The sequence below is a fragment of the Dactylosporangium sp. NPDC006015 genome (genome assembly GCF_040614215.1).
Lineage (GTDB): Bacteria > Actinomycetota > Actinomycetes > Mycobacteriales > Micromonosporaceae > Dactylosporangium > Dactylosporangium maewongense.
On record NZ_JBEXUD010000057.1, the window covers coordinates 1 to 56,647 of the forward strand.

At 71.2% G+C, this 56,647-nt stretch carries 56 protein-coding genes and 1 pseudogene; 24 read left to right on the forward strand and 33 right to left on the reverse strand.

What is annotated here, in order from left to right; genetic code table 11:
- Positions 1-398 (forward strand): response regulator transcription factor (locus ABZ321_RS50650; RefSeq protein WP_354903575.1); only part of this gene is annotated, 398 nt, incomplete at its 5' end.
- 35 nt (positions 399-433) lie between these two features.
- A complete protein-coding gene (locus tag ABZ321_RS50655; RefSeq protein ID WP_354903654.1) occupies positions 434-2,098 on the forward strand; it encodes a GAF domain-containing protein in 1,665 nt (554 codons plus the stop codon).
- Positions 2,099-2,157: 59 nt separating this feature from the next.
- On the opposite strand, the gene ABZ321_RS50660 is transcribed toward ABZ321_RS50655, so the two are convergent.
- The gene (locus ABZ321_RS50660; RefSeq protein ID WP_354903577.1) at positions 2,158-2,913 is read right to left on the reverse strand and encodes a hypothetical protein; all 756 of its coding nucleotides are present in this window, start codon (positions 2,911-2,913) and stop codon (positions 2,158-2,160) included.
- A gap of 212 nt (positions 2,914-3,125) precedes the next feature.
- Here ABZ321_RS50660 and gap point away from each other — a divergent pair, with 212 nt between their 5' ends.
- Positions 3,126-4,172: a type I glyceraldehyde-3-phosphate dehydrogenase gene (gene gap, locus ABZ321_RS50665; protein WP_354903579.1), complete on the forward strand. Its 1,047-nt coding sequence runs from the start codon at positions 3,126-3,128 to the stop codon at positions 4,170-4,172.
- A 600-nt stretch (positions 4,173-4,772) separates the two neighbouring features.
- Here gap and ABZ321_RS50670 read toward each other — a convergent pair.
- Both ABZ321_RS50670 and ABZ321_RS50675 read right to left on the reverse strand, forming a co-directional pair.
- A pseudogene (locus tag ABZ321_RS50670) lies at positions 4,773-5,138 on the reverse strand (CoA-binding protein); the annotation flags it as partial.
- A 40-nt stretch (positions 5,139-5,178) separates the two neighbouring features.
- Complete coding sequence (locus ABZ321_RS50675) at positions 5,179-6,120, reverse strand: universal stress protein (RefSeq protein ID WP_354903581.1); 942 nt, start codon at positions 6,118-6,120, stop codon at positions 5,179-5,181.
- Between the two features lie 299 nt (positions 6,121-6,419).
- On the opposite strand from ABZ321_RS50675, the gene ABZ321_RS50680 reads away from it, so the two are divergent.
- Positions 6,420-7,973: a glycosyltransferase family 39 protein gene (locus tag ABZ321_RS50680; RefSeq protein ID WP_354903582.1), complete on the forward strand. Its 1,554-nt coding sequence runs from the start codon at positions 6,420-6,422 to the stop codon at positions 7,971-7,973.
- A gap of 38 nt (positions 7,974-8,011) precedes the next feature.
- Here the strand turns inward: ABZ321_RS50680 and ABZ321_RS50685 are convergent, their stop codons facing one another.
- Positions 8,012-9,277 carry a PP2C family protein-serine/threonine phosphatase gene (locus tag ABZ321_RS50685; protein ID WP_354903584.1) on the reverse strand — a complete coding sequence of 422 codons (1,266 nt, stop codon included), beginning with the start codon at positions 9,275-9,277 and terminating at the stop codon, positions 8,012-8,014.
- Positions 9,278-9,467: 190 nt separating this feature from the next.
- Between ABZ321_RS50685 and ABZ321_RS50690 the strand changes: the two genes are divergently transcribed.
- Entirely contained in the window at positions 9,468-10,154 is a 687-nt protein-coding gene (locus tag ABZ321_RS50690; RefSeq protein WP_344505879.1) for a hypothetical protein, read from the forward strand.
- Positions 10,155-10,157: 3 nt separating this feature from the next.
- Here the strand turns inward: ABZ321_RS50690 and ABZ321_RS50695 are convergent, their stop codons facing one another.
- From ABZ321_RS50695 to ABZ321_RS50755, 13 genes are all read right to left on the reverse strand, one after another.
- Entirely contained in the window at positions 10,158-12,140 is a 1,983-nt protein-coding gene (locus ABZ321_RS50695) for a SpoIIE family protein phosphatase (protein ID WP_354903585.1), read from the reverse strand.
- 91 nt (positions 12,141-12,231) lie between these two features.
- Positions 12,232-13,002 (reverse strand): urease accessory protein UreD, encoded by a 771-nt coding sequence (locus tag ABZ321_RS50700; RefSeq protein ID WP_354903586.1) that lies wholly within the window; start codon positions 13,000-13,002, stop codon positions 12,232-12,234.
- Positions 13,002-13,781, reverse strand: coding sequence for an urease accessory protein UreG (gene ureG / locus ABZ321_RS50705; protein WP_344505882.1), 780 nt, complete (start codon positions 13,779-13,781; stop codon positions 13,002-13,004). Before ureG ends, ABZ321_RS50700 begins: the two co-directional genes overlap by 1 nt.
- Positions 13,782-13,794: 13 nt before the next feature.
- Positions 13,795-14,475, reverse strand: coding sequence for an urease accessory UreF family protein (locus ABZ321_RS50710; protein ID WP_344505883.1), 681 nt, complete (start codon positions 14,473-14,475; stop codon positions 13,795-13,797).
- A gap of 5 nt (positions 14,476-14,480) precedes the next feature.
- The gene (locus tag ABZ321_RS50715) at positions 14,481-16,184 is read right to left on the reverse strand and encodes an urease subunit alpha (protein WP_354903588.1); all 1,704 of its coding nucleotides are present in this window, start codon (positions 16,182-16,184) and stop codon (positions 14,481-14,483) included.
- Positions 16,181-16,486 carry an urease subunit beta gene (locus tag ABZ321_RS50720; protein WP_344505885.1) on the reverse strand — a complete coding sequence of 102 codons (306 nt, stop codon included), beginning with the start codon at positions 16,484-16,486 and terminating at the stop codon, positions 16,181-16,183. Before ABZ321_RS50720 ends, ABZ321_RS50715 begins: the two co-directional genes overlap by 4 nt.
- Entirely contained in the window at positions 16,483-16,785 is a 303-nt protein-coding gene (locus tag ABZ321_RS50725; protein WP_354903590.1) for an urease subunit gamma, read from the reverse strand. Before ABZ321_RS50725 ends, ABZ321_RS50720 begins: the two co-directional genes overlap by 4 nt.
- A 13-nt stretch (positions 16,786-16,798) precedes the next feature.
- On the reverse strand, positions 16,799-17,491 hold the full coding sequence (urtE, locus tag ABZ321_RS50730) for an urea ABC transporter ATP-binding subunit UrtE (RefSeq protein ID WP_344505887.1): 693 nt from the start codon (positions 17,489-17,491) through the stop codon (positions 16,799-16,801).
- Positions 17,491-18,252, reverse strand: a complete 762-nt coding sequence (gene urtD / locus ABZ321_RS50735) for an urea ABC transporter ATP-binding protein UrtD (protein ID WP_354903591.1) — start codon at positions 18,250-18,252, stop codon at positions 17,491-17,493. Before urtD ends, urtE begins: the two co-directional genes overlap by 1 nt.
- Entirely contained in the window at positions 18,249-19,382 is a 1,134-nt protein-coding gene (gene urtC, locus ABZ321_RS50740; protein ID WP_344505889.1) for an urea ABC transporter permease subunit UrtC, read from the reverse strand. The genes urtD and urtC overlap by 4 nt, the downstream gene beginning before the upstream one ends.
- The gene (gene urtB / locus ABZ321_RS50745) at positions 19,379-20,263 is read right to left on the reverse strand and encodes an urea ABC transporter permease subunit UrtB (RefSeq protein WP_344505890.1); all 885 of its coding nucleotides are present in this window, start codon (positions 20,261-20,263) and stop codon (positions 19,379-19,381) included. Before urtB ends, urtC begins: the two co-directional genes overlap by 4 nt.
- A 70-nt stretch (positions 20,264-20,333) precedes the next feature.
- A complete protein-coding gene (gene urtA, locus ABZ321_RS50750) occupies positions 20,334-21,578 on the reverse strand; it encodes an urea ABC transporter substrate-binding protein (protein WP_344505891.1) in 1,245 nt (414 codons plus the stop codon).
- Positions 21,579-21,977: 399 nt separating this feature from the next.
- Positions 21,978-23,108: a substrate-binding domain-containing protein gene (locus ABZ321_RS50755; protein WP_344505892.1), complete on the reverse strand. Its 1,131-nt coding sequence runs from the start codon at positions 23,106-23,108 to the stop codon at positions 21,978-21,980.
- Positions 23,109-23,205: 97 nt separating this feature from the next.
- Here ABZ321_RS50755 and ABZ321_RS50760 point away from each other — a divergent pair, with 97 nt between their 5' ends.
- Entirely contained in the window at positions 23,206-23,703 is a 498-nt protein-coding gene (locus ABZ321_RS50760; protein ID WP_354903594.1) for a MarR family transcriptional regulator, read from the forward strand.
- A gap of 13 nt (positions 23,704-23,716) precedes the next feature.
- On the opposite strand, the gene ABZ321_RS50765 is transcribed toward ABZ321_RS50760, so the two are convergent.
- Positions 23,717-24,832, reverse strand: coding sequence for a MerR family transcriptional regulator (locus ABZ321_RS50765; protein WP_354903596.1), 1,116 nt, complete (start codon positions 24,830-24,832; stop codon positions 23,717-23,719).
- Between the two features lie 62 nt (positions 24,833-24,894).
- Between ABZ321_RS50765 and ABZ321_RS50770 the strand changes: the two genes are divergently transcribed.
- Together ABZ321_RS50770 and ABZ321_RS50775 are read left to right on the forward strand one after the other, a co-directional pair.
- A complete protein-coding gene (locus tag ABZ321_RS50770) occupies positions 24,895-26,538 on the forward strand; it encodes an Hsp70 family protein (RefSeq protein ID WP_354903598.1) in 1,644 nt (547 codons plus the stop codon).
- Positions 26,471-27,760 carry an MFS transporter gene (locus ABZ321_RS50775; protein WP_354903600.1) on the forward strand — a complete coding sequence of 430 codons (1,290 nt, stop codon included), beginning with the start codon at positions 26,471-26,473 and terminating at the stop codon, positions 27,758-27,760. Before ABZ321_RS50770 ends, ABZ321_RS50775 begins: the two co-directional genes overlap by 68 nt.
- Here ABZ321_RS50775 and ABZ321_RS50780 read toward each other — a convergent pair.
- Positions 27,744-28,217, reverse strand: a complete 474-nt coding sequence (locus ABZ321_RS50780) for a 2'-5' RNA ligase family protein (RefSeq protein ID WP_354903601.1) — start codon at positions 28,215-28,217, stop codon at positions 27,744-27,746. The genes ABZ321_RS50775 and ABZ321_RS50780 overlap by 17 nt on opposite strands.
- A gap of 405 nt (positions 28,218-28,622) precedes the next feature.
- On the opposite strand from ABZ321_RS50780, the gene ABZ321_RS50785 reads away from it, so the two are divergent.
- Both ABZ321_RS50785 and ABZ321_RS50790 read left to right on the forward strand, forming a co-directional pair.
- Positions 28,623-31,031: a hypothetical protein gene (locus ABZ321_RS50785; RefSeq protein ID WP_354903602.1), complete on the forward strand. Its 2,409-nt coding sequence runs from the start codon at positions 28,623-28,625 to the stop codon at positions 31,029-31,031.
- Positions 31,032-31,185: 154 nt separating this feature from the next.
- Positions 31,186-31,554, forward strand: coding sequence for a RidA family protein (locus tag ABZ321_RS50790; protein WP_354903656.1), 369 nt, complete (start codon positions 31,186-31,188; stop codon positions 31,552-31,554).
- 220 nt (positions 31,555-31,774) lie between these two features.
- Here the strand turns inward: ABZ321_RS50790 and ABZ321_RS50795 are convergent, their stop codons facing one another.
- Positions 31,775-32,362 carry a hypothetical protein gene (locus ABZ321_RS50795; RefSeq protein ID WP_354903603.1) on the reverse strand — a complete coding sequence of 196 codons (588 nt, stop codon included), beginning with the start codon at positions 32,360-32,362 and terminating at the stop codon, positions 31,775-31,777.
- A 234-nt stretch (positions 32,363-32,596) separates the two neighbouring features.
- Between ABZ321_RS50795 and ABZ321_RS50800 the strand changes: the two genes are divergently transcribed.
- The 3 genes from ABZ321_RS50800 to ABZ321_RS50810 all read left to right on the forward strand — a co-directional run bounded on the left by ABZ321_RS50800 (position 32,597) and on the right by ABZ321_RS50810 (position 34,869).
- Positions 32,597-32,998 (forward strand): Imm10 family immunity protein, encoded by a 402-nt coding sequence (locus tag ABZ321_RS50800; protein ID WP_354903604.1) that lies wholly within the window; start codon positions 32,597-32,599, stop codon positions 32,996-32,998.
- A gap of 211 nt (positions 32,999-33,209) precedes the next feature.
- Positions 33,210-34,163 carry a hypothetical protein gene (locus ABZ321_RS50805; RefSeq protein ID WP_354903605.1) on the forward strand — a complete coding sequence of 318 codons (954 nt, stop codon included), beginning with the start codon at positions 33,210-33,212 and terminating at the stop codon, positions 34,161-34,163.
- Positions 34,164-34,188: 25 nt separating this feature from the next.
- On the forward strand, positions 34,189-34,869 hold the full coding sequence (locus ABZ321_RS50810; protein WP_354903606.1) for a PASTA domain-containing protein: 681 nt from the start codon (positions 34,189-34,191) through the stop codon (positions 34,867-34,869).
- A 169-nt stretch (positions 34,870-35,038) separates the two neighbouring features.
- Here the strand turns inward: ABZ321_RS50810 and ABZ321_RS50815 are convergent, their stop codons facing one another.
- The 8 genes from ABZ321_RS50815 to ABZ321_RS50850 form a co-directional block, all read right to left on the reverse strand.
- Positions 35,039-35,338, reverse strand: coding sequence for a hypothetical protein (locus tag ABZ321_RS50815; RefSeq protein WP_354903608.1), 300 nt, complete (start codon positions 35,336-35,338; stop codon positions 35,039-35,041).
- Positions 35,339-35,525: 187 nt separating this feature from the next.
- Complete coding sequence (locus ABZ321_RS50820) at positions 35,526-36,137, reverse strand: DUF6193 family natural product biosynthesis protein (RefSeq protein WP_354903609.1); 612 nt, start codon at positions 36,135-36,137, stop codon at positions 35,526-35,528.
- Positions 36,138-36,363: 226 nt separating this feature from the next.
- Positions 36,364-37,131, reverse strand: coding sequence for an aminoglycoside phosphotransferase family protein (locus ABZ321_RS50825; protein ID WP_354903610.1), 768 nt, complete (start codon positions 37,129-37,131; stop codon positions 36,364-36,366).
- A 263-nt stretch (positions 37,132-37,394) separates the two neighbouring features.
- Entirely contained in the window at positions 37,395-39,194 is a 1,800-nt protein-coding gene (locus tag ABZ321_RS50830) for a HEAT repeat domain-containing protein (protein WP_354903612.1), read from the reverse strand.
- 163 nt (positions 39,195-39,357) lie between these two features.
- Positions 39,358-39,618 carry a hypothetical protein gene (locus ABZ321_RS50835; RefSeq protein ID WP_354903613.1) on the reverse strand — a complete coding sequence of 87 codons (261 nt, stop codon included), beginning with the start codon at positions 39,616-39,618 and terminating at the stop codon, positions 39,358-39,360.
- Positions 39,619-39,642: 24 nt separating this feature from the next.
- The gene (locus tag ABZ321_RS50840) at positions 39,643-39,963 is read right to left on the reverse strand and encodes a hypothetical protein (protein WP_354903614.1); all 321 of its coding nucleotides are present in this window, start codon (positions 39,961-39,963) and stop codon (positions 39,643-39,645) included.
- Between the two features lie 285 nt (positions 39,964-40,248).
- Complete coding sequence (locus ABZ321_RS50845; protein WP_354903615.1) at positions 40,249-41,040, reverse strand: hypothetical protein; 792 nt, start codon at positions 41,038-41,040, stop codon at positions 40,249-40,251.
- A 251-nt stretch (positions 41,041-41,291) separates the two neighbouring features.
- Positions 41,292-41,768, reverse strand: a complete 477-nt coding sequence (locus ABZ321_RS50850) for a hypothetical protein (RefSeq protein WP_354903617.1) — start codon at positions 41,766-41,768, stop codon at positions 41,292-41,294.
- 329 nt (positions 41,769-42,097) lie between these two features.
- On the opposite strand from ABZ321_RS50850, the gene ABZ321_RS50855 reads away from it, so the two are divergent.
- A complete protein-coding gene (locus ABZ321_RS50855; RefSeq protein WP_354903618.1) occupies positions 42,098-43,624 on the forward strand; it encodes a M28 family metallopeptidase in 1,527 nt (508 codons plus the stop codon).
- 142 nt (positions 43,625-43,766) lie between these two features.
- Here the strand turns inward: ABZ321_RS50855 and ABZ321_RS50860 are convergent, their stop codons facing one another.
- On the reverse strand, positions 43,767-44,669 hold the full coding sequence (locus ABZ321_RS50860) for a methyltransferase domain-containing protein (protein WP_354903619.1): 903 nt from the start codon (positions 44,667-44,669) through the stop codon (positions 43,767-43,769).
- 68 nt (positions 44,670-44,737) lie between these two features.
- On the opposite strand from ABZ321_RS50860, the gene ABZ321_RS50865 reads away from it, so the two are divergent.
- From ABZ321_RS50865 to ABZ321_RS50875, 3 genes are all read left to right on the forward strand, one after another.
- Positions 44,738-45,676, forward strand: coding sequence for a hypothetical protein (locus ABZ321_RS50865; RefSeq protein WP_354903621.1), 939 nt, complete (start codon positions 44,738-44,740; stop codon positions 45,674-45,676).
- Between the two features lie 350 nt (positions 45,677-46,026).
- On the forward strand, positions 46,027-46,887 hold the full coding sequence (locus tag ABZ321_RS50870) for an aminoglycoside phosphotransferase family protein (protein WP_354903622.1): 861 nt from the start codon (positions 46,027-46,029) through the stop codon (positions 46,885-46,887).
- A 652-nt stretch (positions 46,888-47,539) separates the two neighbouring features.
- Positions 47,540-47,737, forward strand: coding sequence for a hypothetical protein (locus ABZ321_RS50875; RefSeq protein ID WP_344505917.1), 198 nt, complete (start codon positions 47,540-47,542; stop codon positions 47,735-47,737).
- A gap of 12 nt (positions 47,738-47,749) precedes the next feature.
- Here the strand turns inward: ABZ321_RS50875 and ABZ321_RS50880 are convergent, their stop codons facing one another.
- Positions 47,750-48,553 carry a hypothetical protein gene (locus ABZ321_RS50880; RefSeq protein WP_354903623.1) on the reverse strand — a complete coding sequence of 268 codons (804 nt, stop codon included), beginning with the start codon at positions 48,551-48,553 and terminating at the stop codon, positions 47,750-47,752.
- Positions 48,554-48,899: 346 nt separating this feature from the next.
- Between ABZ321_RS50880 and ABZ321_RS50885 the strand changes: the two genes are divergently transcribed.
- From ABZ321_RS50885 to ABZ321_RS50895, 3 genes are all read left to right on the forward strand, one after another.
- Entirely contained in the window at positions 48,900-49,391 is a 492-nt protein-coding gene (locus ABZ321_RS50885; protein ID WP_344505919.1) for a hypothetical protein, read from the forward strand.
- Positions 49,392-49,654: 263 nt separating this feature from the next.
- Positions 49,655-50,188 (forward strand): hypothetical protein, encoded by a 534-nt coding sequence (locus tag ABZ321_RS50890; RefSeq protein WP_354903625.1) that lies wholly within the window; start codon positions 49,655-49,657, stop codon positions 50,186-50,188.
- Positions 50,189-50,496: 308 nt separating this feature from the next.
- Positions 50,497-51,576, forward strand: a complete 1,080-nt coding sequence (locus tag ABZ321_RS50895) for a hypothetical protein (protein ID WP_354903626.1) — start codon at positions 50,497-50,499, stop codon at positions 51,574-51,576.
- 368 nt (positions 51,577-51,944) lie between these two features.
- On the opposite strand, the gene ABZ321_RS50900 is transcribed toward ABZ321_RS50895, so the two are convergent.
- A complete protein-coding gene (locus ABZ321_RS50900) occupies positions 51,945-52,175 on the reverse strand; it encodes a hypothetical protein (protein ID WP_344505923.1) in 231 nt (76 codons plus the stop codon).
- Between the two features lie 172 nt (positions 52,176-52,347).
- Complete coding sequence (locus tag ABZ321_RS50905) at positions 52,348-53,586, reverse strand: MFS transporter (RefSeq protein WP_354903627.1); 1,239 nt, start codon at positions 53,584-53,586, stop codon at positions 52,348-52,350.
- 129 nt (positions 53,587-53,715) lie between these two features.
- Here ABZ321_RS50905 and ABZ321_RS50910 point away from each other — a divergent pair, with 129 nt between their 5' ends.
- Both ABZ321_RS50910 and ABZ321_RS50915 read left to right on the forward strand, forming a co-directional pair.
- The gene (locus ABZ321_RS50910) at positions 53,716-54,345 is read left to right on the forward strand and encodes a TetR/AcrR family transcriptional regulator (RefSeq protein WP_344505925.1); all 630 of its coding nucleotides are present in this window, start codon (positions 53,716-53,718) and stop codon (positions 54,343-54,345) included.
- A 29-nt stretch (positions 54,346-54,374) separates the two neighbouring features.
- Entirely contained in the window at positions 54,375-54,911 is a 537-nt protein-coding gene (locus ABZ321_RS50915; RefSeq protein ID WP_354903628.1) for an ATP-binding protein, read from the forward strand.
- Positions 54,912-54,974: 63 nt separating this feature from the next.
- Here ABZ321_RS50915 and ABZ321_RS50920 read toward each other — a convergent pair whose 3' ends face one another.
- Positions 54,975-55,133 carry a hypothetical protein gene (locus ABZ321_RS50920; protein ID WP_354903630.1) on the reverse strand — a complete coding sequence of 53 codons (159 nt, stop codon included), beginning with the start codon at positions 55,131-55,133 and terminating at the stop codon, positions 54,975-54,977.
- 157 nt (positions 55,134-55,290) lie between these two features.
- Here ABZ321_RS50920 and ABZ321_RS50925 point away from each other — a divergent pair, with 157 nt between their 5' ends.
- Together ABZ321_RS50925 and ABZ321_RS50930 are read left to right on the forward strand one after the other, a co-directional pair.
- The gene (locus ABZ321_RS50925) at positions 55,291-56,061 is read left to right on the forward strand and encodes a hypothetical protein (RefSeq protein ID WP_354903631.1); all 771 of its coding nucleotides are present in this window, start codon (positions 55,291-55,293) and stop codon (positions 56,059-56,061) included.
- Complete coding sequence (locus tag ABZ321_RS50930) at positions 56,025-56,600, forward strand: hypothetical protein (RefSeq protein ID WP_354903632.1); 576 nt, start codon at positions 56,025-56,027, stop codon at positions 56,598-56,600. The genes ABZ321_RS50925 and ABZ321_RS50930 overlap by 37 nt, the downstream gene beginning before the upstream one ends.
- Positions 56,601-56,647: the final 47 nt, after the last annotated feature.

A 56,647-nucleotide genomic window follows, 5' to 3' on the forward strand; every position in this document is an offset into this window, starting at 1 on the left:
TCCTCACCTCGTACGACGACGACGAGGCGCTCTTCGCCGCGATCATGGCCGGCGCGTCCGGGTACGTCCTCAAGCAGATCCACGGCACCGACCTCGTCGACGGCATCCGCCGGGTCGCCGCAGGCCAGTCGCTGCTGGACCCCGCGGTCACCGCCCGGGTGCTGGAGCGCATCCGCAAGGGCCCGGAGCAGCCCGACGAGCTCAAGAACCTCACCGACCAGGAGCGCAAGATCCTCCAGCACATCGCCGAGGGTCTGACCAACCGCGAGATCGCCGAGCGGATGTTCCTGGCGGAGAAGACGGTGAAGAACTACGTCTCCAGCCTGCTGGCGAAGCTCGGGCTCGAGCGGCGCACCCAGGCCGCCGTCCTCGCCTCCCGCCTGCTGAAGAAGCCGTGACCGGCGAGCAGAGCGCGTGGCAGCCGTCGCTGCCGCTGCCGTCACTGTCGCGGGTCGACCTCGACTCGCTGCTGCAGGAGCTGCTCACCCGGGTCGGCGAGGTCATGACCAGCCGGGAGCGGCTCCGCTCGCTGCTGGACGCGGTCGTGGGCATCGGCTCCGACCTCGACCTGCACAGCACCCTGGACCGGATCGTGCGGGCTGCCTGCCAGCTCGCCGACGCGCGGTACGGCGCGCTCGGCGTGATCGGGCCCGACCGGATGCTGGTCGAGTTCATCAACCACGGCGTCACGGCCGACGAGCGCGCCGAGATCGGCGACCTGCCCCGCGGCCACGGCGTGCTGGGGCTGCTGATCGAGGAGCCGCGCCCGATCCGCCTCGAGGACATCACCCAGCATCCGCGCGCGTACGGGTTCCCGCCCAACCATCCGCCGATGCACAGCTTCCTGGGCGTGCCGATCCGCATCCGTGACCAGGTGTTCGGCAACCTGTACCTGGCGGAGAAGCGCGGCGGGGAGCAGTTCACGCAGGACGACGAGAACCTCGTCGCCGCGCTGTCCGTCGCGGCCGGCGCCGCCATCGACAACGCCCGCCTCTACGCGCAGGCGGAGCGGCGGCAGCGCTGGCTCATGGCGGCCGCGGAGATCACGTCGGTGCTGCTGGGTGAGGTACGCCGGACCGAGGCCCTCGAGCTCGTCGCGAGCCGGGCGCTGGACGTCGCGGACGCGGACCTGGCGATGGTGCTGCTCGTCGACGACACCGCCGAGCGGCTCACGGTCGAGGTCGCCGTCGGCGGACCGGACGACGCGGCCGGCTGGTCGATCCCGGTGGCGGGCAGCGAGTTCACCGAGGTGCTGCACCGGCAGCAGCTGTCGGTGGTCACCGACCTCGGGTCGGCGGCGAACTGGCCGGTGCTGCTGTCGACGGGCACGGCGCTGCTCGTGCCGCTCGCGGTCGGCGGCGTCGCGCTCGGTGTGCTCGTCGTCGCGTACCGCAAGGACAGCGTCGCCATCGCCGAGGGGCTCGAGCTGGCGATGGTGGAGACGTTCGCCGGGCAGGCCGCCCTGGCGCTGGAGCGGGCCCGCGCGCAGGACGAGCGGGAGATGCTGGCCGTCGTCGGCGACCGGGAACGCATCGCCCGCGACCTGCACGACGTCGTCATCCAGCGGCTGTTCGCGGCCGGGATGCAGCTGCAGGGCGCCACCCGGCTGTCCGGGCAGCCCGACGTGCGGCAGCGCATCGACCGGGTCGTCACCGACCTCGACACCACCATCCGCGACATCCGCGGCGCCATCTTCGAGCTGCGCGGACCCGCCCCGCACAGCTTCCGCACCGAGATCCGCGACCTGGCCGACGAGGCCCGCGAGGCGCTCGGCTTCCGGCCCGCGCTGCGCATCGACGGGCCGGTCGACACGGCCGTGCCGGACACGCAGCGCACCGCACTCCTCGCCGTGCTGCGCGAGTCGCTGAGCAACGTCGCCAAGCACGCGAACGCCCGCTCGGTGCAGGTCACCGTGGCGGTCACGCACGGGCGGCTGGCGCTGACCGTGCAGGACGACGGGCGGGGCATCGCCGCGGCCGCCGACCCGGCCGGGCACGGGCTGCCGAACATGCGGGCCCGGGCCGCCGACCTGGGCGGCGACTGCACGGTCGAGCCGGCCTCCCCCGGCACCAGGGTCGCCTGGCACGTGCCCCTGTAGCGGCACCGACGACCCGCCGGCGGAGACGGCCCTCGCCGGCTCTCCCGGCGGGAGGGTGGTCAGGTGGAGACGGCCCGCGCCGGCGCGATGCCGACCCTTCCCGCGACGCCGACCCGGACCGCCGCGACGGGGCCCGGGGCTCCTGCTGGGGGCTCCGGCGGCCCGGCCAGCGCCGTCAGGTCGTCGACCGGCGACGAGACGAGCCCGGCCGCGGTCGCCGCGAGCAGGACCGCCGACATCGCCTCACCCGCGGCGACCCAGTCACCCGGCCCGGCGCCCGGCGCGGTGATCACGACGTACGCGGCACGGCGCTGCGGGTCGGGTCCGTTCAGCGTGTACGAGCCGGCCCCGGCCGCCGCCTCGAGCACCGCCAGCTGCTCCTGTGGCACGGGCACGTCGGCGAACGGGCGCCGGTCGCTGCGCCGGACCGCGATCGCGCGGTGCAGCGTGGCGGCCCGCGGCGCCCGCTCGACCGGGCCGGTGCAGCGCAGCTCGGTCAGCAGGGCCGGATCGGCGGGGTCCGGGAAGCGCCACACGTCGACGCCCACCCCCTCGGCGGCGAGGGCCACGCGGGCGTGGTGCAGCGCCGCACCGCAGCTGATCAGCAGCTGCCGGCCGTCGGGGTCGGCGTCGGCCAGCCGCCGGTTCCAGTCCGCGTAGAGGGCGAGCCTGTCCCGGTCGATCCGCCAGCGCCACGGCTGCGTCTCCTGCACCGACGGCGCGTTGAGCGCGGCGAACGTGGCCCGCGTCAGCGACTGGCTGACCGCACCGGTCAGCGGCGCCGCGCCACGGGCGGTGTAGTGGATCGCCACCATGGCGCGCTCCTCGATCGTCCGACGTCACCTGCCACCCACCACGGTCCCGGGGAGCCGCCGGAACCGGCAGGGGCAAAGGTCCTGTTCACCACGGCCCGCCGATGGCCCTGCCGGGTGATGACCTTCGGCCCGTGCCGGAACGCGCGGCGTGGGGCGACGGTGGGACGGATGGGGCCGCCGCGGTCCCACGGCAGGGGTCTCAGGAGGACGCCATGACATACCGGATCGCCATCAACGGGTTCGGCCGGATCGGCCGGGACTTCATCCGCTGTCTCGTCGACCGCGGGATGCTCGGCGGCGACCTCGCCGTCGTCGCGGTCAACGACCTCTACGACACGGCGACGCTCGCCCACCTGCTCCAGCACGACTCGACGTTCGGCCGCCTGCGCGCCGCGGTGGACGTCGACCCGTCCGGCGGCGGCATGACCGTCGGCGGGCAGTACATCGAGGTGCTCCGCCACAAGGACCCGCTGTCCCTGCCCTGGGAGGACCTCGACGTCGACCTCGTCATCGAGTCCACCGGCAGGTTCCGCGCCCGCGACGACGCCGCGGGCCACCTGAAGGCCGGCGCCAGGAAGGTCCTCATCTCCGCACCGGGCAAGGAGGTCGACGCGACGATCGTGCCCGGCGTCAACAGCGGCACCTACGACCCGGCGCTGCACGACGTGGTCTCCGCGGCGTCGTGCACCACGAACTGCGCGGCGCCGATGGCGAAGGTGCTGCACGAGGCGTTCGGCATCGAGCAGGGATACCTGACGACCGTGCACGCCTACACCAACGACCAGATGGTCCTCGACGCGCCGCACAAGGACCCGCGGCGGGCCCGGACCGCGGCCGTCAACATCATCCCCACCAGTACCGGCGCCGCGAAGGCCATCGGACTGGTCCTGCCGGATCTGGCCGGCAGGCTCGGGGGTGTCGCGCTTCGGGTGCCGGTGGAGAACGGCTCGATGACCGACCTGACCTGCCGGCTGGCGCGGCCCGCGACGGCCGAGCAGATCAACGCGGCGTTCGCCGCGGCCGCCGCGGGCCCCCTCGCGGGGATCCTGCGCTACAGCGAAGCGCCGCTGGTCTCCCGGGACATCATCGGCGACCCGTCGTCCTGCGTCTTCGACGCCGGCCTTACCGCCGCCGACGGGCACCTGGTGAAGGTCTTCGGCTGGTACGACAACGAGTGGGGCTACACGAACCGTCTCGTCGACCTCGCCGCGGTCTTCGCCGGGATCTCCGCCGGGGCCTCCGCCGAGTCGGAGCGCTGACGGGTCGCCGGCCGCGGGGCGGGTAGGAGCCGCCGGTGGCGGCCGGGACGGCAGCGCTCCGCCCGGTGGCTAAAGGACGGCCGCCGTCTGGCGGCGGATCCGGGGCGCCGCTCGGCGGGGCGCCGTCACATGGTCGCTGTCGGCGAGCCAGGCGGTGAAGATCCGTCGCATCGGCCGGCCGTGCAGCAGGCCGGCGCGGGTGCCGCCCGCTCGCCGGCCGTCCGGCCAGGTGGTGGTGCGGTCGCTGGTGATGTCGTAGTAGCCGTCGATGCGGCCGTGGCTCTCCTTGACCCGCCGGAGCGACCGCTGCCGGACCGAAGGCCGCTGGCCGCGCGGCCGGTGACGCGCCTGCCGGGCCGATCGGCATGCCACCGCCGAGCGCGCGTGTGCGGGCGCCGGCCGCGCGGGCGGCTCCAAGCCCCCCGCCACCGGCTCGGGCGCCGGAGGCACAGGAGTCGGCGGCACGGGCATCGGCGGCACGGGTGTCGGGGGGACAGGCGTCGGAGGCACCGGCGTCGGCGGCACACCGGGGCCTTCGTACACCGGAGGCGCCGGTGTCACGCCGCCGACGACCATCTGGCTCAGCGCCCGCTCCGCGCCGATGCACAGGTCCTCGACGTAGCCGAGGCCGGCCGCCTCGGCCAGGTGTCTCGCCTCCGGGCTGACGGTGCCCGGCTCCAGCCATACGGCGCCGGCACCGGCCGCCGCCGCGTCGCGAACGATGCCGGGGGCGTCGGCGGCGGGCCGGAAGACGCTCACGATGTCGACGTGGCACGGGATGTCGGCCAGGCGGCCGTAGACCCGCTCGCCGAACAGCCGGACGTCCTCCAGGTTGACCGGGATGGTCCGCCAGCCGTGCTCCTGCAGCATGCGTGGCACCCAGTTCGCGGGCGCGAGCGGGTCGCGGGAGGCTCCGACGACCGCGATCGTCCGCGCTCCGGCCAGGAGTTGCCGCGGGGTACACACTGCCCTCACCTCCAATGCGTGCGGGACCTCGACCACACCGTCAAGCATTGCCCGGGCCTTCGCCGTCGCACAGGGCAGACGACCCGTTTCCCGGACGTCCGGCCCCGCCGGGCGCCGGTGCCGGCGGATGGTGGGCGACGAGCACCGGGCAGTCGGCGCGGTGCAGCAGCCGTAGCCCGACCGAGCCGAGCAGCAGCCCGGCGAACCCGCCGTGGCCGCGGCTGCCCACCACGGCGAGCCGCGCCTGCCGCGACCGGTCACACAGCACGTCGGCCGGGTCGCCGGCGACGCCGTGGAACTCCCACCGAACCCGAGGATGACGCTGCCCCGCCGCCGCGACGCGTGCGGTCGCCGCTTCCTCCAGGACCCGGCGGGTCTCGACCGTGTCGTACAGCACCGGGGGCAGGCCGACGGCCGGCGGCCCGATCGGCGTCTCGATCGCCCGGACCGCCACGACGTCACACTGCCACCGGGCGGCCTCGGCGAAGGCCAGCTCCAGCGCGCCGTCGGCGGACAGCGACTCGTCGACACCGACGAGCACGCCACCGGACGGGTCCTGCCGGCCACGCACGACCACGACCGGGCAGGTGGCGTGGGTGGCCACCTGCTGGGCGACCGAGCCGAGCACGGCGGCTACGGCACGGTGGCGGCCGCGGGTGCCGACCACGAGCAGCCCCGCACCCTCGCCGGCCCGGATGAGGACCCCGGCGGGTTGCCCCAGCACGGCCTCGGCGGTGACGTCGATGCCTGCCGCGACGGCCCCGGCCTCGCGGGCGGCGTCGGCGGCGAGCATCTCGGCCAGGTGTTGCGCGGTCTCAGCCAGGTCGGCGGGCGGCGCGAACGCCGCCGGCACCCGCCAGTGATAGGCCAGCACGACGTGCAGCGACCCGTCCCGCCGCTGGGCGGCGGCCGCGGCCCAACGTACGGCGTCCAGCGACGGCGCCGTGCCGTCGACGCCGACCACGACCTGACCGCTCGCCATCACACGCCCTTCCCGAGGCCGCGCCACGGCCGGGTGCCGAGGATCGACGGGCCACGCGGGGCGGTGCGGCGTCCGGTACCCCTGCCCGGCCGGTCCTGGTTCACGCACGGGCCAGGGCGAAATCACCTCCTCCTCCCGGCCGGCGCCGCTGGGTGCCCGGCCGCGTCCCGAGGTGCTGCGGCGCCGGAACCTCGGGGTGAGCCTCCGGGCGCTAGCCCGGCGGTTCACGCAAGCGATGACGTTTGCCCGGCGGGGACCGGGTCACTGCCGGCTCACCGGGCCGGCAGTGAGGAGATCCGTTGACCAGCGCCTCGATCACCGGCGAGGTCGTGCGTGCCGCCGGTTCCGGCGAGCCGCGCGTGCCGACGGTCACCCCACGATGGCGGCGGCTGCTGGCCGCCCACTACTTCTGGGTCGTGCCCGGGCTCGTGATGCTGGGGCTGGGTCGCTACCGGTACCTGACGCCCCGGCTCTGGCGTGACGAGATCGCGACGTGGAGCGCCGCCGTCCGCAGTGTCCCGGAGCTGTTCGACCTCCTGGGCAACACGGATGCGGTCGCCGGCGGCTACTACCTGTTCATGCACTACTGGATCGCCGTCTTCGGCGACTCCGCCGCGTCGCTGCGGACCCCGTCGCTGCTCGCCATGGCCGCCGCGGCGGCGCTGGTCGCGCTCACCGGCAACCACCTGCACGGGGGCGGCGGCGGCCTCGCCGCGGGGCTGCTGTTCGCGGCGATCCCGGCGACGTCCAGGTTCGCGCAGGAGGCCCGCTCGTATGCGTTCGCCACCCTGGCGGCCGCCCTGGCCACCTACCTGTTCGTGCGCGCCCTGGACCGGCCGGGCTGGGGGCGCTGGGCCTGGTACTCGGCCGCCCTCGTCCTGGTCGGGTACGCGCATCTCGTCGCGCTCCTGCTCCTGTCCGGCCATGCCGTCGCCGTCGCCTGGCTGCTGGCCGTCGACCGGGACAGGCGGCTGCTGCGCTGGCCGGCGGCGGCGGGCCTCGGCATCGCCGCGCTGTCTCCGTTGATCCTCGTGGCCCGGCGCCAGCGCACCACCCAGATCGGCTGGATGCCGGTGCCGGCGGCGCACGACCTCCTGCCGACGCTGACCATGGTCACGGCGTCGACGCTGGTCGCCGGCGCGCTGGTCGGCATGGCCGCGGCCGGGTCGCGGCGAGGTGGCACGCGAAGCCTGCTGGTGTGCGCCGGCGGGGTGCTGGCACCGCCGATCGCGGGGTTCGTCGTGTCCCAGTCGACCCCGATCTGGTGGCCGCGGTACCTGCTGTTCCTGCTCCCGGCGCTCGCGCTCCTCGCCGCGCGGGCACTCGCGCGGGCAGCCATTCCGGCCGTCGTCGCCGGCGCCGTCCTCGTCGGTCTGCTCGGCCTGCCGGACCAGCTGGCGATCCGCGGCCCGGCCGGCCATGAGGCGGACCGTTACCCGGCCGGGCCGTGGTACACCCCTCCGAACTGGTTCGGCGCCGCGCGTATCGTCCGCTCCGGCCAGCGGCCGGGCGACGGCATCGTCTACGTCGGCGACTCGGACCGCGCCCGCTCGATGTTCATGCTGCGCAGCACGATGGACTACCACCTGCGCACCGACGCCACCCGGCCCAAGGACGTCTACCTGGACAGGTCGGCGGCGCAGATCGGCGCGTTCTGGGCCCGGGAGTGCGCCGACCCGAAGGCCTGCCTCGCCGGGACCGGACGGGTGTGGGTCGTCGCGGTGTCCACACAGGACCACATCGTCGCCGGGGCGAGGAACGACGCCGGGTTGGCCGCGCTGCGGGGGTACCGGTCCGTGCGGGTCTGGCATCCGGGCGGCCTGACCATCGAGTTGGTGCAGCACACCGGCTGACGGACCCCCATGGCAGGCAGGGCAGCGGGGCAGCCGGGTCAGTCGGTCAGCGGCCCGCTGGCGCGGTCCGTGTCGGCGCCGGCGCTGGTGCGCCGGCTCTGGCCGTGCTCGCCGTACCAGTCGATGATCAGCAGCGTGGCGTCGTCGGCGAGCACGGGGCCGGCGACCTGCAGGACCGCGTCGGCCAGGGCGCGGGTCGCCTCACGCGGGTGCAGGCCGGCCACCTGCAGCAGCTCGGCGGGCAGGTCGAGCTGCGCGGCCCGGCGCTCCCGCACCCCGTCGGTCACGATCACCAGCCGGTCCCCGGCCGACAGCCGCAGCTCGCCGCTGCCGAACGTCGTGCCGGGCAGCATGCCGAGCGGGATGTTGCGCGGTAGCCGCACCTGCTCGACCCGCCCGTCCCGGATCAGCAGCGGCGGCAGGTGTCCGGCGTTGATCAACGTACACACGCCGCCGGCAAGATCGATCCGGCCGAGGACGGCGGTGATGAACGTGCTCGCGGCGGAGGCGTGCTCGGCCACCGCGGCGTTCGCGACCTCGGCCTGCTCGACGAGGCTCCGCCCGCGGCGGCGGGTGTTGCGCAGGCTGCCCACGCCCAGCGTGGCGGTCAGCGCGCTCGCGACCCCGTGCCCCATCGCGTCGGTGACGCTGAAGTGCAGCGAGTCGCGCGCCAGGGAGTAGTCGAACGTGTCCCCGCCGATGCTGGCCGCCGGCTCCAGCCAGCCCGACAGGGCGAAGGCGCCGGCTTCGCAGGTGAACGCGCCGGGCAGCAGCCGGCGCTGGATCTCGGCGGAGAGGTTGAACGGTGTGGTGCGCTGCCCCCACTCGAACAGGTCCGTGTGCCGCCGGTTGGCGATCACCACGAAGCCGAGCAGGTGCGCGATCCGGCCGATCTCCTGCACCGCCCGCGGGTCGGGCTCGTCCGGCAGCACCAGCTCCAGCAGGCCGATCGCCTCGCCGCGCTCCGTGACCGGCGCCCACACCGTCCACCCGTCGTCGCCGTCGAGCACCTGCGGTGTCTGTGTCCGCAGGGCCTGCTCCGTCGGCCCGCCGTCGAACGGCAGCACGGTGGCGACCTCGTCACCGCGGCGGCGGCCCGCGTCTGGGCCCGCAGGGTGCTCCTGCGGCGCATACACCAGCCGGACCAGTGCGCGGCCGCCCAGGTCGGCGATCAGGAACGACGCCGACCGCGCGTCGAGGGCCTTGACCAGCTCCCGGGTGATCGCCTCCACGGCGTCGACCGGCGCCGCGTCTTCGACCGCGCCGAGCACCGCCCCCAACATCGACGTCTCACCAAGGTCCACTCCCGAATCATACGATCGCTGCAGCATCCGGACACGGGAAGAAGGCGGGACCCCGCGCGGCCGGGCCCCTGGACAACAGCCGCACGGACACAATCCTGTCGCCACCAGCGACACGAAGCCTCCACTCAACAGCGCTGTTCCGGCCGATGGACGGATGTCGACCGCCATCGGGCACGCCGACACTCGTCGCATGCCGGAGCTGCCAGACCCCCAAGACGTCGTCATGCACGTCCTGCTGTGGCTGGGTGTGCCGGCGCTGCTCATCGGCGTGCTCACCACCGTGCTGACGTTGCTCGCCTGGAAGCAGTTCGCCGTCGCGGCCGCACGCCACGGCAGGACGGCGCTGCGGACCGCGCGCGACTCGGCGCTGTACTGGAGCACCGAACGGCAGCGCGCGACCGTGAAGTTCGTCGTGTGCAGCGCCTGCTTCATCGCGATCGCCTACGCCGTCGCGCAGCTGGTCGGCTTCGTCGTGCAGCTGAGTCAGGAGGAGTCGGTCACGAAGGTGGACCACGTCGACTGGCAGTACGTCCTCGACCAGGCGCTCAGCTACCAGCGGTGGGGCGTCGCCTCACGGTGGACGGTCATCGCCGCGGCCGCTTCGATCGTCCTGCTGAACATCGCCGACCTGGCCCGCATGCGCCCGCTCCGGCAGCTGCTCGTCGGCCTGTGGACCGCTGTCCTCGTCGTCGGTCTTCTCGGGGCGGCGTACCTCGCGTTCGCGGGTGCGGCCCTGGCCATCGGCCTGCTCATGGACCCGACCGCGCCGGTCTGGCTGCTGGTGCTGGAGGTGCTGGGGATCCTGTCCCTGGTGCTCCTGCCACGGCTCGGCAAGACCATCGACACGTCGAGCAGGCAGATCTACACGTTCGACTGATGCTCAGCCGTGGACGCCGCCGGGGCCGGGCAGGTCGGGGTCGCTGGTGGTGTGCGGGAGGTTGATCAGCGTGAGGACGTGGTGGGCGGTGCTGCCGGCGGGTGCGTACAGCCGCAGCGGACCGGATCCGTCCTGACGGTGGCGGTACAGCTCGGCGACGGCGGCGCTGGCGAGGTGGGTGACGCCGGTGAGGTCGACGGTCAGCCGGTGGGTGCCGCCGAGCGTGCGCCGGACCAGCTCCGCGCGGAGCTCCGTGGCGTGGCGGGCGTCGAGCGGGCCGTGGACGGCGATGCGGTTGCCGGGCGAGTCCGGCTGCTCGACGATGCGCATCAGGTCCGCCGCCTGGTGCGCGGCCAGGACGGCGCCGTGGCTGATCTGGTCGGCGGTGAGCAGGCGGGCCGAGCCTGACAGCCGGCGGTGCACCGTGGCGGTGGTGCCGTGCTCGCACCGGTGGATGTCGAGGCGGTCCGCGAAGGCGGCGGTCATGGCCAGCCCGAGTCCGTGGTCCTCGCGGAACCGCTCGTCGCCGGGGCGGGGCCGTTCGTGCCAGCGGCCGTTGTCGGTGACGTCGATCCGCGCCCGGCCGTCGTCGTGCAGGTCGGCGGTGAGGGTGACGGTGGCGTCGCCGGTGTCGGGCCGGGCGTGCTCGTAGGCGTTGGTGGTCAGCTCGACGACCGCGTGGGCGAGGGCGAGCCGGTCGTCCTCGCCGGCGTCGTGGGCGGCCAGCCAGGCGGTCAGCGCGTCGCGGACGGCGGTGGTGGACCGGGCCGCGGGCAGGTGCAGCCGCAGCGGTGGTGCGGGGACGCGGCGGCCCGCGGCGAGCAGGGTGACGTCGTCGGTGTGCCCGGTCTCGCGTACCAGCAGCTCGAGGGTCTGGGTGCAGACGCGGTCGACGACGGAGTCGCCGGGGGCGTCGAAGCCTCGTCCGGCGGCCGCGTCGGTGGCGACCCGGGCCAGCTCGACCGTGGCGGCCGCCGGGGTGCGGCCGGGTCGCTCGATGATGCCGTCGGTGTAGAGCAGCAGCACCTCGTGCGGCTCGACCCGGCCGGTCGCGACCGCGAAGCGGGCGCCGGTGCCGAGCGGACCGGCGCCGGACGCCGGCAGGTAGCGGGCGGTGTCCGGGCCGACCACCAGCGGCGGCGGGTGCCCGGCCGTGCAGTAGGTCAGCGCGCCGCCGGTCAGGTCGAGGACCGCCACGCACACCGTCGCGGCGTGCGCCTCGGGCACGCGGCACGCCAGCCGGTCGGCGGCTTCGATCGCGGCCACGGGGTCACCGGTCTCGTCGAGCCGGTCCTGCATCACCGCGCGCAGCTGCCCCATGGTCGCGGCGGCGGCGACGCCGTGCCCGGCCACGTCACCGACGACGAGCGCGACCCGGCGCCCGGCCAGCGGGACGGCGTCGAACCAGTCGCCGCCCGCGGCGTCGCCGGCGTCGGCCGGCAGGTAGCTGGCCGCGATCCGCGCCGACGGCAGCACCGGCAGGCCCGGTGGCAGCAGGTGCCGTTGCAGCCCGGTGATCACGTCGCGGGCGGGCGCGGAGCGCCGCTCGGCCTCGGCGGCCCGGCGCTGTTCGGCCCGCCGGCGCCGGACCTGTTCCGTGACGTCGGTGCCGACGCCGGTCACCCCGACGACCGTGCCTCCGGCGTCGCGGCAGGGCTCCGCGACGAAGTCGACGTAGGCGTCGCGCATGCCGCCGTCGCCGTCGTCGCGGATCTGGACGCGCCAGCCCTTCCCGATCTGGGTGGCACCCGTGGCGAGGACCCGCTCCAGCATGGGAATGATCTGCTGCCCGGTCCACTCCGGAAACAGCTCACGGGCGGTGCGGCCCACCACGGAATCGTTGCCCACGAACGCCCGGAACGCCGCGTTGGCGGCGGCGACGCGCAGCTCGGCCCCGGTGTAGGAGACCAGGATCGGCCCCGGCGACCCGGACCGGTCCCGATACGTCCTCGCGTCACCGGGGCGCGCGTCGGCATCGTCTGACACCGGCTCACCACATCGTCGTGGAAACGTACTGCACCACTTGGATGTACCACACCGCCGGGCCAGAGCGGCGCACCCGCACCGGGCGGCCCGCTCACGGCGGCCGGAGCAGCGGCACCGGGGCCGGTTCCGGCGCGGCGAGGCAGAGGTACTGGCGCAGGGCATGGGCGTCGGGCGCGGTGGCCGTCGTCAGCGAGGCCGGCCCGGCGAGCGGCACGCGGACGGCGGTGGGGCCGAGCACGCGCGGCGCGCCCGGCGCCACGCCCGGGTGGACGTGCAGCAGCGAACCGGTCGCCCTGGCGGCGCCGAGGACGGCCGGCCCGGCCCAGCCGTCGGCGTCGGGACCGACGTCGAGCCGCTGGCGCAGCAGCGGCCGGCCGGCGTAGGTCACCGACGTGCTGACGGTGAGGTCGCCCGGCGCTTCGTCGTGCCGGCCGCAGACGAGCTCGTCGCGCCACAGCAGCGTCGCGCCCTCGCCGGCGTCGACGCTCGCGGCGGTGGTGTGGCGGCAGCCGGCGGCGGCGACGGTCTGCTCGGGCAGCCAGTGCAGCGTCCCGCCGCCGGCGACGGTCACCCGGACGTTGAGGTGCGAGGGTGCGCCCGTACGCGAGGGCAGGGCGATCGACGCGGCGACGGTGCGCAGGCTCAGCCTCGCCCCCGGCCCGACGTCGATGTCCAGTCGCAGGTCGTCCCCGCCGAGCGGGCCGGCCGCGCCACCGACGAGGTGCACGGTGGCCCAGCCGGCGTCGAGGCCCGCGGCGACGCCGGTCCGCCGCAGCAGCAGCGGGGTCTCGCCGCGGAGCTGGGCGAGCCGGGTGCCGCCGCGGCCGTCGGCCTCGGCGACGACCCTGGCGTGCGCCCGCATCAGCCGGTCGCGGCGTGGGCGTGCGGCCGGCCCTCTTGGTGGGCCTGGTGATGGGCTTGGTGGTGGGCACGGTGATGGGCTTGGTGGTGGGCGACGAGATGGCGCACCCAGTCGGCGACCGCGGTGGCGTGCGGGTCGGTCGCGATCGACAGGAAGATCGTGGGCAGCTCGCCGCGGCGGGCCCGGGCGTCCCGGTCCATCACCGCCAGGTCGGCGCCGACCATGGGCGCCAGGTCGGTCTTGTTGATGACCAGCAGGTCGGCGGCGGTGACCCCGGGCCCGCCCTTGCGGGGGACCTTGTCGCCGCCGGCCACGTCGACGACGAAGATCTGCTGGTCGATGAGGCCCTTGCTGAAGGTGGCGGTGAGGTTGTCGCCGCCGCTCTCCACCAGCACCAGGTCCAGCGGCCCGAGCACGGACTCCAGCTCCTCGACGGCGTCGAGGTTGGCGGAGATGTCGTCGCGGATCGCGGTGTGCGGGCAGCAGCCGGTCTCCACGGCACGGATGCGTTCCGGTGGCAGGACCGCGTTGCGCTTGAGGAAGTCGGCGTCCTCGGTGGTGTAGATGTCGTTGGTGACCACGCCGAGGCGCAGCTCGCCGCCGAGGGCCCGGCACAGCGCGGCGACCAGGGCGGTCTTGCCCGATCCGACGGGCCCGCCGATGCCGATCCGCAGCGCCCGTCCTCCGTCGGCGGCGTCGGTGAGGGGTGCGTGCGGGTCGACGTCGGGGTGCGGGTGGCTGTGCGGAACGGTCTCGTCGTGGTGGCTGTCAGGACGCAAGTCGTGGTGGCTGTCAGGACGCAAAGAGACGCACCTCCCAGGTGGCGTGAGTTTCGGCGTGGATGTCGGCCAGTGGTGCGGTGTTCGCCGGCAGGTCGGCGGGCGCGGCGCCCGCCTCGGCGGCCGCGAGAGCGGCGACCCGGTCGCAGGTGGCGGCCAGCCGGGCCAGCAGCGCCTGGGCCTGATAGGGATCGAGCCCGAGGAGTCGTACGGCGGCGCTGGCCGGACCGGTGACGATCCCGTGCGTGGCGACCAGCGCGGTCTGCTCGGTGGTGAGGCCGGCGGCGGCCGCCGTCAGCCCGAGCGCGATCGGCTGGTGGCAGCCGTCCGCGTGGTGCGGAACCTGGGCGAACAGCGGGGACGGCCAGGTGGTCCGGCCGGCCCGCAGCAGCGCCCGCCCTTGCCGGCGGGAGGCGAGCCGCAGCGCGGGCGAGGCTGTGCGGGCGTCGAGCTCCGCGTCGAGCTCCGCCAGGACGGCGCCGAGGGCTACCGCCTCGGCCGCCGCCTGTCTGGTGGCCGCGGCGAAGGCCGCCGTCACGGGGCCGGCGGTGGCCAGCCGGCCGCGCAGGAACGCCTCCAGCTCGGGTATTCCGGTGACCCGTCCGGCGGCCACCGCGGCCTCCAGGCCGCTGGAGTGGGCGTGGCCGCCGGAGGGGAACCGCCCGTCGGCGAGGAGCAGCAGTGTGGTGTCCATGGCGGCTAGAACAGGAAGTACCGCTGGGCCATGGGCAGCTCGGTCACCGGGTCCGGGTCCACCACTTCCCCGTCGATGCGGACGGTGAACGTGTCGGGCTCGACCTCGATGCGCGGCATGGCGCCGTTGTGCGGGAGGTCGGCCTTGCCGCGGGACCGGACGTCCGCGACGGGGACGAGCCGGCGCCGGACGTCCAGCTCCAGCCCCGCCTCGATGGCCGCCGGGGCGACGAACGCGACGCTGGTCGCCGCCGGCACGACACCGTATGCGCCGAACATCGGCCGCGGCAGGACCGGTTGCGGGGTGGGGATGGAGGCGTTGGCGTCACCCATCTGCCCCCACGCGATCATGCCGCCCTTGATGACCACGTGCGGGCGGACACCGAAGAACGCCGGATCCCACAGCACCAGGTCGGCGAGCTTGCCGGCCTCCACCGAGCCGACCTCGGTCTCCAGGCCGTTGGCCATCGCCGCACAGATCGTGTACTTCGCGACGTACCGGCGGGCGCGGTGGTTGTCGGCGGCGCCGTCGCCCGGCAGCGCGCCGACGCGGGCCTTCATCACGTGGGCGGTCTGCCAGGTCCGCATCACCACCTCGCCGACGCGCCCCATCGCCTGCGAGTCCGAGCCGATGATCGAGATGGCGCCGAGGTCGTGCAGCAGGTCCTCGGCGGCCATCGTCGAGGGCCGGATCCGGCTCTCGGCGAACGCCAGGTCCTCCGGGATGTCCGGCGACAGGTGGTGGCACACCATGAGCATGTCCAGGTGCTCGGCGAGCGTGTTGCGGGTGTACGGCCGGGTCGGGTTGGTCGAGGACGGCAGCACGTTGGGGAGGCTCGCGACGGTGATGATGTCCGGTGCGTGGCCGCCGCCGGCGCCCTCCGTGTGGTACGAGTGGATGGCCCGCCCGTTGATCGCCCGCAGGGTGTCCTGGACGAACCCGGCCTCGTTGAGCGTGTCGGTGTGGATGGACACCTGGACGCCGGAGGCGTCGGCGACGCGCAGGCACGCGTCGATGGCCGCCGGGGTGGTGCCCCAGTCCTCGTGCAGCTTGAACCCGCCCGCCCCGCCGCGCAACTGCTCCCACATCGCCTCCTCGGAGACGGTGTTGCCCTTGCCCAGCAGCAGGACGTTGACCGGCCACACGTCGAGCGCCTCGTGCATGCGGGCGAGGTGCCAGACGTTGGAGGTGACGGTCGTGGCCTTGCTGCTCTCCGCCGGGCCGACCCCGCCACCGACGAGGGTGGTGACGCCGCCGGCGAGGGCCTCGGTGACGAGCTGCGGGCAGATGAAGTGCACGTGGGTGTCGACCGCGCCGGCGGTGAGGATCTTGCCGTTGCCGGCGACGATCTCGGTCGACGGCCCGATCACCAGGTCCGGGTGGACGCCGGGCATGATGTCGGGGTTGCCGGCCTTGCCGATCGCCACGATGCGGCCGTCGCGGATGCCGACGTCGGCCTTGACGATCCCCCAGTGGTCCAGGATCACCGCGCCGGTGATGACGGTGTCGGGGGTGCCCTCGGCGCGGGTGGCCCGGGACTGGCCCATCGACTCGCGGATCACCTTGCCGCCGCCGAAGACGGCCTCGTCGCCGCCGGCGCAGTGGTCGGCCTCGACCTCGACGATCAGGTTGGTGTCGGCGAGCCGGATGCGGTCGCCGGTGGTCGGCCCGTACAGGGCGGCGTAGCGCCGCCGATCCAAGTAGCTCACAGCGCACCGCCGCATTCGCCGCGCAGCCCCGGGACGACGCGCGCGCCGCCGAGCGGGACGAGGTCGACCTCGCGGCTGACGCCGGGCTCGAAGCGCACGGCGGTCCCGGCCGGGACGGCCAGCCGCTGTCCCCACGCCGCGGCCCGATCGAAGTCCAGACCGGGGTTGGCCTCGGCGAAGTGGTAGTGGGAGCCGACCTGGACGGGCCGGTCGGCGGTGTTGGTCACCATCAGCGTGGTCACCGGACGGCCGGCGTTGATCTCGACCGGTTCGTCGGCCGGGAAGACCTCGCCGGGGATCATGCGATCGGGTGGTGCACAGTCACCAGCTTGGTGCCGTCCGGGAACGTGGCCTCCACCTGCACCTCCTTCAGCATCTCGGGGATTCCGTCGAGCACGTCGTCGCGGGTGAGCACGTGCCGGCCGGCCTCCATGAGCTCCACGACGGTGCGGCCGTCGCGGGCGCCCTCCAGCAGGAAGGCGGTGATGACGGCCACCGCCTCGGGATGGTTGAGTCGCAGGCCGCGGTCTCGGCGGCGCTGCGCCACGTCGGCGGCGACGTGGATGAGCAGGCGTTCCTGCTCGTGCGGGGTCAGGAACAACGAGTCCTCCAGGTCATACGGACAGCGCCTGCCGGACCGCGGTCCGGGCGTCCTCGCCGCCCTGACCGGACGAGGTGACCCGGCCGGCCTCCAGAACGTAGTACCGCCCGGCCGCCGCGAGCGCAAAGCCGACGTGCTGCTCAACGAGGAGCACCGACACGCCGCCACGGCCGGCCACGGCCAGGATCGTCTGCTCGATCTCCGCCACGACGGTCGGTTGGATGCCTTCGGTCGGTTCGTCCAGCAGCAGCACGCGCGGCCTGGTGATCAGTGCCCGGGCGATGGCCAGCTGCTGGCGCTGCCCGCCGGACAGCAGACCGGCCCGGCGGCCGAGCAGTCCCGTCAGCGCGGGGAACAGGTCGAGGGCCTCGGCCGTCGCCTCCTTGCCGCCGGGGCGGCCGTCCGCGACCAGCTGGAGGTTCTCGGCGGTGGTCAGGTGCGGGAAGGACTGCTGGCCCTGCGGCACGTACGCCATGCCGCGGGCGACCCGCTGGTGCGGCGCGAGACCGGTGATGTCCTCGCCGTCCAGGCGGATCGTCCCCTGCCGGGGTTTGAGCAGCCCGATGGCGGCGCGCAGCAGGGTGCTCTTGCCGGCGCCGTTGTGGCCGAGCACCGCGGCGACGCCGCCGGCCGGCACGTCGGCGGATATCCCGTGCAGGACGACGCTGCGCCCGTACCCGACGTGGACGTTGTCGAACTGGAGCATCAGGCCTCCTGGACGGCGGGCTCGGCGGCGTGTCCCAGGTAGACCTCCTGGACCTTCGGGTCGGCCTGCACCTCGGCCACCGTGCCCTCCGAGAGCACCTTGCCGACGTGCATGACGGTCACGGTGCGGGCGTACCGGCGAAGGAAGTCCATGTCGTGCTCGATCACCACGACCGTCCGGTCCCGGGCGACCACGCCGAGCAGCTCGCCGGTGGCGTCCCGCTCGTCCTGGCTCATGCCGGCGACCGGCTCGTCGAGCAGCAGCAGCTGGACGTCCTGGACGAGCAGCATGCCGATCTCCAGCCACTGCTTCTGCCCGTGCGCGAGGGTGCCGGCAAGCCGGTCGCGCTGCGCGGTCAGCCCGATCGCCTCCAGGGCCCGCGCCACCGACTCCGGCACACCGCGGCGGCGGCGCAGCAGGGTGAGCGCGCCGCGGCCGGCGCCGGCGGCGATGTCCAGGTTCTGCAGGACAGTCAGCTCCTCGAAGACCGTCGCGGTCTGGAAGGTGCGCCCGACGCCGAGCCGGGCGATGCGGTGCACCGGCCGCCCGAGCAGTTCCTGTTCGCCGAAGCACACGGATCCGGTCGCCTTGACGAGGCCGGTGACGGCGTCGACGAGGGTGGTCTTGCCGGCGCCGTTGGGTCCGATGAGGAAGCGGATGTCGCCGGGGCGCACGTCGAGGCTGACGCCGTCGACGGCGGGGAACCCGTCGAAGACCACCCGCAGGTCCCGGATCCGTAGCCCTGCCAGCTCGTCACTCATGCGGCCACCTCCTGTGCGGCACCGGCCGTGGACGCCGTCCGGCCGGGTGGACTTTCCGCGGTGCCGGGTGGGCTTTCCGCGGTACGGCGCCGGGCGCGCGCCATCCGGACCAGCGACGCCAGCCCGCCCGGCAGGAACGCGACGACGAGCACGAACAGCAGCCCCTGCAGGTAGGTCCAGGCGGCCGGGAACTGCTCCGACAGCGTCGTCTTCGCCCACGCCACGGCGACCGCGCCGAGCACCGGGCCGAGCAGCGTCGCCCGGCCGCCGACGGCGACGCCGATGACGAACTCGATCGACGGCACGATGCCGATCAGCGCCGGGTTGATGATGCCGACCGCCGGCACGAACAGCGCCCCGGCCAGGCCCGCCATGCCCGCGGCGGTGACGAACGCGACGAGCTTGACGTTGGCCGGGTCGTAGCCGAGGAAACGGACCCGCTCCTCGGCGTCGCGCACCGCGACCAGCAGCTCGCCGTAGCGGCTGTGCATGAGCTGGCGGACCGCGAGCAGCAGCAGCAACAGGACGCCGGCGATGATGAAGTACACCATCCGCTGGTTGACCGGGTCGTCCAGGTCGTAGCCGAAGAAGCCCTGGAAGTCGGTGAGCCCGTTGGTGCCGCCGGTGGTGCCCTGCTGCCCGATGAGGAAGATCGCCATGGCGGCCGCGAGCGCCTGCGACAGGATCGCGAAGTAGGCGCCGCGCACCCGGCGGCGGAAGACGAGCGAGCCGAGCAGGAACGCCACCGCCATCGGCAGGAGCACGGCGGCCGGGAGGGCGAAGTACGGGCTGGCGAACGGTCGCCACCACCACGGCAGCTCGTCCAGCTGCCCGTACAGCTCCATGAAGTCCGGCATGTTGCCCGGACCCGCGTCGGCGAGCTTGAGGTGCATCGCCATCGCGTAGCCGCCGAGGCCGAAGAACACGCCCTGGCCGAGGGTGAGCAGCCCGCCGCGCCCCCAGGCCAGCCCGATGCCGATCGCGACCATCGCCAGGCACAGGTACTTGGCCAGCAGGCCGAGCCGGAAGTCGGAGAGCGCGAACGGGGCGACGGCGAACAGCAGCACCGCGCCGGCGGCGAACCCGGCGCCCACCCGCAGGGACGCGCCGCGCGCAAGAAGGCGGTTCATGTCAGGCTCCGGGTCCGTAGGGTGAACAGCCCCTGGGGCCGCCACTGCAGGAACGCCACGATGGCGATGAAGACCACGACCTTCGCCACGCTCACCGTGGTCGAGTACTCCACTGTGGACTGCAGGATGCCGAGCACGAAGGCGACGATGACGGTGCCCTTGAGCTGGGCGATGCCGCCGACCACCACGACGAGGAACGCGTCGATGATGATGTTGGTGCCCATGGTCGGGCCGATCGGCCCGAGCAGGGTGAGCGCGACCCCGGCGACCCCGGCGAGGCCGGAGCCGATGAAGAAGGTGAGCCGGTCGACCCGGCCGGTCGGGATGCCGGAGACCGCGGCGAGGTCACGGTTCTGCACCACCGCGCGGATCCGCCGGCCCAGGGAGGTGTACCGCATGACCAACGTCAGCGCCGCGACGGCGAGCAGTGCGAGGGCGAGGATGAACAGGCGGTTGTTCGCCAGCACCAGGTCGCCGACGATCTTGACGTTGCCGGTGAGCAGGTCGGGGGCGCGGGTCTGCACGTTGGGGGCGCCGAAGATGTCCCTGGCCGCCTGCTGCAGGATCAGCGAGACGCCCCAGGTGACCAGCAGCGTGTCCAGCGGGCGGGCGTAGAGCCGGCGGATGAGCAGGAACTCCAGCAGCACGCCCATCGCCCCGGCGATGAGGAACGCGACCGGCAGCGCCACGAGCAGCGAGAGGCCGGCGACGGTGATGACCTGCTGCAGCACGAACACGGTGTAGGCGCCGGTCATGATGAACTCGCCGTGGGCCATGTTGATGACGTTCATCTGGCCGAAGGTGAGGGCCAGGCCGAGCGCGATGAGCAGCAGTACAGCACCGATGCTGACGCCGGTGAACAGTTGACTGACGATGACCATCGGAAACGTCCGTTCGGATGCGGGCGGGGGTGGCGCAGGACGGGCCGTCCTGCGCCACCGGGCCGGGAGGTCAGGACAGGCCGGTCGCCCAGGGGTAACCCTTGAGGTACGGGTCGGGCTTGACGGGCTGTCCGGAGTTCCACACCTCGGTGATCAGGCCGTCGGCGCCGACCTTGCCGATGCGGGCCGTCTTGTAGATGTGCTGGGTGGCGCCGTCGACGGTCACCTTGCCTTCGGGGGCGTCGAACGTGATGCCGTCGGAGGCGGCCTTGACCTTCTCCACGTCGAAGGTGCCGGCCTTCTCGACCATGGCCTTCCACAGGTAGACCGAGGTGTACGCGGCCTCCATCGGGTCGGACGTCGGCTTGTCCGCGCCGTACTTGGCCTTGTACGCCTTGACGAACTTGTCGTTCGCGGCGCCCGTCGTGGTCTGGTAGTAGTTCCACGCGGTGAGCTGGCCGTCGAGGTACTGGGTGCCGATGCTCTTGACCTCCTCCTCGGCGATCGACACGGACACGACCGGCATCGACGCGGCGGTCAGGCCGGCCGACTTGTACTCTTTGAAGAAGGCCACGTTGCTGTCGCCGTTGAGGGTGTTGAACACCGCCGCCGCCTTGGACGCCTTGACCTTGTTGACGATCGTGCCGAACTCGGTGGAGCCGAGCGGCGCGTAGTCCTCGCCGAGGACGGTCATCCCGTTGGCCGCCGCGTACGCCTTGATGATCTTGTTGGCGGTCCGCGGGAACACGTAGTCGCTGCCGACCAGGTAGATCGAGGTCTTGCCCTGCGACTTCAGGTAGTCCAGGCCGGGCACGATCTGCTGGTTGGTCGTGGCGCCGGTGTAGAAGATGTACGGCGACTGCTCGAGCCCCTCGTACTGCACCGGGTAGAACAGCAGCGCCTTGTTCTTCTCGAAGACCGGCTTGACCGCCTTGCGGCTGGCCGAGGTCCAGCAGCCGAACACGGCGGCGACCTTGTCCTGCTGGATGAGCTTCTCGGCCTTCTCGGCGAAGGTCGGCCAGTCGGAGGCGCCGTCCTCGCTGACCGGCTGGATCTTCTTGCCGAGCACGCCACCGGCGGCGTTGATCTCCTCGACGGCGAGCTTCAGCGAGTCGCGGACCGTGACCTCACTGATGGCCATGGTGCCGGACAGCGAGTTGAGCAGGCCCACCTTGACGGTGTCACCCGAGGTGTCGGCGGCCGCGCCGGGGCCGGCCGCCTTCTCGCCGGTCTTGCTGCCACATGCGGCGAGCGTCAATGCTGCTGCGAGCATCGCTGCACACGCCGCGACGCGGCGTCCGCGGAACCTGGACATGGAACCTCCTTGCTCCCCACAGGAGCACGAAATTCGGCATTCGGTGTTTGGCGCACGCATTCGTCGTGCCTGAACATTCGATGGCCGCGGCTCGTGGCGAGCGGCACTACGCGTCCAGGTGCTGGTGTGCGGTCAGCGTCATCGAGATTGATTTCTGCGACGTTTCCCAGCCCTTAATTCACCGTTTCTGCACGCTGCGTCGCAGGGCTTGCGGACGTGAAAAAAATAGCCGGCCAATAGGCCGGCAGAATGGGACACGACGAAGGCCCCCACCGCGGCGGACGGGCACGCGGGCGGGGGCAGTCCAACATCCGGAAGGTCCGCGACGTGCGGAGGTTCCCGAGATGCTTCACGCAGGAAGCATCTTCGATGTCGACGGCTCACGCTGTCAAGAGCGTCCTACAACTGGGTCACCACGTCGAACTCGAGCCCGCGGGCCTCGGCGAGGTATATACGCTGGCGCATGTGCCGGCCCCGCATCCGCAGCAGCCCGCGCGGCCCCTCGTAAAAAACCGTCCCGGCACTGGCGTCAATGGCCCGGACATCGAGTGACTGAGCCCGTTCGATCAGCGCCGCGAGCAGCAGCACCCCCTCGTAACAGGACTCGCCCAGGCTGCCCAGCGGCGGGGCGTCGACCCCGAACCGGCGCGCGTACTGCCCGTGGAAGTCCAGGTTCTCCGCGGTCACCAGCGACGCGAAGAACCCCGCGGTGCTGAACAGCCCGCGGGTCGCCGCCGCGCCGCTGCCCAGCAGCATGTTCTCGTCCATCAGCGTGCTCAGCCGCAGGCACCGCTGGTCCAGGCCGTACCGGGCGAACGCCCGGTTGAACCGCACGGCGTCGTTGCCGACCAGCAGCATCAGGACCGCGTCGGCCTCGGCGTGCTCGACGCGGCGCAGCACGTCGGCGAAGTCGTGCGTGCCCAGCGGCACGTACACCTCGCCGCAGATGCGTGCGCCGCACTGCGCCGCGTACCGCCGTGCGGCCCGCGCGGTGCGTCTCGGCCAGACGTAGTCGTTGCCGACGACGAACCAGCGCCGCAGCCCGCGCTCCCGGGCGAGGGTCCGCATCGCCGGGTACAGCTGCTGGTCGGGCGTCTCGCTGGTCAGGAACACCCCATCGGTGCGTTCGCCGCCCTCGTACAGCGCCGTGTAGACGTACGGCACGCGCCCCGCGATCCGCGGCGCCACCGCCTGCCGCACCGACGAGATGTGCCACCCGGTGACGCCGTGCACCGCCCCGACCGCCACCAGCGCCTCGACCTCGGCGGCCACCCGCTCCGGCGCGGCACCGCCGTCGACCGGCACCAGGCGCAGCTCGCGCCCCAGCACGCCGCCGGCCCGGTTGACCTCCTCGACGGCCAGCTCCGCGCACAGCTCACAGCTCGGCCCGAAGATCCCGGCCGGCCCCCGCATCGGCACGACCAGCGCCACGTCCAGCGTCTCGCCGCTCACACGCAGCAGCTCGGAATGCCCGCGCGGCAACGGATCCGGCAGCACCGGACCGGAGACCAGCCGGTCAGACCGAGACATAGCGTCATGCTTCCCGGTGCCGCGCATGATCTCCAGAGCGTTCCCACGGATGCGGCCGTTCTGTAGCATGACACTGCTCACCGGCCGTAGGAGTGGCATGACGATCTCGCGCACGCCTCAGCCCCAGGACCTGATCCGGCTGCTGACGCGGGCCGAGCGGCTGCTGGGCCGGCGCCTCGCCGCAATCCTCGACACCGAGGGCTGCACGCCGGAGGCCTGGCGGGTCATCACCCTGCTCGCCGACGGCGCCGGCCATCACATGACCGAGATCGCCGAGCACGCCTTCCTCCCGCCGGCCACGCTCACCAAGCTCCTCGACCACCTCGTGGAGGAGAACCTGGTGTACCGGCGGATCGACGAGATCGACCGGCGCCGCATCCGCGCCCACCTCACGCCCCGCGGCCGCCGGCTGCACCAGCGGGTCAGCCAGCGGGTCGAGGCCAGCATGGCGGCGCTGCCCACGGCCGACGGCGACCACGACCTCCTGGAAGCGCTCCTGACCCGCCTCGTCGACTCCCTGGAGGACCGGGAGGCCGGCGCAGCGCGCCCGTCGAGACGCAAGCATCTGGACGCGGCCCACACCGGCGCGTCCTGACAGGACCAGAGGCTCAGGCGACGAGCAGGCGGAGGCCGAGCTCGGCGGCGTCGAGGTCGGCGAGCCCTGGGTTGCGTTCGGCCCACCGGCCCGAGGTGAGGTCGTCGTGCAGGCTGCTGACGGCCCGCCGCTCGGCGTGCTGCCCCACCCTGGTCCAGACCGACACCGCGCGGCGCACGTGCTCGTCGAGGTATGCCTCGGGCCGGCGCCAGTAGGCCTCGAAGAAGCCGTCGGCGCAGTCCCACGGGATCGGCACCGGCTCCGCGCGGCCCCCGATCGCGCGGGTCATGTCGGCCACGGAAGGCCAGCCGACGAGCAGCTCCGCGAACTCCGGCAGGTAGTCGCGGACGAGCCAGAACCGTTGCCGCCGGTCGGTGCTGTCGGCGTCGTACGTCAGCACCACCACGCGACGGGCCACCCGCCGCATCTCCCGCAGCCCGGCGACCGGGTCGGGCCAGTGGTGCACGGTGCTGACCGCCATCGCCGCGTCGAATGACTGGTCCTCGAAGGGCAGGCGCCCGGCGACCGCGGCCACGCACGGCGCCGCGCCCGCGGGACGCTGCGCCCGCATGACCGCCGACGGCTCCACCGCCGTGACGTCGCGGTCCGGCGGCTCGTAGGAGCCCGTGCCGGCCCCGACGTTCAGGACCGTCCGCGCGTCCCCGAGCGCCGCCCAGATCCGGGCGGCGATGCGCGGTTCGGTGCGCCGGGTCGCCGGGTACGCGGACCCGATGGCGTCGTACAACCGTGCGCCGAACGCCTGCAGCTGCTCCTCCGGCGGTGTGCTGATCCCCATTGCCCGGGCCTCCAGTTCCTTGTCGATGGCCACCACCATGGCGGCGGCGCGGTCGCGCTGGTCGAGCAGCAGGCCGCGCAGCCGGCGCAGGTGCGCGACCGCGTCGGTGGCCGGGTCGTCGACCAGGTCCGCGATCTCGCGCAGGCCGAAGCCCAGCCGCCGGTACGCCAGCACCTCCCGCAACCGCACGACGTCGCCCGCCGAGTAGGCCCGGTGCCCCGCCGCGGTCCGTGAGGACGGCCGCACGAGGCCGATCTCGTCGTAGTGATGCAGCGTCCGGACGGACACTCCGGCCAGCTCGGCCACCCGCCCGACGCTCAACTGCGCTTCCACGGCACCGACTATCCGCCATGACGCCACGTGAGGGGCAAGCGCGTGATCCGTATCCTGGGCCGATGGTCCGCCTGGGCATCGACTTCGGCACGACGACGACGGCAGCGGTCATCGCCACCGCGGGCGGTCAGGTCCGGCCGCTGCTCTTCGACGGCTCGCCGCTGCTCGGCTCGGCCGTGCTCGCCTCGGCCGAGCACGGGCTGCTGGTCGGCGACGAGGCGGAGCGGGCCGCGATCGCCCACCCGGGCGCGCTGGAGCCGAACCCGAAGCGGCGCATCGACGAGCAGACGGTGTGGCTCGGCGAGGAGTCCCGGCCCGTGACCGAGCTGATCGCGGCGGTGCTGCGCCGGGTTCACGAGCAGGCCGTCGAGGCCGCGTCGGGTGAGCCGCTGGTGCCGACGCTCACGCACCCCGCGACGTGGGGCCCGACCCGCAAGGCCACGCTGCGCGCCGCCGCCGAGCAGGCCGGCCTGGCCGGGGCACGGCTGCTCGCCGAACCGGTGGCCGCCGCCGCGTACTTCACCGACGTCCTCGGCCGCGACGTCCCGCGAGGCCGCTGCCTCATCGTCTTCGATCTCGGCGCCGGCACGTTCGACCTGAGCATCGTGCGTGCCGACGGCGACGGCGGCTTCACCGTGGTCGCGGTCGACGGCCTGGAGGACGTCGGTGGCCTGGATCTCGACCAGGCGGTCGTCATGCACGCCCGGGCACTCACGGGCGGGCACGAGGCGGCGTGGGGGCGCCTCGAGTGGCCGGCCGGCGAGGAGGACCGCCGCGCGGCGCGGGAGCTGCGGACGGCGGCCCGCGCCGCGAAGGAGCAGCTGTCCCGCCGTTCCAGCGCCGACCTGTACGTCCCGCTGGCCGCGACGACGCTGCACATCACCCGCGAGGAGTTCGAGCGGGCCGCCCTGCCGCACCTGCAGCGCACGGTCGCCGTGACACAGTCGGCGCTGCGCCACGCCGGCGTGGGCCAGTCGGAGGTGGCCGGGCTGCTGCTGGTCGGTGGCGCGTGCCGCACTCCGCTCGTGGCGACCCTGCTGCACCGCGCGCTGCGGGTCGAGCCGGTCGTCAGCGACCAGCCGCAGCTGGCCGTCGCGGAGGGCAGCGTGCGGACCGCCCCGCCGCCACAGACTCCGCTGTCGCAGACTCCGCCGGTGGTGGTGCCCCGCACGGCGCCCGCCGCCGCGCCGGGGGCAGGCACCGTTGGAGTTGGGGCTGAACCGACGCCCGCCGTCCGGGCCCGGGCACAGGTCCGGGCGACCCCGCCCCCGGCCGCGCGGGACGTGGCGGCGCCGGCCGGCGTCGCGTGGCACCACCGGCTCCAGGCCGCCCGGACGCTCAGGGACACCTCGTCCCCGGGCAACCGGCTGTGGTGTGTCGACGTCTCCGGCGACGAACGGCTCGTCGCGACCAACGGCACGAGCGGCGAGGTGCTGCTGTGGAACGCCTCGACCGGCCGGGACGGCGATGGTGTCGAAGACGAGGGAGGTTTTGCCGGCGGGGTCGAGGGTGTCGTAGGTCGGGGTCCAGTTGGTGTGGGTGTGCCAGGTGTACTGGGTGCACGTCGACAATTGGTCCTGAATTGCCGCCGGGTCTTCGGCACTGTTGAGCGAACCGTTCGGCTTCTACGGTCGATGCATGACGACGCACACCGATCCCCGGCCACGGCTGCTCAGCCGGTCGCTGCTGCTGGTGTCCACCGTTGACCTGCTCGGCCTGACCGCCTTCTACGCGCTGCTGCCGGTCGTCCCCGCGGCCGTCGCCGCCTCCGGTGCCGGCGGGGCCGCCGCCGGGCTGACCACCGGCGTGCTCATGGCCTCCACGGTGGTCGCGGAGCTGGTGCTGCCGCGGTTGGTGGCCCGGTTCGGGTACCGCGCCGTGATCGCCGCCGGACTGCTGCTACTGGGCCTGCCCGCTCTCGGGCTCATCGTCACGACCGCCTTCGGCGCGGTCCTCGCCGTGTGCGCGCTGCGCGGCATCGGCGCGGCGACGCTCTTCGTGGCGTGCGGCGCCTGGTCGGCGCAGCTGCTCCCGCCGGACCGCCGCGGTGAGGGGCTCGGCCTGGTCGGTGTCGTCTCCGGGGTGCCGGCCGTGGTCGGTATGCCCGCAGGGCTGTGGCTCGCCGCGCACGCGGGCTTTCCCACCGCGTACGCCACCGGCGCGGTCCTCGCCCTCACCGCCCTGCTCGCGCTGCCGCTGCTGCCCGGCACGGACGGGGTGACCCGCCGCCCGCCCTCGCCACCCGACGCAGACGCGGTGACCCGCCGCCCGCCCTCGCCATCCGGTACAGACGGCCGCGCCGATGGTGACCGAGCCGGGGCTTCCGCGTCTTCGCAGCCCGACGCGGACAACCGCGCCGCGGACGGGATGATGCGCGCCCTGCGCGAGCCGGTCCTGACCCGCCCGGCCATCGTCTTCGGCGGTGCCTGCACGCTCGCGGGCATCGTCGCGACGTTCCTGCCCGCGGCGCTGCCGCACGCCGGCGCCGGTGTCGTCGCGACGGCCCTGCTGCTGCAGGCGCTCACCGCCACCGTCACCCGCTGGTGGGCGGGCAGGGCCGGCGACCGGCACGGCCCGCGGCGACTCCTGGCGCCCGCGATGCTGGCCGCCACCACCGGCTTCGCCGCGCTCGCCGTCGCCGCGCATCCGGTGGCCGTCCTGGCCGCCGCCGTCGTCTTCGGTGCGGGGTTCGGCGCCCTGCAGACCGCGAGTCTTGCCGTGATGCTGGACGCGGCACCGCCCTCGCGGTACGGCGCCGTCACCGCCGTGTGGAGCGTCGCCTACGACGGGGGACTCGGCGCTGGCGCGGCCGGCTTCGGCCTCCTGGCCACCGCGACCGGCTACCCGGCCGGGTTCGCCGTCACCGCCGTGCTCGCCGCCACGACCCTCCTCGCCCTGCGCCGCCGGACGGTCAGGGAAGGTCGGTGACGGTCCGGCTCCGCGTGTCGTAGCTGCGCGCCGCGACGAACTGCCCACGGGCCGGCGCGACGTCGCCGAGCACCGCCAGGGCGGTCTCCCGTTGCGGCGGCGGCACGTTCAGCGCCAGGCTCACGTGCGGCACCCACTCCCCCGGCCCGGGCCACGGCTCCGCGGCCGCGAGGGCCGACCAGCATTCCGCGTGGATCGCCCGAAGCTCGTCCGTCGGCGTCACCTCGAGCACCAGGGCCCGGCCGAGCAGCGTGACCGCCCCGAGCTCCGCCGCCACCGGCAGCGGCAGATCCGGCGCATCGGTGATCGCGGACGCGGTCAGCACCGTGAGGTGGGGCCGGTTCGTCGGGTGCGGGTGCCGGGCCAGGCTCGGCAGCCCGGCCTCCCGCAGCCGCCTCCACAGCGCGCGCACGTGCGCGTCCAGCCGGTCGTCGGGGAGCAGTTCGACGCTGTGCACGTCATCAGCCGTGCCGGACGCCGCGGCATGGCGCCGGGATCGTGTCCATCGTGGACCAACGGTACCTCGCGGTGTCGGTGCCGGATCAGCGCTCCAGCAACCAGGTGACGATCGCCCGGGTCGCGCCGGCAACGGCGCCGCGGACGGCCGCGAGGGTGAGCTTCTCGCGCCAGGACGGATTCGGTTCGGTGGACATCGGTGGCTCCCGGTGGTCGGTGGTGTCCCGCGTTGACGGTTCCAAGGAATCGCCCCGGTGCGGGGTTCGGCACCGGGTGCGAAGGAGGCCGAACCCCGCCCCGGGTCGCCGGTCCGGTTGCCCTCGGCGTTCGCGGCCGATGCGGTGGCGTTCTACGGTGGTCCGGGAGTGTTCGGCGGGGTCGCCGAACACCCGGGGAGGGCGCCCAGATGACCGACGACCAGCTTCCCGCCGCCCGCGACGGCGGCGGGCTCGATCTCGCGTCGGTGCAGTCCCTCGCGGACTTCGCCGAGGCGTGCGGCCGGTTGCGTGCCGGCCGCTCGTACGCCGACCTGCGCAGGGCGGCACGGCCGCGATCCCTGCCGGCCGCGACGGTGAGCGACCTGCTCAACGCCAGGTCGACGCCGACCCGCGACACCGTGGTCACCTTCCTGCTCGCGTGCGGCCTGCACGACGACGCGGCGCGGCGGCCGTGGCTGGCCGTGTGGGAACGGGTGGCCACGGCCGGTCAGCCGCAGCCGGCCGGCGCGGTCCGGGTCCGGCTGGCCCGGCCGCGGCTGCTCGGCGTCCACGCCGCGATCCAGATGTCCGGCACCGTCCGGGAGCTGCCGCCGTACGTGCCGCGGGACGTCGACGCCGACCTTCGGTCCGCGCTCACCGCCGCCGCCGCGGAGGGCGGGTTCGTGCTGCTCCTGGGTGGTTCGTCGGTCGGCAAGACCCGGACCCTGCACGAGGCGGCCCTCGCCACCCTGCCCGAGTGGTGGCTGCTGCACCCGGCCGACACCGCCGCGATCGCCGGCCACGCCCAGGCGCCGACGCCGCGGACGGTGCTGTGGCTGGACGAGCTGCAGCGCTACCTCAACCGTCCCGCCGCGCTGCCGGCCGGCACCCTGCGGCAGCTCGTCACCGCCGGCACCGTCGTGGTCGCGACACTGTGGCCGGAGGAGTACACGGTGCGCACCGCCCGGACCTGCACCGACCAGCAGGACCTGTACGCCAACGACCGCGAGCTGCTCGGCCTGGCCCGGCTGATCCAGGTGCCCGAGACGTTCAGCCGGGCCGAACGCCGCCACGGCGAGGCGCTCGCCGGCACCGACCCGCGCATCCGGATCGCCCTCGACACCACCGACGCCGGCTTCACCCAGGTCCTCGCCGCCGGCCCGGCCCTCATCCACCGCTGGGAGCACGCCCCCGCCGCCGACTGCTACGGCAGGGCCGTCATCACCGCCGCGCTCGACGCCCGCCGCGTCGGCGCCCAGCAACCCGCCACCCGCGCCTACCTCGAGGCCGCCGCGCCCGCCTACCTCACCGCGGCCCAGCAGGCGACCGCCCCCGCCGACTGGCTCGACCGCGCCCTGGCGTACGCCACCGGCACCGTCCACGGCGCCGCCGCCTGCCTCACGCCAGTGCCGGCCGGCATGGGGGCGGTCGCCGGCTACCTGCCCGCCGACTACCTCCACCAGCACGCCCAGCGCACCCGCCGCACCGCCGCGCTGCCCGACCTCGTGTGGAACGCGCTCCTCACCCACCGCGACCCGCGCGACAGCCTCGGCCTCGCCGGCAACGCCGAGCGCCGGGGCCGGCCGGAGCATGCCATCACCTTCTACCGCGGCGCGCTGGCCACCGACGGCTTGCTCGCCGCCGTACCCCTGGCCGCCACGCTGATCCAGCACGGCGCTGGCGCCGGCGCCGACGAAGGTCTGCAGATCCTGCGGGACCACGCCGCCGGCAACACGATCGTCGCCCACTTCCTGACCGACATGCTGGTCCACTGCGGTCGCATCGACGAGGCCGTGCAGGTCCTGCGCGAGCTCGCCGACGGCGGCGACCGGTACGGGGTCCGCCGCCTGACCGCCCTGCTGGCCGAGTACAGCCGCCTCGACGAGGCGCTGCAGGTGCTGCACGAATACGCCGCCGGGGACCCGTACGCCTACCAGCAGCTCGCCGAGCTGCTGACCGAGCATGGCTGCCATGCCCAGGCGGCACGGGTCCTCTCCGAACCCGGCGCGATCCGCTCCTTCTCTGAGATGATCGACATGGCCGCCGAGTTCCGCCGCGCCGTCGATGTACCGTTCGAGCTGCCGCCCGGCATCGCCGAAGCCGCGCACGCCCACCAACTGGCCGCCGACCTTGCCGGGCAGGGCCACATCGAGGAGGCGCTGCAACTGCTCCGCGACCGCGCCGCCGCTGGCGACGAGGAGGCCATCCGCCGCCTCGTCAGCATGCTGACGGAGCACGACCGGGTCGACGAGGCGCTGCAGGTGCTCCGCGACCGCGCCGCCACCAGCACGTCCGACGCCCGCTGGCTGGCAGGCATGCTGAAGTCGCGCGGCCGCGTCGAGGAGGCGATGCAGGTGCTCCGCGACCGCGCCGCCAGCGGCGACGTGCACTGCCTCCAGCAGCTCGCCACCATGCTGGAGGATCACGACCGGGTCGACGAGGCTCTGCAGGCACTGCGCGAACACGCCGCCGACGCGTCCGTCGGCTACCGGCTGACCGGCATGCTGGTCCGGTACGGCCGGGCCGACGAGCTGCTGGACGAGGTCGCGGCCGGCACGACAGGCGCCGTCGAGGCCCTCCCGAGACTGCGACGGACGAACAAGCCGATCGTCCACTGACAGCGCACGGATCGCGGCCAGATCCGGACGCCCGGCGATCGTGGGCGGCCGGGGATCACGGGTGACCGGATTTTCGTTCGTCACTGCCGAGCGAGTTTGCGACGATGCGTCCGTGACCGTACCCGGCTCCATCGAACTGATCCGCACGCCCCAGCTGACCGACCAGGCTCCGTACGCCTACGCCGCGGTGGCCTCCGACGTCCAGCGGCTGGTGTTCACCGCCGGCGCCTGCCCGCTCGACGAGGCCGGCGCGACCGTCGCCGTCGGCGACGTGGCCGGGCAGGCCGAACAGGTGATGGCGAACCTTCGCACGGCGTTGGCGGCCGCCGGCGCCACCCTCACCGATGTGGTCAAGACGACCGTCTACGTCGCCACCCATGACCGCACCGACCTCGTCACGGCATGGAACGTGGTCCGCCGGCACTTCGCCGACCACGACGCGCCCAGCACCCTGCTCGGGGTCGCGGTCCTCGGCTACCCCGACCAACTCGTCGAGGTAGAAGCCGTCGCAGCGCTCCGCTGACCGAGAGCCAGTTACCGTCGGCAACGCCCTTCGGCCCACCGCCGAGCGCCTCTCAGCGGCTACTTGACACAGAGGGGTGCCACGAGCGCGCACCCCGGTTTGTGAGGCACAGGCGGCCGTGGCGGCGGCCAACAGAACGTGATTGCCGCCGTCGACTCGCCGCGCAAGATTGGCGGCAGATCAGGACGTCGGGAAGCTCTTCTCGTAGGTGCGGGGACGGCTACTCGGGGTTGAGGCCGAGTCGCTGTAGCAGTTGGAAGAAGAGGCCTTCGGCGAAGGTTTCATCGCCGTCCAGGACGCTCGCGATCGCTTCGACGGTGTCCGGGACTAGGCAGGCGTCCCGTGCCCAGGCCTGCGCTGAACGGGCGCCCGTCATACCACCCGGCGCTTGAGCAAGGATTTCGAGTCGAGTCACCTCGACCTGAGCCTCGTAAGCAGGGTCGCGCCAATCGTCGCCGAGGTAGTTGTCGTCGTCGAAGGAAGCCGGCGGAGTCAGCAGGTGACCCATCGCATATTTGAGTTGCAGCCACACTTCCCACCGCCGCACGGATGTCCCGGTGGCGACCACGTGGACGGCGTCGCTGTCCAGTACGCGGCCGAGCAACACCGGGGAGCCGGTCACGGCGTGCAGTTGTTCGAGGAGATCGTCGGGTAGCGAGCCTGCCGAGTCGCGCACAACCCACACCCGCCAGCCTGCGCTCCATGGGCCGTCGCGGGAAACGGCGCCTTGTAGCGCCGCGATCGCCGGCAACACGTGTGCTGGCGGCTCGTCCGACCGCAGGACCACATAGGTGCCCCAGAACCCCATTGCCCGTCCTGCCTGACGTCGGAGGATGATCTCGGCGAGGAGTCTCGACAATGGTGGTTCCACTCCAAGACCGAGTGCACAGGTATCGGGTACTCGATCAGGGCGCCTTCGCCGCTCGGCCCGTCGCCCGACCGTAGCCAACTTGAAAATCGCCGCGCACCATCGGCGGCATGTGCGGACGTCCTGCTCATCTCGTCGTAGGTGTCTCGGCCCGGCTGTGGTAGGAACGGCGCCATGCCGATCGAGTTCGTTGCGTCCTTGGCTGGCGTCGATGAGGAGGACTGCTTGGTTGCCGCCGTCGGGGAACGAGACGACGGCACCGGCCGCGCCCTGATCTTCCAAGCCGGCGATGAGCCTCCCGGTGCCCAGGACGTCCAGTTGGGCATGGACACCTACTGTTTGAGCACCGAGTGCCAAGGAGCCGCATACGGGTGCATCCGCGAATTGAGCATCGACGGCGACCGAATGCGCGTCGTCGTCAGCGAAGACGCACTCGCCGACCTCGGCCTGGAAGACGCCGAGATCATCGTCAAACTGGCAGCAGATCCGCAGACGCTCGCGACTTTCCGCGAGTACCTGGCACGAATCTTGACGTACGGGCGACTCGACGCGCGACCGGCAGTACTGCGTCTGTAACCACTGCTGAGCGCAAGCCACATGACGGCCGCCCGCGCGCATCGGCGGCATGAGCGCGCGCACCAGATCTTGGTACGCCCCTGCCTCGCGGCCCGAAGACCGCTGTCATCGTGATGTACGGAGGTGATCTGCCGAGGGCGGCCAGTCCCGAGCTGACTGTCTGGCCGACGGAGGCATTGGGTCCGGGGCCGTTGCCGTAGCGTGTCCGGACGTGGGTGCCAAGACCGCGCTGCTGCTGTACGCCGAAGGCGATGTGGGTCAGGCGCTGCACGATGCGGCCGAGCTGGATCGCGCGGCGGCCGAGGCGCTGGTGGCGCGGTTGTTTCCCGGGCGCGATGTGGTTGCGGTGGAGGACGGCAACCTGGGGCGGAACATCAACCCGACGGCCGGCCTGCTGTACGTCGGAGTGTTCCGGGGTCTCACCGTCATTTGCGCAGCCGACCTGGGCGAGATAAGGCCTGGCGATCTACGGCCGGGTTGGCTGGCCGAGGGGGCGGGTCGGCGCGTGATCCTGCATTCGATGCATAGCGTCTCGGATTTTCTCGGCTTCGCGGTTTGGGGCGCAGACGGAACGCTCGAACGAGCGCTGTGCTTGAGCCCTGATGACGGCATCGTCGAGGATCGCGGTGACCTACTGCCGTTCGAGCAGGCCTACTGGGCTGGGCGGCATCCGGTCGACGATGACGACGATGACGCCGAGCCCTATCCGTTGCCGTTTCATCCTTTGGATCTCGGTGAGGACGCGCTGGCGGCCTTGTGCGGGTTCGTTATCGAGGGCATGCCGCTGGAGGAGATGCCCGATCTTTACCGGGTGCCGCTGGCCGGCTTCCGGTTGGGCGTACCGAGGCTGACGCTGGAGCGATCGCACGGCCGCCCGATCGCGCAACCGTCGGCCCTCGATGTCGAGTCGCAGGTCCGCCGGCTCGGTAGCGGGCTCGATTATCTGATCGTCGACATGGGCGGCGAGAACTACCTGCAGGCGGCCGTCGGGGGTCGATTTGAGATCCCGGCCGGAGTGTTCTGGGTCGAACGGCGCGAGGGCAGCCCGGATCTTCACTTCAGATGTGAAGTCGACACGCTTGGTGAAGTCGCCGAGATCTTCCGCGGTTACCTCGTGAACCAGGACGGTTGGGGCGACCGCCACTGGGAGCAGATCTGGCTGTAGCCAGCCGAGCCGACCGACTCCGGAGATGCCCGGCAAAACCGACTCAACCAAAGAACTGCCAGCTCGCACGCCTATCGGCCAGATCACGGTGCGATCCAATGCGGAATATTGGTCACCAGCTGTGACGAGCGGAGGCCGGCTGGGCGCGCACGGTCAGCGGCATGAGCGCGCGCTCGATCATGCTGCCATTGGCGCGAGGCATGACACCGATCGTCTGTCCGTCAGGTTGTGGACGATGGTAATTGGTCGGTTTCGGGAAGGAACCTGGATGGTGCGGCACGGAACATGGGCGCTCGCCTACATGCTCGGTGTGGCGGCGGTTGGGCTGGTCGGGTGTGGCCCCAAGGTAGGTGCCGGCTCGGTTGATCAACCTGTGCCGATTGGGACAGTGACGTCGAGCTTGCCGACACAGTCGACCGCGGCGGCCCAGCCGACCCGAACGACGCCGACCAGTGCGGCCGCCACTACCGTCGCCGCAACCACCGTCGTCGTCCCGAACGGCGTCGGAATGAACTATCAGGCCGCCCAGGACGCATGGCGGGCAGCCGGCCTGCACGTATCGCCAGCCGTCGACGCAACGGGCGCCAACCGGCTGCCGGTCATCGACTCCAACTGGGTGGTGCTCGCCCAAGATCCGCCGGCCGGAACTCAGGTCCAAGCCGGGTCGTTCATCACCGCCACCGTAAAGAAGTACACCGACAAGTGACGTACTCGTTCATGCACCGGACCGCCGCTTGAACCGCCTGTGGATCTTGCAGCGGCACCCAGAGCGATGCAATCGCGGCAGATGTGAGCAGGTGGCTCTGCAGCGGCGCCCGTCGATCAACTCAGGTCCAACGAGGACCGCCACGCGTTCCTTGGCAGTGGTTTGAGGCCTACCGCGGCAGGCGCTTCATGCATACACGTATCGGACGTCCGCCCGGCCCGTCCATAATCAGGTCGGTGTTGGTCTGCGGCCAGGCACCGCAGGGGAACCGGCGTGCCTTGTCGTCCTCGATGTCTTCGACGCCGAGGACGACATGGTCGGCGTCGCCGTCATCGCAGTCGACCACCGCCAAGCCCACGAGCTGGATGCAGTCACCGGCCTTGAACCGTTCGCGACGGGGCAGCAGCACGAAGGTGGCCACCGCGGCGACGACCACCAACGCGACCACCAGCACCTTGAGTCGAGGCACCACCGAAGAGTACTGGTCGGACGAGCTGCTGACATTGGAGAGGTCACCCTCTTGATCGGCGATGGCGGCCCACTGTGCACCAGGCCAGGTCGGTCAGTTGGCGAGCTGATCGCGGCATGAGCGGGCGCCTGACCAATCCACGCTCTCTCCGTCGCCTCGCTGGCCGGCCGCGTAGGTAGTTTGCTCGTCACCAGGTGGCAGCTGTTGCGGCTGCCGTTGTCGCGGCGGTTGCGGCGTCCTCGACGAGTCCCATCGGGCCGTCGTAGATGTGCACCCTGAAGGTGGCCGCGCCCGTCGGGTGGAACGCCAGGCCACGGCGTACACCATGAACGGAATCGGCTGGGTGCAGCAGATGCAGGGTGCCATGGCTGACCCACGGTCGCAGCGCTCGCAGTGTCTCATTCGCCGCGGCCGCCGTGACGATCGCGTGCAGGAACGGTTCACCGCTATCGGTTAGCAGGTCCCACAATGTCTCGGTCGCGGCCTGAGCATCGCCGGCTTGGAGGTACCGCGCTACGTCGCTGCACAGATCCCGCAACGGCAGGTCGTCCTGCCAGGCCCGCAGCGTGTTGACGACGTCGTCCACGCCGGGCGCGTGCCCCCAAGCCACGAGCTCATCGCGGTGGTCCCAGATCGTCACCAGAGTTGTACCACTGCTGTGCCGGCGGACGCTGATGAAGCCGCCTGCCGTGAACAGGGTCGCGGCAACAGGCCCATAGCGGTCCCGACCATCGCCGAGCCCTGGCAGCGGCGCCCCAGACCGCTCGGCACGACGACGCAACTCCTCAACAAGCGTCACATGCTCACGGTATCCACGCGCCAGGCCGCCGGACCAGATTAAGATACGGGCGCCCGACCGGCGGCAGATCCGGACGCCCCTCCGAGTCGTTTCGGGCGCGGGTGGGCGTGGTTGTGCCGTCACGCCGGTGTGGTAATCCGCTCGATGTTGTGGCCGCGGGCGTTGACGATCGAGTCGTGGATTGGTCGCGCAGTCGTTTCGGACCTCGGCGGATATTCGCCTGGGATCAACAAGTCAAAGCGAGTAGTTCGTCGATCACCGGCTCTGGACCGCCGTAGGTGAGGTGCGCGATCGCTACCATCGGTGCGATCACCCGACTCCAGGCATACAGCCTGTCCCCATCGAGCCCGCATGCGGTCGCCACCCGCTGGCAACGGGCCTCGACACCCTCATGTCCGGCACCGGCCACCACATAGTCGACGGCGTCGAAGCACGGATCGCCTATGCACGCCTTCGGATCGATCGCGACCAGACCCCGTGACGGGCCGCCGTCCAGCGCGTTGCCAAGGTGCAGATCGCCGTGCAACAACACGAGCGTGGCCTGAGTGTCCAGCAACGCCTCACAGCGCCGTACCGACCGCTGCCAGGCGGCCTGGTCGATCCGTGCACCGATGGCTGGTTCGGACAGCCTCCGGCCGATCCGGACGAACGCCTCGTCACACCGACCGCGCAGATCCCACGGCCATTGCGGGGGCGGAGCCACGGTGTGGAGTGCGGCAAGCAACTCTCCCCACAGCTGCGGCAAAGACGTCTGTGGCATGTCTTCGGCCTCGGTGCCAGGCAGGACCTCCTCCAACACCATCGCCCCGGCCTCCGCATCGGTGGACAACACGGCCGGCACCCGACCCGATGACGCGAACACGCGCAGCATCTCCACCTGCTTGGTCAACAGTGCCCGATCCGGACTGAGTTTGAGCACCGCCGGCGTTCCGTCGGGCCATTGACAGCGCATGACGAGAGATGAGGCTCCACTCTGGAACAGCTCACCGAGCACGAGTCCCCACCGGGAGGCCAGCCGCGCAGCGAGGGTCGGGACCTCAGCGAGCCACCCCTCAACCTCGGGACCAAATCGACCCACAAACCGCGCGCCCACGTCTCCCATGTCCACCGCGGCAGTGTGCGCCGAGCCGCCAACATGCGCACATCGGCTACGAGCGCAGCGACCGCGGACGTGGCCGCCGGGGTGACATACGGAGCGTAACGACGCGGCGAGCCACCGCGCACGGTCGGCGGCAGATGAGTACGCCCACGCGGTGGCTAGCTCCTCGCCTTGCGGGGCTGTCCGGAGATCTGCTCATGGGCGGCGATCGTCGCGGCGAGCAACATCTCGTCCGCGCGCATCTCGGCGTCGTCATCGCCGATATTGAACCCCGCTCGACGCCGGGAGGCTATGAACCGATCCAGCCGGTCGAGTATCGGCCGTGCATGCGACCCCATCGCGGTGAATACCTGCAGCACCTTGGGCCCGTGCAGGTTGTCGGACAGGTACTGCGGCAGGACCGCCAGCAGTTCATCGGCGACTGCGGGACCTTCGTGGAGCCACAGTGCGCCGGCCGATTCCACCTGCTCGAATCCGGGAACCCTGAAAAGGCTCCGCAGTTGCTTGTGCTGGCGGACGGTGAGCCCGCTGTGCTCGGCGAGCCAGGTCAGCAGCTCCGATGCAAAGCGGCCACGGCGAAGTTCTTCCGGGCGTCCGGCAAGATACCGTTCGGCCACGGCCCGATCCGACGTGATTTTGAGGAGGGCGAACGTAGCGCCTTGCGTCGGGTAGTCCCGCAGCCCTGGGACCGCAGCTGCGGCGGCGGGACCGATCTGTCCCAGGACATAGAACGCCCAGTCCGGAGTGTCGTTCTCGGCTCCCTCGAGCCTGGCAATTAGTTCCGGCACGGCTGCAACCGCCGCCGGACCGAACGCGGCCAGTACGCGCATCGGCAGTTCCGGCGAGCAGGAAGCCGGCAGCGCCGCCAGGATCTGCCGGGCAGCGGCCACCGGCGCCTGCGGGTCAGCGCCTGCCCGAGCAACCGCCCGGAACGCCTCCGCCAGCCGGGGCTCGTCACTGTCGGAGAGCATCAGCCGTACCAGATGCGGCACCGCGCGGCAGTCGCCGACACAGCCCAGCGCAGTGGCGGCCACCGCGCCGAGCTCAGGGTCGTCCATCATCGCCGCGAGATCGTCGACGCGCAGCCGGGACGCGGTCAACGACAACGCCAACGCTCTCAGCGCCGCCGACCGCACCTCAGAAGGACCCTCCCCGAGTAGACCGGTCAGCATCGGCGTCACCCGGCCGGGCGCGGCGCGCCACGCACGCATCGCCGCAACCGCCATCCGTACGCCTTCGAGCCTGACCTGCCGGCTCTCGGCCGGGTTCGCCAGCCGTTCCGCCCAGGCACAGCAGTCCTGCTCCCGATCGAGACCGATCAGCGCCCGCGACCAGAGCTCACCCGCTGAATCCGAAACACGGGATTCCGGCGCGTTCAGGACACCGATGGAGGCTTCGAGATCGGCCCGGATCGCGGCATCCATCGCCGGCCAGGCCGCCGAGTCGTCCCTGCTCAACGCCGCGCTGTTGGCCAACAGCCGGACGGCCGGAACCGGATCCCGCCGCAGGCGTTTCAGGGTCGCTTGATGCCCCGGGATCTTGCCCCGGAGTACGGCGTGCAGGAGGGCGATCCGCACGACCGGATCAGTCGAGGCGTTCAACGCAGCCAACGCCCGATCGGATTCGCCGGTGTGCACCAGCAACGCCGCCGCGGTACGCCGTACCGGCAGGTCCACATCACGCAAGGCCGACTCGGCGGCGAAGGCCACCACAGGCCACTCGGAGAACTGGCAACACAACTGGGCCAGCAACTCGAAAGTCGTCCGGCGCACCGATGCGCGGCCATCGGTCGTAAATGCCAGCAGACGATGGGTTGTCGGCCCGCCCGGGTCGGCCTGGACAGTGTCGAACATCCAGGACCGCGCATGATTGCCGGGGACCAGAAGATCACCCGAGACGATGCCCGCTTCCAACCACCCCCAGCCGTCCGGCGACACCGCCGACGCCGGGCTGCTCACGCTGCGAGGCGCAGGGCGCCCTTTCCGTAGGTCATGGGCCTGATCCTTGCCCAAGAGTGTCCCGACGCGCAATGTGATCACGTATCCGCTTCTCGGCAGATCAGAGCGTGTGATCTTGGATGAACCGGTGCGCGAGAGCTTGAGTCGTCTGCCCCTCGCGGCGTCAGATTGCGCTGGGGGGCAGCGGCGCGGTGAACGCGAACGCGGCGTCGATTGTGGCGGTGAGGGCTGGGCCGTTGGTGGTCTGCCGTTCGGCCCAGGCTGCGAGCGCGGTGGTGAACGCGGTCAGGTCGCGGTGGACACCTTGGAGCAGGTCAGCGAGGTGAGTGCGGGTGAGGGTGATGTGCGGGCCGGACAGGATCGGGGCGTGGTTCTCTGGTGGTCCGGTGTCCTGCCATACGGTAATCCGGTCGCCGATCGACATTGTGGGTGTCGGGTCGTGGCCGAGTCATGGTGGTTCGTTGTCGACGAGGGCGCGGGCCCAGTCGCGCCAGTCCTCCAGGCCGCAGCAGCAACCTGGGGTGATCACGGTGGTGGGGTCCGTCAGGATCAGCCCGCCCGGCGCGATCAGGTGTTCCGCTGTGGCCAGCTTGCCGGGCGGGATGTTGTTGTAGCCGGCGACGACTGCGGCGAACAGCCCGATCTCGAGGTCGCCGCAGGTGCCGTCGAGGGTGAGCCAGGCGCCGGGTTCGCGGGTGGCGACGGGCCACGGCACAGGATCCGGTGCCCTGAAGGGGATCTCCAGGACCGCCCGCAACGTCATGGCCACCCGTCGATTCTGTGTTGCGGCAAGGGCTGCTGTCATCCGTCAGCGGCGGACAGCATGGCCTGACCTTCAATCTTTCGCGCGGGCGACGGCGCGTCGTCCTCCCTGGCGGTCGCTCAAGCGCGGCATGAGCGGATGCCAAGATTGCTCGATTCCCGAGCCGTGCTGACGTGATGTTGCGGGCGCCGGAGCCGATGGCCTCGGACCATGACGCAGATGAGATGTCCGACCGGACGGTACGTCGCTGCGGGACGTTTGACAGGAACGGCGTCGGCGTCTGCGGGGAGTTCAGCTGCGCCAGCGGTACACCATTGCGTTCTCGTCGTTCCGGCAGGCGTCGAGAAGCCGCTCGGCGCGTTCTCGCAATGTCGTGGTGTCGGCGTTCGGGCGATGCCTGGCGGCCCAGATGTCGGCCTCGATCGCGATTGCGGCGCGTTCCCATTCTTGTTCCGGGCCGAAGACTCCGCTGTCCGCTGCCTTGCGGCTGTCGCGGTAGATCCTGCGTCCCAACGCCTGCCGTGCCAGGCCACTGGAACCGACGATTGCGCACCAGGGCAGCTGCTCAAGGTCGATGAAGGTTGGGCTTGGTTCGGCGGCCTCGGGCAGACCGAGCGCCGGCAGCAGTTCGAGCGGCAGCTCATGGCCCCAGCTGGAATTGCCGCGATAGTCGTAGGCCGCGATGGCCCGGACCTGCTCCGGGACAGGAGTCAGCCCGGCGCTGCGGGCCCACTGCTCAAGATCGGCGCCGACGGCCTCCCTCGTTTGCGCCGCCGCCTGAGGGCGATGCCGATACGAGCACGGAGCCTCGTCAACGGGCAGATGGAACGACGTGGTCCAACCCTCGGACGTCCGCCCATGGACGCCGATACAGTCGCCGGCGTTCACATATGCGGCGGGCACGCCGTCACCGGTGGCGGCGACAAACCGTTCGCCGGCGGCAACGAAGTCCTGCGGGTCCCCGATGCCCCGGGTCTCCAGCAGCTGCCATCCACCGCCGAGCTCGTACAGATGCTCATGCTGATACCCGAAACCGAGCGTCGCCTCCTCGACGGCGAGGAGACGGTCGGACCGCGCCAGCACGAAGTCCCGAAGAAGCCCACTGGCGCACGGTACGCCAAGAACGCAGCAACGACCGCCGCCACGCGCGTGGCATCCGACACGACCAGCAACAAGGCTCTGTGTCCCAGTCACTCGGTGTCGCAACAGACCGCGCGCCGACGAGCGCGGTCAGCGGGAGATCAGGATGTCGGACCGGAGGGGATTTGAACCCCCGGTGGGGCATGGCACGCCAGCGGCCCCACGCGCCTTCAACCGGGACGGGTGTTCCGGTGTCAGCTGTTGCGGTAGTAGTCGTCGAGGTCGGCGGCGAAGCGGCCGGCCTCGTAACCCTCCGCCAGGCTGCTGACGTAGCGGAGCGCCTCGCTGGCCTCGTCGGTGCCCAGGGCCACCAGGTACCACCGCGTCGGAAGAACGTCGGCGCCCAGCATGAGCTCCCCGTCGATGGCGCCGGTCGCATCCATGCTGGTCCGGCGGGCCCGGTACACCAACAGGGCGTCCTCGACGGCGCCACCGTGCCAGAGTTGCGCGGCGCAGATCCGCATCAGGGACGTGTTGCCCGGCACGCTGCCTCGTCCGGCAGAGAAATCTGCCTCATGCCGGGTCTCACGGACGATTGTCGCCCGGACCGCGGGCAGCATTTCCGCGGCGACGCGCAGGCCATGGGAGGCCAGGTACTCGTCGGCCTCCCGTTCGTACCGGTCGTAGATGTCAGGGTCCGCGTCGTACGTGGGTCGAAGCTCGGCTTCCATGACATCCATCGTCGACCGCCGCTGCCGACACCCGTATCCCCCGTACCGGCCGAGCGTGAGCGGCTCGACCGTCGCGGCGTCCAAATCGATGACGGCGCGGGTGCCGGAGAGGGGTTACGTAGGCAACCGCCAGGGGTGGGTCGCCACATAGATGAGGGTTGTGATCGATATTTGGCTATGGGACGGTGACCTTCCAGGGGTAAGAGGCGGGAGACGAGATGCATCGGGTCGGATTGGTGGGTGCGGCCGTCATCATCGTTGCGTTTGTCGGCGCGTCGCCGGCTGCCGCAGCGCCACCGGACGTTGATTCGTCACGGCTGGAGCGGCTGGTGACGGTGGATGGCATCACCGATCATCAGCGGGCGCTGCAGCGCATCGCCGACCGCAACGGTGGCACGCGCGCCACGCGGACGCCCGGCTACACCGCGTCGGCGGCCTACGTGAAGGCCACGCTGGAGAGGGCCGGCTACAGCGTCCACTACGAGATGTTCAACATGCCGGAGTGGCATGAGAACGCGGCGCCCGCGCTTCGGCAGGTCTCGCCGACCGGCAGGGCCTATGTCGCGGGCGGCGCCGGGGACGACGACTCGCCGTCGGTCGACTTCATCGCGTTCGAGCACACGCCGACCAAGGCGCTGACGAACGTCAAGGTCGTCCCGACCGACGACGTCGTGATCCCGAGCCCCGGCGGATCGACCTCCGGCTGTGAGCTGTCGGATTTTCCCGCGGCCACCAGCGGCGCCGTCTCGCTGATCCAGCGGGGCACCTGCTCGTTCACTTCTAAGCTGGAGAACGCCGTGCAGGCGGGCGCCATCGGGGTGATCCTGTTCAACGAGGGTGACACGGCGGCTCGCAGCAACGCCCTGTTCCGCGCGGCGCCGTTCGACTACCCGCTGCCGGCGGTGGCGTCGAGCTTCGCCGTCGGTCAGGAGCTTTACAACGCGTACAAGGCGGGCCAGAACCCGACCGTCGACCTCGCGACCAACGGTGTCGACGAGCAGAGGCTGTATCCGAACGTGGTGGCCGAGACCAAGCGCGGGGACGCGAACCACATGGTGCTGCTCGGCGCCCATCTGGATTCGGTGACCGCGGGTCCGGGCATCAACGACGACGGGTCAGGCACGGCGTTCCAGCTCGAGCTCGCCGAGCAGCTCGCCAAGGTGGGCACGCCGCGCAACAAGATCCGCTTCCTGTGGTTCGGTGGCGAGGAGGACGGCCTGGTCGGCTCGCAGTATTACGCGGCCCACCTGTCCGACCGCGAGGTCGCGCGAACGGACATGATGCTCGACACCGACATGATCGCGTCGCCGAACTTCGCGCGGCTCGTCTACGACGGCGACGGCTCGACGTTCGGCTCCGAGAACGCCGGACCCGAGGGTTCCGGCACGATTGAGCGGGTGCTCACCGGCTACTGGGCCAAGCGCGGGATGGTCAGCGAGCCGATCCCGTTCGATGGCCGCTCGGACTACGTCGGCTTCATCAACCGCGGCATTCCGGCGGGCGGCGTGTTCGCCGGGGCCGAGGCACCCAAGACCGCCGAGCAGGTCGCCAAGTACGGTGGCGTCCTGGGCGAGCAGCTCGACCCGTGCTACCACGAGGACTGCGACACGTACACGATCGTCACAAAGCAGCCGCCCGCCTCGACGATGGAGACGTACGCCGCGAACCCAGCGCTCGCACAACAACAGGCCAACAGCCTCCGCGGCAACGCGCTACGTTCGCTGCACCAGTTCAAGAACACGCTCGTGCACGCCATCTGGTACTTCGCGTGCGCCAAGAACGCCTTCCCGCCGAAGGTGAACGCAGCGGACGCCAAGAAGGCCACAACCAGCCACGAGCGCCCCGGCGACCGCTGAGAGGTTCGAAACGATCGCTGCCCCGGCTTGGACGCCGGGGCAGCGGCGCGCCCTGCCGCCGGCAAGTCCGGATGCCAAGGGCAGTGAAGCAGGGTATGCGGCGCAAGGGTGTACTGCGTGCGCCCTGGGCGGCGGTCGCGGTTCAGACTTTGCGGGCGCGCATCACGAAGACGCTGGGCATGAAGTGGCGAATAGGGTTGCCGTCCGCCTCGGTCCGCCGATCCTCATAGAACCCGTCGATGGTGAAGCCGGCGGCTATGACGCCGCCTATCTGGGTTTCCATCGTATGGCTGAAGTGGAACGTTCCGTTTTCCTGCCGCCGCCGTTGGCGTGCCTCGGGGCTGAGGCTGTCGATCTCGCTGTACGGCAGCGGGTTCTTGACGACGAAGACACCGTGGTCGTCCAGCGCGTCGCTGTCGAACACGAACTCGTCCGGGTTGAGAAAGCCGCTGATCAGGGCGCCGCCGTCGACCAGGACACGATGACACTCGGCCCAGACCGGGGTGAGGTCGGGCACGAACAGCGTCGAGACGGGATTGATCAGCAGATCGAAGCCCTGATCAGGAAGGACGCTCAGATCTGCCATGTCGGCCTGCACGGTGGTGATCTCAAGACCGTCACGGTCGGCGACGAACCGGTCCTGGTCGAGTTGGCGGGAGGACAGGTCGACAACGGTGACGGCGGCGCCGGCAGCGGCCAGGATCGGCGCCTGTTGCCCGCCACCCGAAGCCAGGCAGAGCACCCGAGCCCCGGCGAGTGGTTCAAGCCAGTGTCTCGGCACTGGCCGCTGCTCGCTGACGGTCAGTGACCAGTCGCCTCGTCGAGCCGCGGCCACGCGCGCGGAGGAGACGATGCGGGTGTACGGATTGTCGCCACGGTCGACGGCATGGTCCCACGCCTGCCGGTTGAGGTCCTGGACGCGGTCTTGGCCTGTCAACAGGCTCTCCTTCGCAGCGATGACGTCGGGCAAGGGTGGCACGGAAGGCAGCCGGCCACACCCGAATTTCACGTGTACCGAAGGCAGCCGGTTCAACATCGACACCATGGCCGAGCACCTGGACCTCCCACCCGATCATCGGCATGGGTCGAACGCCCTCGTTCACAATGGTGGCTGTGCCGGCTTACGTCTACAAGGTCACCAAGCGGGATCCGATGACTCACTGGTACGACGACTACGAGCGCAGCGATCACGGAACAGTGGAGTCTGCCTATCTCGCCGCGGTCGCCGCGTTCGGCCGGGAAACCGGGATCGCCCGACTCGCCATCCGCGAGCCGCAGGTGGCGGGCTGGATCAACTTCGGGCTCGATCCACCGGTTGAGGGCGACGGCCTCACCGGGCTGTTCCCGCCCGACCTCGCCGGCTTTCACGACGGGGCGCAGATCGACCTGGCCGTCGGACTCGAGCTGGTCCGGGTGATGCTGCGGGAGAACGGTGCATGGTGCCGGTTGGAGCTCGACGACCGGTTCCTCGTCCACGTCGGCTACGACCAGTACATGTACGTCGGCAGCGAGGTGCCGTGCCCGGTCGCCGTGGCCGAGGCGCGGAAGCTCGGACTCTTCGTGGAGCCGATCCCGGAGTCGCCGTGGGCGTACGAGTTCGAGAACACCGACGAGCGCCGGCCGGCCGATGACGCGTTTTGGACGGAGGTGGGCGCGCAGGCCGAGGCGCACGGGTCGCTGCTGCTCGAGGCGACGGCTGTCGTCAACCGGCCGGCGTTCCACCGGCTCACCCCCGGTGCCCTCGCCACCGTGCGGGACCAGCTCGCGCCCAGAACGATGCTGGCAGTCTGGCCGGACCTGTCCTCCGACGTCGGCGCGGTCCTGGGCGATCTGCCCGGCGGCCTGTTCACGATGGTCTGGCAGGACCAGCAGGGCCGGATCAACCAGCAGGTATGCGATGACCGCCTGCACGACGAGCTGCGCGCCATGGTGTCCGGGGCCCGGGCCGCCACGATCATCTACAGCAACGGCATCGCCATGCTCGCCCGAGCGATCGTTGCCGACCCGGATGGTGTCGTCCGCGCCCGATGGGCATTCCGCGCCGACGGCTGACAGTCCCAGCCGATGCGGCGCGCCGTACCCACCGATGAAGATCACCACGTCGTCGTGGATCAGCACGGCCCGTGCCCCACGGACCGGACCCGGCGCGAAGGGCCTGACCTCCGTGTCGGTGATCCGGATCGGTGGGAAGCCGGTGTAGTAGTACGCCCAAGTCGTGCGTGCACCGACGTTTCGTTCGTCACTGCCGAGCGAGTTTCGCCGTCGTCTGAGGTGCTGCAGCCCGCCGGTGCGTGGCCGCAATCGCTGCGGGCACGGGCTGGTCGTGCAGATCCACGGCCACTCGAGCCGATACTCGCAAGACGTCGACCGGCAGGACTCGGCAGCGGTAGCATCCTGGTTCGATGTGGAGCGAAGCAACCCCGCCGACGACGACTCAGGTCCGCGACGCCTTCGGTGTCGAGGTGGGCGAGCTGCGGCCCCACCCGGGCGGGTTCGAAGCGGATGCGTTCACGGACGGGCGCTGGTTCGTGAAACTCTGGCGTCAGCAGCCCGGCAGCGACGCCGCACTTGCGCTGACCGCTGAGCTGGCGGCTCGGGGCATCCCCGTTCCTGCGGCGCAGCGAGCGCTCGACGGCTCGTACACCTCCGAGCACCATGGCCGGCGCTACGCGCTGTTCCCGTTCGTCGACGGCCGCCAGGCAACGTGGAACGACGCCGACGCGATCGCGCGGGCGATGCGCGCCGTGCACGAGATCGCCGACCTCGTCCTACCCCGCACCGATATGGACGAGTGGTGCATCGAGGTGCTGCGCGACCGGCACGACCACCCATGGATCGTCGACCGCCGCGACGAGGTCATGGCCAACGTCGACCGGCTCGAAGCGGTGATCGAACGGGCCCGCGCGATCGACGTGCCCCACATCGTGTGCCACCACGACCTGTTCCCTCACAACGTCCTCGTCGACCGCGACGGTCGCGTCGCGACGCTGCTCGACTGGGGTCAGACGATGCTGGCACCGCGCGAGCACGACCTGTTCGCCGCCTTGTGCGGACCCGACCCTGTGCGCTTCCTGCACGCCTACGGCGCGCAGCGACTCGACCTCACCCACCTCGAGTACGCCCGGCTCGCCCGCTCGCTGCACGACCTTGCAGCTCGCATCTACAACGAGGTCGACCTGGACGGCGTCAACACGTGGGGTTTCGACTTGTTGCGCCGAGTGGACGCCGACCTCGCGCTCGCCCGACCATTTTGCGACCGCTGAGGCCGCCCGATGCGCCGATCGACGAGATTACGGCGCGACCGACGCCGGATCACGTCGATCCGCGCTTCAGCGTCGGGACGGACTCCATCGCCTCGGCCAGCCGACCAAGCTTGTTTGCGGGGAGGTGTGTGGTCGACGACGCATGCTAGACACTTGCGCGGCAAATGTCCGGGATCCTCGGCCGCGACTTGCCCCGGCCTGGCGAACTCCCATGCCGCGAACAAGGCGCACTACCGCCCTTGCGTGCGCTCCTTCGTCCAAGCTCTCGCAGCGACACGCCCGGACGTGTTGGTGCCGAAACCGCCACGCTGAACGCGGCCCGCGAGAAACCGGCCCGGCTCGATCAGTTGCGCGCTCCAAGGCCGACCATGTTGGGAATGCCTGGCACGAGTGGCGCTGATGCGTAGCCGAGCCCCAGTATCGCTCTGACATCGGCACACCAGCGGAGGTCGACCGTCTCAACGCCGGGGTCGCGGCATGGAGCGCTCAGTGCGCTGTGCAGCCGGCCGCGGTGGAATAGCGGTGCAGTGAGTGAGGGCTTCGGGATACCGGTCCCGGCGGTGATCGCGCCGAGGCTGCGGCCCCGTGCCGGCAACAGCCGAGACAGCAGCGACAATGGGACGTGGTGGTCGCTCGCACCTACACTCACGCCATGAAGCGAGCGGATGTCGTGTGGTGGGTTCTTCTCGGTACCGGGTTCGCCTTCGCGGTGGCGATGTTCATCGCGATCTTCATCTTCGACGTGACCCCACCGCATCTACTCTTTGCCGCGCTGCCGGCGTTCGCCATTGCGGCGACCCTGTCGCGCAGCTGGCTACGGGACCGGTCGAGCCACCCCCGTAGCCGCTGAACCCGCTCAGGCTCACGCCGGCGGATGGCTGAATCTATTGGGGCCCGGGCCGTACAGCGCGGTCAGCAATTCGGTGTATCCGGCTGCCGTGCCGATACGCTGGCGACGCTCGGGATGGACGAGGCAGTGGTGCATCGTGTGGGCCAGAAACAGCGCGTTGACGGTGTCGGTACGGATCTGTCGCCGGGTCAACGGCAGGCCGTCGACGCGGATGAGATCAGGCCTGGCGTACGTGAGCTGCAGGAACAGCGCCGATGGGGTGATGGCTGGCAGCGAGGCCGTCGTCAAGGCGTCCCACGGGACGGCGAGCGCGCCAAGCACGCTCCGGTCCTGCAGACCGTCCGGCCCTAACCGCACACCGATGCCCTGCCATGCCGCGGTGATGAAAACGACGCTCAACACGACGAGCAAGACGGCAAGGACGACCATCGTGGCGGCCATGAACTGCTCGGCCCGGTCCGGGGACGGCCAGCCGCGCAGCTCGGTGTGCATGTTGACGGTGATGGTGATGAAGGTCGCGCTGAAGAACGCCATGCCGACGGCCTGGTAGACATGGCCCGGCTGGGGCAGGGTACGAAATGCGGACGCCGCGGCATCCACCGTGAACGCCGCCGGCCGCCACCGGCTCACCGCGACCGACGCCAGGAAATTTGCCGTAAGCGCGAGCAAGGACAGCACCACCGAGATCGCGGACCTGATACCGCTGTGCGACGCCGACAGCAGATGCACCCCTACGAACACGCCGGCAAGGGACACCGCACCGCCGAGCACCCAGCGAGGACAACGAGCGGTTCCGGCGAGGATCGCAGAGATCATCCCGGCAGCGTAGGACCCGGCGCGCCCACACGGCAGATCAGCCGATCGGACCCACGGCCGGCGGCCTCTACCCAGCTGTGCGGTGATTGGCGGATGGCGAGGCCTCGACGTCGGGATGAACCCGCCTCCTCCGACCGCCAAGGCCAGCGTTGCGCTCGGAGCTTCAAGAGGGCGTCCTGTGGTCGGGACGCCTGGCTTCTCCTTGTGCAATCGAACCGGGGCCGACCGGAATGCCCGCTGGGTGGACCGATGGCATCACAATGGGGCCGTGATCCCGCCGCCGCTAGCGCCTGACGCTGCCTTGTTTCGTACCTCTGCGGGCCGTGCCGTTGCGGGTTGTGCCGGTATGGCGGTCCTCGTCTGGCTGTTCGGCGGGGTCTTCTACATGGGGCTGGCGATGCTGCTCGGCCGACCGGCCGACCGCACCGTGGACTTCCTCACGCTTCCGCCGTTCTTCTTTATGTTCATCACCGTCATCGGCACGTCGCTTGGGGTGCTGATTCGCGGGCCGCACTGGGTACGGCTGTCCACCGCCGGTTTGGAGATCGGTACGACCAACGCCCGGGCGGTCCTGCTTCCGTGGTCGAACGTGGAGTCTGCGACAGTCCGCGGTCGGTCGGTCTTCGCCCACCTCCACGTCGTCCCGCGTCGAGCGGCGCTCAACTGGTTGCAAGACACGGAGGATCAGCTACCTCTAATGCGCACGCGCGGCGGGCGTAGGGGCTATACCGTGCAGGTCGGGCTGTTCCCGAGCGGCGCCGGAGCGGTTGCGGCCGCACTACGCGCCCGAGGTGTCCCGGAGGCTGACCGTAGGCACGGGCGGGCGAGCCTCCGGTGACTCACGATGCCGCACCCTCGGCGATATCCAGACGACTTTGCCACGGCAATGCGTACACGGCGCCTCACTGAGGCATTCCGCGTAACGGTCGATAACAGAGCGTCGATGTGGCCAGCGGCTGACGGACAGACAAACGCCGGCAAATAGCTGACCTTCCAAGGTCTCCCTTCGTGTGGGTGCCCGGCGTAAACGGACCCGGCGGTCGATGGCCTTGACGGTGGACATCGCCTTCGCCGTTGTCGCGGCATGGCTACAGTACGACGGTGATCGACGCCCCCGCCCCCGCGCCCTCGCCTCGCATCCGCCAGAGCAAAGCCGCGCTCGTACTCGCGAGCGTGAGCCTTGTGATCTCATTAGTCTCTTGTGGCCTGGCGGGTTTCGTCGCGAGTGCTGCCGACATCGACCTGCTGCCGGTGCAGTCCGAGCCCGCGGAGGCGAGCGCGTCCCAGGTGGAGGCGGTGGCGCATGTGACCTTTCCTCCCGGGACGGTGTTTCTCGCCGCCGCCTACAGCAATGGTCTGGAAACCCGCCTTTCGGCGAAGTTCCGCATCCCTCGCACCGGGCTTGACGCTTTCGTCGCCGCCGGGAAGTTCACCGCCCCACTGACACCGGGGCTTCGGGCCATCACAGCGAAGCACAACGTTGGCGGGGGCAACCTCTGGGATCCCGACACCGCTGTATCTGTTTCCGGCATCGAGGAGCAGCAACCCACGACTGACGGCACGTACCGATCGGTGCTGTTCAACCTCGATGCACCAGACGCAATCACCGTTTACCTCCACGCTAGCCGCGGCTGACGGACAGCAGGACGACCTCGATCGCATTGAGTCATTCAGCGCGACGGTGGATGACGCAGTCCAGCCGAGTGTCCGGCCGGATTTGCGACACGCCGCAACCGTTGTGGTGCAGGGAAAAGACGCAGAACCCCGGTATGAAGGTGGTCCTCCTACAGATCAACTTCATAATCGATGGCCTGCCATCATCGCGGAAGCCACGAATTAGACGCGAAGCTGAACCCGCCCAGTTCATAGAAAGCGGAACGATCAGCTGAGCGGACAGCGGCATGAGCGAGTGTCGGCATTCCCCCGTCGGCTAGCATGCGCGCGTGCATCTGATCTCGCAGGATGCGGTGTTCGCTGCCGCCGGTGTCGACCCGCGGATCTACCGCACGCCGTTGGTGACGTACGTCTTGGGCTCAGATGTACTGACGATCGTTTTCGAGCCGGGTGACCGTCCAGGTCACACCGGCATTCAAGATGCGCGACATGCGGCCGTGGCAGCGCCGTTCCCCGATGAGATTTACGCCCTGTTGTACCCGTGGCCTGCCGTTTCCTCGAGGGAAGGGGCGGTGTTCCGCGTTGAGGGCTACGCACGTCTCGGCGGTGGCTGCGTGCCGCTCGGGTCGCTCCGTGAGTGCGGGGCCTCCTGGGACCCCTGCAGTGAAGGATTGCTCAGCTGCACGTTCGAGCTCGATCCCGCACTGCCGTTCGGGCTGCTGGACCGGATCCGGTCCGCCATCGCGCCCCAACCGGAGCGGGACATGCCGAAACTCGACTGGCTGCGCCTGCTGCCACACGACCCAGTGGGCGCCACATCGGCATTCGTAACGGACTGGTACGCCGACGTCGGCCCGGTCTGCGGTCCTCATCCGCCAGCTGCCGTCCCGATGCCGCCGGCCCTCGCCGCGCTGCACGCGGCGATCGCGTACCGCCGGGACCTTCTCGGCAGGCAAGACTCCTTGTTCGCGCCGCATGAGCTGCGGCTGGATGACGCCGGACGGCTGCTGTTCGGTGCCGAGAATCAGGGTTGTTTCGTCATGGCGACCGAGCTGGCGGGCGACGACCCGCCGGTGTGGTTCCTGCGCGAGGACGAGGAGCCCGAACTCAAGCCACTGCCCTTGAGCCAGTTCCTGCTCGCAACCGTGCTCTACGAAGCCATCCAGATCGGGCACTACACCATGTACGGCGCAGTCTGGCGGGAAGACAAAGACCGCATCCTGACCGGCCTGCACCGGGTGCCGCTACCCAACCGCGAGTGGCTGGACTGGCAGAGCGACACGTATGTCGGTCGCGGCCTCATCGTTCAGCTGACGCCAAACGGCGACACGGGCCAGACCTGGAGCGTCAGCGCAGGAGCGCGGCGACGCGACGACCTACGGGCAGTGGAGAAGTTCCGCAACCACTGAGAACCATGATCAGGTGCGCGCTCATCGCCATGAGCGGAAACGCGATCAAGCGTCATTGATGTGGTCGCCGACGAAAGCGTAAGCCGTAATCAGGTTCCGAAGGCCATGCCGTCGATGACACAGACCGGTGGGACCTGACGACGATCGACAGCCGACGCGAGACGATGGACGGCTGTTGGCGAGCCCGGCATGTTGTTGTTCGACCTGCTGCAGGCGTCCGGCTCCAGCCGGTCGCGCGCGACCAGCATTCGCCGGGCGACTGGCCAATGCTGCCTCCGAGGCAGGTCACCCCGACGATGCGGCCCTGTAGATCCCCTCCTCCACCCGGCACTCACGACTGCCAGCCGCGCCAGGCCGGCGGCATGTGCTTACGATCCGGCGCTGTCGAAGCGGAACGCGTAGTACTCGCTGTCGCGGTTCACGGTGAAGCCGAGTGTTTCCAGCCGGGACAGCTCATCGTCGGTGAACGCTTTGGCGTCGGCCAGGACGAACAGCTGACCGTGTTCGATGTCCAGCGGATAGCCCGGGTTGGCGGGGTGCTGGGCCAGCAGCGTCAGGCCCTCGATCAGGTTGGCCCACGCGGGCGGAGGTACGGTCACCAGGAGCCTCCCGGTCAGGCGTCGATGTGGCGGCACGATCACCATATCGGCGTCCTGCGTGGCCAGGTCACCTCGACCCGATTCGACGCATCGCCAGGCTGACGGTGGCACGATCGTGGTGGTCTTGGTTGTGCCGCCCCGGGCGGGGCGGCAGACCTGGCGTTCTGGGTGGTCAGGCGGCCGTCGGTGACGGGTCCAGCGAATCGTCGGAGGGCTGCGCGGGTGCCTGGGCGGTGGCCGGCGGGCGGAGCAGGCCGGTCGCCCAGGAGGCCGGGGCGGCGATCGCCGAGACCACGATGCCCACGATCACCGGTGCGGAGGCCCCGTGTGTGGCCAGCGCCCAGCCGCCGATGAGGGAGCCGAGGGCGATTCCGGCGTTGATGGCGGAGGCGGGCAGCGTGGCCGCCAGGTCGGCACCGGGGCCGGACAGGGCGACGATGCGGTACTGCAGCGACGGCACCATACCGAAGCCGGCGACGCCCCAGATGACCAGCGCCAGGGCGACGAGCAGTGGCACTTCCGCCACGAAGTACAGCAGCACCAGGGCAGCGACGAGGACGACGTTGGTCACCAGGATCGTCCGCGACGCGTTGCGGTCGGCGAACCGGCCGCCGCCGAAGGCGCCGATCGCGGTCGCGGCGCCGTAGGCCAGCAGGAAGGCGCTGATGAGGGCGCCCGAGATGCCGGTGACCTGGTCGAGGAACGGGGTGATGTACGTCAGGGTGGCGTACGGTCCGGCGAACAGCAGCACGCACAGTCCGAGGAGGGCGAGCACCCGCGGCGCGAAGGCGTGCCGGGCCTGGGTCCAGGCGTTGCCCGCGCCGCCGCTGGGAACCGGCGGGATGGCCAGCGTCAGGGCGGCGAGGACCAGCGCGCCGAGCCCGATGATCGCGAGGTACGCGCCTTCCCAGCTACTGACCTCGCCGATCAGTGTGCCGATCGGCACGCCGAGCGCGGTGGAGACCGCGAACCCGCCGATGACGGCGGAGAACGCCCGGCCGATCCGCTCCGCCGGCACCATGCTGATGCCGGCGGTGAAGGCGAGGCCGACGAAGAGGCCCTGCAGCGCGCCGGTCACCGCCCGCACGACGACGAACGTGGCGAAGTCGGCCGTGACGACCGCGACCAGGTTGAGCAGCAGCCACCCGGCCAGCGTCGCCCAGAGCAGCGGCCGGCGGGCGAGCTTGATGGTGAGCGCGGTCAGGATCGGCCCTCCGAGGGACAGGCCGAGCGCATAGGCGGTGACGAGATATCCCGCAGTGCTCGTCGACACGCCGAGGTCTGTGGCGACCGGCTGGAGCACGCCGACGACGACCAGCTCGGCGCTGCCCATCGTGAACGTTCCCAGGAACAGCAGGAGCAGTGCCAGGTTGGTGCGTCTACGGCTCGCCGGCGCGGTCTGCGGACTCATGACGGTCCCTCTCAGGTCATCCAAAGCGGGGTCGGTGCCGAGGCACAGCGTATCGTAGTTAGGGAACGATCCCTAACATTCGCGGTGACTATAGTTTTTCACGGCAGTGGGTGACGGCAAGGGGGCACGATGCGGCGGTCAGGCTCCGAGACCCGCGAGCACCTCCTGCAGGTGGCGCACGATCTGTTCTACTGGCGTGGCATCAGGGCGACCGGGGTCGACATGGTGGCCTCCGAGGCCGGGGTCGCGCCCACCACGCTGTACCGGCTGTTCGGATCCAAGGACGGTCTGGTGGACGCCTACGTCGACCACGTCGACCAGGGCTACCGCGCGTGGTTCACCGCCGCCACCGAACCGGGTGAGCAGCCACCGCGGCAGCAGATCCTCGACCTGTTCGACAAGATCTTCGAATCCCTCCAGCCCGACACGTGCCGCGGGTGCGCGTTCCTGATCGCCATCGGCGAGTTCCCCGACGAGGATGTGCCGGCCCACCGCCGGGCGGTGGCCACGAAGACCTGGGTCCGCGAGCGACTGCACGGGCTGGTCCGGCACCTGGCCGAGGTCGAGCCCGTCGACGACCCCGACGCGCTCGCCGACCGCCTGGCCCTGATCGCCGAAGGGATGAACGCGTCGGTGCAGGCCCTGGGCATCGACGGCCCGGTCCGGCAGGCCCGGGCCATGGCGGAGCTGCTGCTCGACGCGGCCACGACCCGCGACGCCGCGCACCGCCCGGCCCGGCCGTCCCGTTCCGGCAGCTGACGTCTACCCACCGGTCATCGGCAGTGTTGATGAGGCGACCGACACTCTTTCTGACGGTGGGGCTCCCGGGTACCGGGAAGACCACCGCCGCCCGACGCATCGAGATCGAGCGGGGAGCGCTTCGTCTCACGAAGGACGAATGGGTGAAGGCGCTCTTCGGGCCCGAGAATCCGGAATCGGCCGGGGACGTGATCGAAGGACGGCTCATCCAGATCGGGCTGCGCACCCTTGAGCTGGGCAACACTGTCATCATCGACTTCGGCCTCTGGAGTCGGGATGAGCGCTCCGCGCTCCGCCAGGCAGCAACCGACCGGGACGCCACGGTGCAGATGCTCTACTTCGAGCTCACGCCGGCCGAACAGCGCAGACGCCTCGATCAGCGCCAAACCGAAGCACCACACACGACCTGGCCCATGTCCGACGAGGAGCTCGCCGAGTGGGCGGCCTGGATCGAGGTGCCGACGCAAGGCGAGCTCGACGGCAGCGAGCCCATCGGCGGCCCACCGGCCGGATTCGCGACGTGGGACGAATGGCGCGGACACCGCTGGCCACCATCGGTCTGCTGACCTGACCCGAGCGGCGCCGCCACGAGTTCGTCCCGCACAGGCCCCAACACCACATGGCACTGCTCAGCCGAAGGTTCCGAGGGCGGTGAACCGGGCGTCCAGGTCGTCGACCCATTGCGCCGGCGTGCGATGGGCCGGCAACGCGACTCCGGCCTCGGTCCGCCACAACGCGTCCCCGAGCACGGTCCGCAGGTGCCAGGCCATGATCCGGTCGAGGTCCACCGCACGGTATCGGAACCGCGGGCGCCCAACGCCTACAGCGTGGGGCAGGTCCCGCAACGGGGACACCATGCATCGATGAACGCGAGTACGATCGGGCGGGGCGGCGGATACCCCCACGGGGAGACACATGAATAGTCAAGTCCAGTCAACGTCCACTGTGGAACGTCTCATCGACCGGATGATGGCCATGCTGGTCGTGTTCGTTCTCGCCACCGGTGCCGTGGTGGTGATCGACGAGAACCCGGCCGCGGCGGCCGGAACCTGCGGAACGCAGGGCAACTACTTTGACGGCTACTACTACGATCCTGACAACTGGCCCGGGTACAGCTTCGAAGGAGCGTCTGGCTACATCGTCGTACGAGACGGCGTGCTGTGCAGCGGGGCAGGTGGCATCGGCAACTTCTCCAATGCGTGGCTGATGATCGCGGGCTGGAATCGCACGGGAGCCGCGTGGTCCCAGGTAGGCTTCGAACGTACCTCCGGTTCTCCGCTGCGGTGGTTTTCGCAGCACGCCTGGAACAACAGCGCAGGCGATCACCTGTCGACCCGCTACAGCACCTTCTCGATCGCGTCGGAGGTCGGCGTCCGTCACACCTTCCGGGTGCTGTGGAACTCAGCCTGCACCTGCCTGCAGGCAATCATTGACGTCACCGTCTGGTCCAACTCGGACTTCAACCCTTTCTTCAGCTCTGGCTGGGGCGGCCTGCCCTTCTCACCGCAGTTCTCGGGGGAGACCGGCCACCTGGCGACCGATGTCCCCGGCAGGTCCGGCACCCGCACGGCTTTCACGGCGCTGGGCGCCCAGCAGTACTCCAACGATGCCCTGGTGCCCATGCCATGTGCGATGAACGCGACCACCTCCAGCGCCCGGTGGGGTCGGTCCGCCTCCGGTTGCGACGCGTTCTCCATCTGGACGGCGACACCATGAGGAGGAACCCGATGCAACGCGGCTTGTCCCTGCGACACCAGATCACCGTCGGCCTGTTCGTGGCGATCGCAGCTGCGGTCGTGGTGCCGATCGTGATGGCGTCGGCGGCAAACTCGGCCCCTTCCACTCGGCCGGACCCGGGCTGGCTGCGCGCCGACACGACCGCCGACGTGGTGTACCCGGACGGTGCCACGGTGGCCCGTCCGGCAATCCAGGCTGCGGCGCCGAAGGTCGACCGCGGCTCGGCCGTCGCCAAGGTGCGGTCAGCCGGCTTCGCGGAAGAGCTTCAGCCCGGCACCCCGGAGGTGGCGCTGCGGTCGGTGACCCGGCAGCTCAAGGGTCAGGCAGCCGCCGACTACGCCGACCGCCTGGCCTGGGTCGTCACCTACCGCGGCAGCCAGCCGCAGGTTCGCGGGCCGATGACGATGAAGCAAGAGGAACGCAAGAAGCTGTCGGCCAGTCTGTACTGCGTCATGGTGTTTCTCGTCGACGCAGGAACGAGCGAAGTCTTCGACGCTCAGCAGTTCTGCAAGTCCTGATCTGACTCCCCGCCGCCCCGTGGTCCCGGAGGCTCGTCCTCCGGGAC

Coding starts and splice junctions, on each gene's coding strand:
- ABZ321_RS50660 (WP_354903577.1), bottom strand. CDS start 2,913: ATGGTGGCGATCCACTACACCGCCCGTGGCGCGGCGCCGCTGACCGGT.
- gap (WP_354903579.1), top strand. CDS start 3,126: ATGACATACCGGATCGCCATCAACGGGTTCGGCCGGATCGGCCGGGAC.
- ABZ321_RS50675 (WP_354903581.1), bottom strand. CDS start 6,120: ATGGCGAGCGGTCAGGTCGTGGTCGGCGTCGACGGCACGGCGCCGTCG.
- ABZ321_RS50690 (WP_344505879.1), top strand. CDS start 9,468: ATGCCGGAGCTGCCAGACCCCCAAGACGTCGTCATGCACGTCCTGCTG.
- ABZ321_RS50700 (WP_354903586.1), bottom strand. CDS start 13,002: ATGCGGGCGCACGCCAGGGTCGTCGCCGAGGCCGACGGCCGCGGCGGC.
- ABZ321_RS50710 (WP_344505883.1), bottom strand. CDS start 14,475: ATGGACACCACACTGCTGCTCCTCGCCGACGGGCGGTTCCCCTCCGGC.
- ABZ321_RS50720 (WP_344505885.1), bottom strand. CDS start 16,486: ATGATCCCCGGCGAGGTCTTCCCGGCCGACGAACCGGTCGAGATCAAC.
- urtE (WP_344505887.1), bottom strand. CDS start 17,491: ATGCTCCAGTTCGACAACGTCCACGTCGGGTACGGGCGCAGCGTCGTC.
- urtD (WP_354903591.1), bottom strand. CDS start 18,252: ATGAGTGACGAGCTGGCAGGGCTACGGATCCGGGACCTGCGGGTGGTC.
- urtC (WP_344505889.1), bottom strand. CDS start 19,382: ATGAACCGCCTTCTTGCGCGCGGCGCGTCCCTGCGGGTGGGCGCCGGG.
- urtB (WP_344505890.1), bottom strand. CDS start 20,263: ATGGTCATCGTCAGTCAACTGTTCACCGGCGTCAGCATCGGTGCTGTA.
- urtA (WP_344505891.1), bottom strand. CDS start 21,578: ATGTCCAGGTTCCGCGGACGCCGCGTCGCGGCGTGTGCAGCGATGCTC.
- ABZ321_RS50755 (WP_344505892.1), bottom strand. CDS start 23,108: ATGTCTCGGTCTGACCGGCTGGTCTCCGGTCCGGTGCTGCCGGATCCG.
- ABZ321_RS50760 (WP_354903594.1), top strand. CDS start 23,206: ATGACGATCTCGCGCACGCCTCAGCCCCAGGACCTGATCCGGCTGCTG.
- ABZ321_RS50770 (WP_354903598.1), top strand. CDS start 24,895: ATGGTCCGCCTGGGCATCGACTTCGGCACGACGACGACGGCAGCGGTC.
- ABZ321_RS50775 (WP_354903600.1), top strand. CDS start 26,471: ATGACGACGCACACCGATCCCCGGCCACGGCTGCTCAGCCGGTCGCTG.
- ABZ321_RS50785 (WP_354903602.1), top strand. CDS start 28,623: ATGACCGACGACCAGCTTCCCGCCGCCCGCGACGGCGGCGGGCTCGAT.
- ABZ321_RS50795 (WP_354903603.1), bottom strand. CDS start 32,362: ATGGGGTTCTGGGGCACCTATGTGGTCCTGCGGTCGGACGAGCCGCCA.
- ABZ321_RS50800 (WP_354903604.1), top strand. CDS start 32,597: ATGCCGATCGAGTTCGTTGCGTCCTTGGCTGGCGTCGATGAGGAGGAC.
- ABZ321_RS50810 (WP_354903606.1), top strand. CDS start 34,189: ATGCCCGGCAAAACCGACTCAACCAAAGAACTGCCAGCTCGCACGCCT.
- ABZ321_RS50835 (WP_354903613.1), bottom strand. CDS start 39,618: ATGTCGATCGGCGACCGGATTACCGTATGGCAGGACACCGGACCACCA.
- ABZ321_RS50850 (WP_354903617.1), bottom strand. CDS start 41,768: ATGGAAGCCGAGCTTCGACCCACGTACGACGCGGACCCTGACATCTAC.
- ABZ321_RS50860 (WP_354903619.1), bottom strand. CDS start 44,669: ATGGTGTCGATGTTGAACCGGCTGCCTTCGGTACACGTGAAATTCGGG.
- ABZ321_RS50870 (WP_354903622.1), top strand. CDS start 46,027: ATGTGGAGCGAAGCAACCCCGCCGACGACGACTCAGGTCCGCGACGCC.
- ABZ321_RS50875 (WP_344505917.1), top strand. CDS start 47,540: ATGAAGCGAGCGGATGTCGTGTGGTGGGTTCTTCTCGGTACCGGGTTC.
- ABZ321_RS50880 (WP_354903623.1), bottom strand. CDS start 48,553: ATGATCTCTGCGATCCTCGCCGGAACCGCTCGTTGTCCTCGCTGGGTG.
- ABZ321_RS50885 (WP_344505919.1), top strand. CDS start 48,900: ATGGCGGTCCTCGTCTGGCTGTTCGGCGGGGTCTTCTACATGGGGCTG.
- ABZ321_RS50905 (WP_354903627.1), bottom strand. CDS start 53,586: ATGAGTCCGCAGACCGCGCCGGCGAGCCGTAGACGCACCAACCTGGCA.
- ABZ321_RS50910 (WP_344505925.1), top strand. CDS start 53,716: ATGCGGCGGTCAGGCTCCGAGACCCGCGAGCACCTCCTGCAGGTGGCG.
- ABZ321_RS50915 (WP_354903628.1), top strand. CDS start 54,375: ATGAGGCGACCGACACTCTTTCTGACGGTGGGGCTCCCGGGTACCGGG.